This window comes from Hymenobacter translucens (genome assembly GCF_020685205.1).
In the GTDB taxonomy this organism is placed as follows: domain Bacteria; phylum Bacteroidota; class Bacteroidia; order Cytophagales; family Hymenobacteraceae; genus Hymenobacter; species Hymenobacter translucens.
In genome coordinates this window covers 111,084-168,754 of record NZ_JAJERB010000009.1, presented here as the reverse complement: position 1 = coordinate 168,754, position 57,671 = coordinate 111,084, and the positions used below count along the sequence as shown (strand labels likewise).

General features: G+C 61.8%; 45 protein-coding genes (2 of these 45 cut by a window edge). 10 read left to right on the top strand and 35 right to left on the bottom strand.

All coding sequences use genetic code 11. From position 1 onward, the window contains the following. Positions 1-1,064, top strand: partial view of a S9 family peptidase gene (locus tag LJY25_RS18235; RefSeq protein WP_227609910.1) — the 3' portion only. 979 nt of this gene lie to the left of the window's left edge; 1,064 of the gene's 2,043 nt are visible here — the last part of the coding sequence; its start codon lies off the left edge, out of view; the stop codon is at positions 1,062-1,064. A 309-nt stretch (positions 1,065-1,373) separates the two neighbouring features. After that, the gene (locus LJY25_RS18230) at positions 1,374-1,640 is read left to right on the top strand and encodes a hypothetical protein (RefSeq protein WP_227609909.1); all 267 of its coding nucleotides are present in this window, start codon (positions 1,374-1,376) and stop codon (positions 1,638-1,640) included. 65 nt (positions 1,641-1,705) lie between these two features. Here the strand turns inward: LJY25_RS18230 and LJY25_RS18225 are convergent, their stop codons facing one another. The 5 genes from LJY25_RS18225 to LJY25_RS18205 form a co-directional block, all read right to left on the bottom strand. After that, entirely contained in the window at positions 1,706-2,464 is a 759-nt protein-coding gene (locus tag LJY25_RS18225) for an acyl-CoA desaturase (RefSeq protein WP_227609908.1), read from the bottom strand. Positions 2,465-2,675: 211 nt separating this feature from the next. Continuing rightward, entirely contained in the window at positions 2,676-3,650 is a 975-nt protein-coding gene (locus LJY25_RS18220; protein ID WP_227609907.1) for a bestrophin family protein, read from the bottom strand. Positions 3,651-3,783: 133 nt separating this feature from the next. Then, entirely contained in the window at positions 3,784-4,140 is a 357-nt protein-coding gene (locus LJY25_RS18215) for a hypothetical protein (RefSeq protein ID WP_227609906.1), read from the bottom strand. 71 nt (positions 4,141-4,211) lie between these two features. Continuing rightward, the gene (locus tag LJY25_RS18210) at positions 4,212-6,059 is read right to left on the bottom strand and encodes a MutS-related protein (RefSeq protein WP_227609905.1); all 1,848 of its coding nucleotides are present in this window, start codon (positions 6,057-6,059) and stop codon (positions 4,212-4,214) included. Between the two features lie 163 nt (positions 6,060-6,222). Then, on the bottom strand, positions 6,223-6,657 hold the full coding sequence (locus LJY25_RS18205; protein ID WP_227609904.1) for a RidA family protein: 435 nt from the start codon (positions 6,655-6,657) through the stop codon (positions 6,223-6,225). A gap of 176 nt (positions 6,658-6,833) precedes the next feature. On the opposite strand from LJY25_RS18205, the gene LJY25_RS18200 reads away from it, so the two are divergent. Then, entirely contained in the window at positions 6,834-7,619 is a 786-nt protein-coding gene (locus LJY25_RS18200; protein ID WP_227609903.1) for an energy transducer TonB, read from the top strand. A gap of 52 nt (positions 7,620-7,671) precedes the next feature. Then, complete coding sequence (locus LJY25_RS18195) at positions 7,672-9,225, top strand: DNA integrity scanning protein DisA nucleotide-binding domain protein (protein ID WP_227609902.1); 1,554 nt, start codon at positions 7,672-7,674, stop codon at positions 9,223-9,225. A 262-nt stretch (positions 9,226-9,487) separates the two neighbouring features. Here the strand turns inward: LJY25_RS18195 and LJY25_RS18190 are convergent, their stop codons facing one another. The 8 genes from LJY25_RS18190 to LJY25_RS18155 form a co-directional block, all read right to left on the bottom strand. Further along, on the bottom strand, positions 9,488-9,991 hold the full coding sequence (locus LJY25_RS18190) for a DUF4442 domain-containing protein (protein WP_227609901.1): 504 nt from the start codon (positions 9,989-9,991) through the stop codon (positions 9,488-9,490). Positions 9,992-10,158: 167 nt separating this feature from the next. Beyond that, positions 10,159-12,144, bottom strand: a complete 1,986-nt coding sequence (locus tag LJY25_RS18185; RefSeq protein WP_227609900.1) for a DUF3857 domain-containing protein — start codon at positions 12,142-12,144, stop codon at positions 10,159-10,161. Positions 12,145-12,182: 38 nt separating this feature from the next. Continuing rightward, positions 12,183-14,144 (bottom strand): DUF3857 domain-containing protein, encoded by a 1,962-nt coding sequence (locus LJY25_RS18180; RefSeq protein ID WP_227609899.1) that lies wholly within the window; start codon positions 14,142-14,144, stop codon positions 12,183-12,185. Continuing rightward, positions 14,134-17,454, bottom strand: a complete 3,321-nt coding sequence (locus LJY25_RS18175) for a toxin-antitoxin system YwqK family antitoxin (protein ID WP_227609898.1) — start codon at positions 17,452-17,454, stop codon at positions 14,134-14,136. Before LJY25_RS18175 ends, LJY25_RS18180 begins: the two co-directional genes overlap by 11 nt. Before the next feature lie 151 nt (positions 17,455-17,605). After that, a complete protein-coding gene (locus LJY25_RS18170; RefSeq protein ID WP_317206617.1) occupies positions 17,606-18,184 on the bottom strand; it encodes a PPC domain-containing DNA-binding protein in 579 nt (192 codons plus the stop codon). 173 nt (positions 18,185-18,357) lie between these two features. Next, entirely contained in the window at positions 18,358-19,614 is a 1,257-nt protein-coding gene (locus LJY25_RS18165; RefSeq protein ID WP_227609897.1) for a DUF4097 family beta strand repeat-containing protein, read from the bottom strand. A 5-nt stretch (positions 19,615-19,619) separates the two neighbouring features. Further along, on the bottom strand, positions 19,620-20,336 hold the full coding sequence (locus LJY25_RS18160) for a hypothetical protein (protein ID WP_227609896.1): 717 nt from the start codon (positions 20,334-20,336) through the stop codon (positions 19,620-19,622). An 82-nt stretch (positions 20,337-20,418) separates the two neighbouring features. Beyond that, positions 20,419-20,982, bottom strand: a complete 564-nt coding sequence (locus LJY25_RS18155) for an RNA polymerase sigma factor (protein ID WP_227609895.1) — start codon at positions 20,980-20,982, stop codon at positions 20,419-20,421. A 206-nt stretch (positions 20,983-21,188) separates the two neighbouring features. Here LJY25_RS18155 and LJY25_RS18150 point away from each other — a divergent pair, with 206 nt between their 5' ends. Continuing rightward, positions 21,189-21,704 carry a hypothetical protein gene (locus LJY25_RS18150; protein ID WP_227609894.1) on the top strand — a complete coding sequence of 172 codons (516 nt, stop codon included), beginning with the start codon at positions 21,189-21,191 and terminating at the stop codon, positions 21,702-21,704. 139 nt (positions 21,705-21,843) lie between these two features. Here LJY25_RS18150 and amaB read toward each other — a convergent pair whose 3' ends face one another. The 14 genes from amaB to dapF all read right to left on the bottom strand — a co-directional run bounded on the left by amaB (position 21,844) and on the right by dapF (position 39,711). Beyond that, positions 21,844-23,439, bottom strand: coding sequence for an L-piperidine-6-carboxylate dehydrogenase (gene amaB / locus LJY25_RS18145; RefSeq protein WP_227609893.1), 1,596 nt, complete (start codon positions 23,437-23,439; stop codon positions 21,844-21,846). Between the two features lie 119 nt (positions 23,440-23,558). Beyond that, entirely contained in the window at positions 23,559-25,061 is a 1,503-nt protein-coding gene (locus LJY25_RS18140; RefSeq protein WP_227609892.1) for a Do family serine endopeptidase, read from the bottom strand. A gap of 224 nt (positions 25,062-25,285) precedes the next feature. Continuing rightward, the gene (locus tag LJY25_RS18135) at positions 25,286-25,735 is read right to left on the bottom strand and encodes an Hsp20/alpha crystallin family protein (RefSeq protein ID WP_227609891.1); all 450 of its coding nucleotides are present in this window, start codon (positions 25,733-25,735) and stop codon (positions 25,286-25,288) included. A gap of 285 nt (positions 25,736-26,020) precedes the next feature. Beyond that, positions 26,021-26,839, bottom strand: coding sequence for a hypothetical protein (locus tag LJY25_RS18130; protein ID WP_227609890.1), 819 nt, complete (start codon positions 26,837-26,839; stop codon positions 26,021-26,023). Positions 26,840-26,870: 31 nt separating this feature from the next. Continuing rightward, positions 26,871-28,073, bottom strand: a complete 1,203-nt coding sequence (locus LJY25_RS18125) for a M20 metallopeptidase family protein (RefSeq protein ID WP_227609889.1) — start codon at positions 28,071-28,073, stop codon at positions 26,871-26,873. 113 nt (positions 28,074-28,186) lie between these two features. Beyond that, entirely contained in the window at positions 28,187-28,729 is a 543-nt protein-coding gene (locus LJY25_RS18120; protein ID WP_227609888.1) for a sporulation protein, read from the bottom strand. Then, the gene (gene deoC, locus LJY25_RS18115) at positions 28,710-29,378 is read right to left on the bottom strand and encodes a deoxyribose-phosphate aldolase (RefSeq protein WP_317206616.1); all 669 of its coding nucleotides are present in this window, start codon (positions 29,376-29,378) and stop codon (positions 28,710-28,712) included. The genes LJY25_RS18120 and deoC overlap by 20 nt, the downstream gene beginning before the upstream one ends. Before the next feature lie 195 nt (positions 29,379-29,573). Next, entirely contained in the window at positions 29,574-32,975 is a 3,402-nt protein-coding gene (gene secA, locus LJY25_RS18110; protein ID WP_227609887.1) for a preprotein translocase subunit SecA, read from the bottom strand. A 217-nt stretch (positions 32,976-33,192) separates the two neighbouring features. After that, positions 33,193-34,122, bottom strand: a complete 930-nt coding sequence (locus tag LJY25_RS18105) for an SDR family oxidoreductase (RefSeq protein WP_227609886.1) — start codon at positions 34,120-34,122, stop codon at positions 33,193-33,195. A gap of 12 nt (positions 34,123-34,134) precedes the next feature. Next, positions 34,135-35,430: a family 1 glycosylhydrolase gene (locus LJY25_RS18100; RefSeq protein WP_227609885.1), complete on the bottom strand. Its 1,296-nt coding sequence runs from the start codon at positions 35,428-35,430 to the stop codon at positions 34,135-34,137. A gap of 170 nt (positions 35,431-35,600) precedes the next feature. After that, a complete protein-coding gene (glf, locus tag LJY25_RS18095; RefSeq protein ID WP_227609884.1) occupies positions 35,601-36,776 on the bottom strand; it encodes a UDP-galactopyranose mutase in 1,176 nt (391 codons plus the stop codon). Positions 36,777-36,827: 51 nt separating this feature from the next. Further along, positions 36,828-38,099, bottom strand: coding sequence for a glycosyltransferase family 1 protein (locus LJY25_RS18090; protein WP_227609883.1), 1,272 nt, complete (start codon positions 38,097-38,099; stop codon positions 36,828-36,830). A gap of 198 nt (positions 38,100-38,297) precedes the next feature. Then, a complete protein-coding gene (locus LJY25_RS18085; RefSeq protein ID WP_227609882.1) occupies positions 38,298-38,828 on the bottom strand; it encodes a GNAT family N-acetyltransferase in 531 nt (176 codons plus the stop codon). Between the two features lie 88 nt (positions 38,829-38,916). Then, complete coding sequence (dapF, locus tag LJY25_RS18080) at positions 38,917-39,711, bottom strand: diaminopimelate epimerase (protein ID WP_227609881.1); 795 nt, start codon at positions 39,709-39,711, stop codon at positions 38,917-38,919. Between the two features lie 124 nt (positions 39,712-39,835). On the opposite strand from dapF, the gene LJY25_RS18075 reads away from it, so the two are divergent. Continuing rightward, positions 39,836-40,720 carry a class I SAM-dependent methyltransferase gene (locus LJY25_RS18075; protein ID WP_227609880.1) on the top strand — a complete coding sequence of 295 codons (885 nt, stop codon included), beginning with the start codon at positions 39,836-39,838 and terminating at the stop codon, positions 40,718-40,720. 52 nt (positions 40,721-40,772) lie between these two features. Here LJY25_RS18075 and LJY25_RS18070 read toward each other — a convergent pair whose 3' ends face one another. Further along, positions 40,773-41,462: a hypothetical protein gene (locus LJY25_RS18070; protein ID WP_227609879.1), complete on the bottom strand. Its 690-nt coding sequence runs from the start codon at positions 41,460-41,462 to the stop codon at positions 40,773-40,775. Between the two features lie 150 nt (positions 41,463-41,612). On the opposite strand from LJY25_RS18070, the gene LJY25_RS18065 reads away from it, so the two are divergent. After that, complete coding sequence (locus LJY25_RS18065; RefSeq protein ID WP_227609878.1) at positions 41,613-42,569, top strand: Ppx/GppA phosphatase family protein; 957 nt, start codon at positions 41,613-41,615, stop codon at positions 42,567-42,569. Positions 42,570-42,649: 80 nt separating this feature from the next. After that, positions 42,650-43,711: an Ldh family oxidoreductase gene (locus tag LJY25_RS18060; protein WP_227609877.1), complete on the top strand. Its 1,062-nt coding sequence runs from the start codon at positions 42,650-42,652 to the stop codon at positions 43,709-43,711. Between the two features lie 134 nt (positions 43,712-43,845). Here the strand turns inward: LJY25_RS18060 and LJY25_RS18055 are convergent, their stop codons facing one another. Continuing rightward, positions 43,846-44,679, bottom strand: a complete 834-nt coding sequence (locus LJY25_RS18055) for a murein L,D-transpeptidase catalytic domain family protein (RefSeq protein ID WP_227609876.1) — start codon at positions 44,677-44,679, stop codon at positions 43,846-43,848. Positions 44,680-44,941: 262 nt separating this feature from the next. On the opposite strand from LJY25_RS18055, the gene LJY25_RS18050 reads away from it, so the two are divergent. After that, complete coding sequence (locus tag LJY25_RS18050) at positions 44,942-47,329, top strand: alpha-amylase family glycosyl hydrolase (RefSeq protein WP_227609875.1); 2,388 nt, start codon at positions 44,942-44,944, stop codon at positions 47,327-47,329. 78 nt (positions 47,330-47,407) lie between these two features. Here LJY25_RS18050 and LJY25_RS18045 read toward each other — a convergent pair whose 3' ends face one another. From LJY25_RS18045 to LJY25_RS18020, 6 genes are all read right to left on the bottom strand, one after another. Continuing rightward, positions 47,408-48,262, bottom strand: a complete 855-nt coding sequence (locus tag LJY25_RS18045; protein WP_227609874.1) for a murein L,D-transpeptidase catalytic domain family protein — start codon at positions 48,260-48,262, stop codon at positions 47,408-47,410. Between the two features lie 42 nt (positions 48,263-48,304). Beyond that, a complete protein-coding gene (locus LJY25_RS18040) occupies positions 48,305-50,599 on the bottom strand; it encodes a TonB-dependent receptor (protein ID WP_227609873.1) in 2,295 nt (764 codons plus the stop codon). A 128-nt stretch (positions 50,600-50,727) separates the two neighbouring features. Then, positions 50,728-51,117, bottom strand: coding sequence for a hypothetical protein (locus LJY25_RS18035; RefSeq protein WP_227609872.1), 390 nt, complete (start codon positions 51,115-51,117; stop codon positions 50,728-50,730). A 46-nt stretch (positions 51,118-51,163) separates the two neighbouring features. After that, complete coding sequence (locus LJY25_RS18030; RefSeq protein WP_227609871.1) at positions 51,164-51,847, bottom strand: HupE/UreJ family protein; 684 nt, start codon at positions 51,845-51,847, stop codon at positions 51,164-51,166. Positions 51,848-51,942: 95 nt separating this feature from the next. Then, positions 51,943-53,268, bottom strand: coding sequence for a tetratricopeptide repeat protein (locus tag LJY25_RS18025; protein WP_227609870.1), 1,326 nt, complete (start codon positions 53,266-53,268; stop codon positions 51,943-51,945). A 153-nt stretch (positions 53,269-53,421) separates the two neighbouring features. Then, positions 53,422-55,533, bottom strand: a complete 2,112-nt coding sequence (locus LJY25_RS18020; RefSeq protein ID WP_317206614.1) for a DUF4331 family protein — start codon at positions 55,531-55,533, stop codon at positions 53,422-53,424. Positions 55,534-55,834: 301 nt separating this feature from the next. Here LJY25_RS18020 and hscA point away from each other — a divergent pair, with 301 nt between their 5' ends. After that, positions 55,835-57,671, top strand: the 5' portion of a protein-coding gene (gene hscA, locus LJY25_RS18015) for a Fe-S protein assembly chaperone HscA (protein ID WP_227609869.1). 113 nt of this gene lie beyond the right edge of the window; the window shows 1,837 of its 1,950 coding nt (coding positions 1-1,837); the start codon lies at positions 55,835-55,837; the stop codon falls past the right edge of the window.

Genomic DNA, 57,671 nt, shown 5'->3' with positions numbered 1-57,671 from the left:
GCTGGAGTGCCGATGGCAGGACCCTCTACTTCAACAGCACCATCATGGGCACCGAGCAGCTGTTCTCGGTGGCCAGCAAGGGCGGCAAAATACGCCAGATCACCCAGGGCCCGCAGAACTATAACGCGTTTGAGCTGGCCGGCAAGGATGTGGCCATTGCCAACAAAACCACCCAGGCCCAGCCCGCCGACCTGGTGCGCATCGACCTGAAAACCGGCCGCGAAACGCCCCTGACGAACATCAACCAGGAGCAGCTGGCCGGAGTAAAGATGGGCCGCACCGAAGCCCGGATGGTGAAAACCACCGACGGCAAGCAGATGCAGGTGTATGTGACCTACCCGCCTGACTTCGACGCGAGCAAGAAGTACCCCACCCTGCTTTACTGCCAGGGCGGGCCACAGAGCCCAATTACCCAAAGCTTCTCCTACCGCTGGAACTTCCAGCTGATGGCGGCCCAGGGCTACATCGTAGTGGCCCCGAACCGCCGCGGCCTGCCCGGCTTCGGCACCGAGTGGAACAACAGCATCTCGGGCGACTGGGGCGGGCAGCCCATCCGCGACTACCTCTCCGCCATCGACGCGGTAAGCCAGGAGCCCTACGTGGACAAGGACCGGCGCGGCTGCGTGGGCGCATCGTACGGCGGCTACAGCGTGTATTTCCTGGCTGGGCAGCACCAGGGCCGGTTCAAGACCTTTATTGCCCACGCCGGCCTGTATAACCTGACCAGCTGGTACCCGACCACCGAGGAAATGTTTTTCGCCAGCCACGACATCGGCGGCGCGCCCTGGGATGCTACTTTGCACAAAAGCTACACCGAGTTCAACCCCCAGCAGTTCGTAGGCAAGTGGGATACGCCCATGCTCGTGATTCACGGCGCCAAGGATTTCCGGGTGCCGGTGGAGCAGGGCATGGAGGCGTTTGGGACCCTGCAGCTGCGCAACATCCCGAGCCGCTTTCTGTACTTCCCCGAGGAAGGACACTGGATTCAGAAGCCCCAGAACGCGGTGCTCTGGAACCGCGTGTTCTTCGACTGGCTGGGCCGTACGCTGCAGCCCACCAAGTAAACCCAACTAAGCCAATGACCAGAAAAGACCTGTCCGGGCTCCCGGGCAGGTCTTTTCTCGTTATCGGCTGCTATTCCGGTTAGCCTGTCTTCCCTGGGTTATCGTTCCCGGCTCGGTACCGGCAGGCGGGCGGTAGTGGGTCAGGCAGGACGAAAAAGTCGGTGCTGAAAAATTTCTCAGCTGAAAAACCGGGCTATAGAATAACTAAACCTGTTTCCGAGCCCAGCCGGCCCAAGCTCCTCCATAACCAGAATAGCCGCTATCAGAACCGGACCGTATAAGCACTCATCAACTTAATTGCGCAAGCTGATGGATACTAACTTTTTTAACCCAATTCCGGACGACTTACCCCCAGCGGAAGCCGAAGCCCGCCGCAAGCGGCAAGGCCACGCTGAGTGGGGTATTGCCGTTGCCCGACTGGGTGGTACCCTGCCTGCACCAAAATTGCTAGCTGAATTGCAACGCTACATAGATGGAGAGTTAACCATTGCCCAAGTAGCCGGTGTAGTAGAACCACCTCAATCTCCGGCCATCATGGCCATCCAGAACCGCGAGAAACTTAGTAACGCGGCGTAACCCAACCAAAAGAAAAGCCCCGGTCAGCTGACCGGGGCTTTTTTATGCGCAATTGATGCTGGAGGCTAGGCCGCCAGCTGGTTGGCTGCGGGCCGGGACTTCTCCTTGATCTTGATAACACCGGCTTTATCCAGGGTCCAGATAACGGGATAGGTCGGGTCGAGCTCCCACCACTTGACGCCGAAGTTGACGCGCCGGGGCAGCTTATGGTGGTTGTTCTGGAACAGCTCCCCGCCGGTGAGAAAGTCGAAGAACAGCGAGTTACGCGACTTATCGTTGTTGTCGAAGTTCTGGTAGCCGTACTTGTGGCCGCTCCAGTTCACGATAGCGCCGTGCACGGCACCCATCGAGAAGTGAATCGGCAGCAACAGGTACTGCCACCAGGCCGTGGCAAAGGCCACGTAGAAGCCCACGTAGAAAGCCCCCCACCCGACCCGGGAGTACCACTTGTTGCCGAAAATCTCGAGGGCCGGCCACTCCGGGTAGTCGCCTTCGAAGCGGGTGGCTTCGGCCGAGCGGCCGAACAGCACATCCTGGTACACCCCGCGGGTTTTCCACATCATCGTGAAGGCATTGGACGAATAGTGCGGCGAATGCGGGTCCTTCTCAGTGTCGGAGTAGGCGTGGTGCATGCGGTGCAGCAGCGCGTAGCCCTTAGCCGACATAAACGAGGACCCCTGCCAGATATAGGTAAAGATGTAGAAGAACTTTTCCCAGAAGCCGTTCATGGTAAACATCTTGTGGGCCGAGTAGCGGTGCTGAAAAAAAGACTGCGTGAACAGCGACAGGTACCAGTGCGCCAGGAAAAAAGCAAGAACAGCCATATCGGATAAAGAAAATACAGGAAGGAAAGAAAACCTGGAACCGTCCCTCGGAGCGACTCGGGCGCTTCAGTTCGCAACTGCTCGTGAGACACTATAAATCGAAAGGTAGGGCATTAGTTCAGCTCGCTCGCTCCACCCGTAGCACCGAAAACGCGAAATTGGTCAGAAAAGGTGCTTTCCAGCCTCCCCTGCCTGCTTCTGGCCACCCGACTTAATACAGAATATCCTCGATGGGCAGCACCTTGCCGGGCACCTCGGTTTCGCCCAGCATTTCCCGCAGGTCGATTTCGATGGTCCGGCACAAAGCCGTCATCGGCACGTCGTTCATCTGGTTTTCAAACGGATTCTCGCTTGAGTGGCCCACTGCCTCGATGGTGTTGAACACCCAACTCGTCAATACCGAAAAGGGAACGGTAAGCCAGATCATGTAGGGACCCAGCTCGTTGAACTCGCGCAGCAGCCCCAGCGGCAGCATCAGCGCAAACAAACACACGAACACGAAGCTGTAAAAGGCAAACTGCCGCGGAAAGGGCGTGTTCTTGATTCGCTCGCAGCCGCCCTGCAGGTCAAACAGCTTTTCCAGCGTATTCATCATGTTTACGTGCTGAAAATCGTTGAGCAGGCCCCGCTCCTCGCGCAGAATGCGCAGCTCCCCGGCCTGCTTGCGTAGCAGATGCGCCGGGGGGTTGGCCCGCTGCCGCATAAAGTCCGACTCCTCGGGCAGAAGGAATGGCGCCACATCGGTATCCCAAAGCTCGGCCCGCTGCTGACGCAACTGCAGGCGCAACGCGTTGCACCAGGCAATGTGGCGGTACACCAGCCGGTGGTGCCGCTCGCTCAGCTCCAGGGCGGAAGCAGCGGGGCGGTGCCCGATCAGATCCGGTGCATCCACCCGGGAGGTGACGTACTCCAGGGCCTGAATCGTCCAGGTGCGGCTGGTGTTGACGATGCCGCCCCAAATCTGCCGCCCCTCCCAGAAACGGTCGTAAGAGCCGTTATTTTTAAAGCCGATGTAGAAGGCGACGGCCGTGCCCAGCGTAGCCACCGGCTGCCACGGAATTGCCAACTGGGTGAACCCGCTGACAAAAAGCCAGCAGATGGTGAGGTTATACAGCGTCAGGAACAGGACGCTGCGCCAGGCGCTGCGACAGATAATGCTCCAGCGGAGGTTTTGTCGGATGTACATAGGGCTAGGTAACCAGCAAGGCAGCCAGAAGTTGACTTTGGCAAAAGTCACCTTTTACGACAAAACGCCCGGCGCGTGGGCACCGGGCGTCGAAATGAGGGCCGAAAACAGGTTCGGCGGACCGTACAAGTATCTACTGCTTGAACCCCAGGCCAAGCACCGTCGGCAGGTCGGCCTGGGCGACGTAGGCTTCCACCACGTTTCCGGTCAGGCAGGTGCAGGCACTGCACACCTGGGCCGGCCCCGTTGACGCGGCCGTGACGCTGTACACCTGAACTCCTTTCTGCGTCAGGTAGGCTGAAGCTTTGCTGGCCAGCACCTGAGGGTCGCTGGCCTGGCCCCAGTGGTCGGCACACTGGGTCTGGGCGTAGGTCACCTTCACGGAGTCTTCCGCGGGGCAGACTTCTTCTTTTTCGCCGCAGAAGCAGCTGGTGGCGCCCAGGCCGAGCAGGCTGCTCAGCAGAAGCACGGATAGTCGGGTTGCTTTCATATCGTAAGTTTATTTAGGTACACAGTCAGGATACCCGTCGCGCCTAATACGTTGCAAGCAGTATTCACTATTTACATTTCTTCCACTTCAATACCCATCAGCTGCATAAGCTTACTGGCATTGAACTCCCGGCACAGCCCCGGCGTGAGGCGGTAGTCGAACCGGATTTCGTCGCCCTCAATGGTGCTGTTGAAGCTGTAGTTGGTTACGAAGCCGGGCAGCTCCTCGGCCAGGCCCGCCAGTTCCAGGTCGTGGGTGCTGATCAGGCCGCTGGCGGGGCGGCGGTGGAGCTGGTGCACCAGGGCCCGGGCCCCGCGGTGCCGGTCCCGGGAGTTGGTGCCCTTCAGGATTTCGTCGAGCAGGTAGAACACCGGTACACCCGTGGCCGTCAGCTCCAGCAGCAGGCGCAGGCGCTTGAGCTCGGCGTAGAACGACGATGTGCTTTCCGCCAGGTTGTCCTGGGTGCGCATGGCCGTGTACACCTGGGCCGGGCTCAGCCGCAGCTGCCGGGCTGCCACCACCGCCCCCGCCTGGGCCAGCACCATCGTCAGGCCCACCGTGCGCAGAAACGTGCTTTTGCCCGCCATATTCGACCCCGTCACCACACCGGTCTGGCCCGGGCCGCGGGTGCTGAAGTCGTTGGCAACCGGCCGGCTGCTGAAGATCAGCGGGTGGCGCAGCTCCTGGGCCGTAAACTCTAGCTTGTCCGGGCTGATTTCGGGCGTGGCAAAGCCGGGGTTGGCAAACTGAAACCCGGCCAGGCTCACCAATGCTTCCAGCTCGGCACCGGCTTCGAGCAATTCCGTGAGCTGCCCGGCCAGCCGCTTTTTCCAGTTTTCGAGCAGCCACATGCCCGCCAGGTCCCACAAAAGCAGGGCATTGCCCAGGCCGGCAACGGGCGGAATCTTATGAATCGAGAACAGGCCGGCAATGCGGGAAAGCTGGCCGATAAGCCGGGAAGCCGGGGTTCGGGCCGCGTGTAAGGTTGCGTGCAGCTGCTGCAGCCGCGGCGCCTGCCACTGCCGCTCTTCAAACAAGGCCACCTGGTCGCGGTAGGCGCGCAAAGCATCATAGATAGCGATGCTCTGGGCTACGTAGTCGGCCCGGGCCGCGCGATACGCGGCGTTGATAACACCCAGCACGGCCAGGGCAATGAGCATCGGCATCGAGCCCCGGCCCAGCAGCCACCACGCCACAGTTGCCAGGGCTACGGGTGGCAGCACGACCAGCGCCGCTTTCAGCCAGCCTTTACCGGCAAAGAAGTCGGGCTGCTGCAGCCACCGGGTAAACTGGCGCGGGTCGGCATCCTGTCGGGGAAAATGGCGGGCCCGGGCCTGCCACTGCTGCTGCCAGCTCAGATCGGGCGCGAGCTCGGCCACGGCAGTCTGGCGCTGCCGGATGACGTCGGCCGGGGCACCGGTCCGCAGCCAGTCGGCCAGCCAGTCCTGGCCGAGGCGGGAAGTGGCGCGGTTGAGCAGCTGATACAAGGAATGCGGCCCGAACACGTCGAGGTCGGCGGCATAGGGGTGCTGGGCGTCGAGGTAGCGCAGGCCCGGGTCAAAGGCGGTCAGCTGCCCGGTCAGGCGCTGCTGCTCTTCCTGGTTGAGCTGGGCCAGCAGGCGGGCATGCTCGCGCTGGTAGCCCACCCGGGTGTGCCAGCGCACCAAGGCCATAAATGCCAGATAGGCAACCCCGATAACGGCAAAGCCGGGCAGGGTATGGCCGCCGCTAAAGCACCAGTACCCGGCCACTGCCGCGCCCACAAACACGGCCAGCCGCACCGTGGCCACCATGCGGTGCCGGGTGGCAAACCGCTGCTCGTCGGCGGCGTGGGTTGCTTTGTTCTCAGCAAAGACCTGGGCGGGGTCAATGATTAAAGGCTGGAAATCGGGCACGGAGTAGAATTCGGGAATTGACAAAGTGGCGGCCTGCAGCCGGCGCGGCTACCATTCGCCAGGGCAGCAGGGCATTGGGATGAATAAGCCAGCTATTCCTGGATCTGATTGCCGGGTCTGTCCGGCTGGCAGCCCGCACGGGATTCCGGATGCAACCGAAGGCTTGTCCGGCTAGCTTATCAGCCCATTAGCCACCTATCACCGCGATGCACTTCAGCTCGATGGCAATGGGCGTGGGCAGGCAGTTGATTTCAACCGTGGTGCGGCAGGGCTGGTTGGTCTTGAAATACTCGGCGTAGAGGCGGTTATACACCGGGAAATCGTCCTTCATGTTGGTCAGAAACACGGTCACGTCCACGAGGTCTTCCCAGCGGGAGCCGGCTTCCTCGAGGATGTAGCGCACGTTCTGAAACACGGCGTGGCACTGGCTTTCGATGTCGTAGCGCAGGATGCGGCCGTGCTGGTCCAGCTCCACGCCGGGAATCTGCTTCTGCCCGCGCTGCCGGGGCCCAACGCCCGACAAAAACAGCAGGTTGCCCACCCGGCGGGCATGGGGGTAGAGGCCCACCGGTTCGGGGGCGCGGGAAGAGTTGAGCGGAGTGGAAGTTTCGTCAGCAGCCATAGGGTCAAAACTACCGGTTTTCCGGCTTACTATGCCGTTTATGAACCCGGCTCAGGCTGGTTCGGTTGTTGAAGAGCCGGTTTCCGGCCCGGCCCTGGGTCTTCGAACCGAAACCTGTAGCTTACTGCGTGCTTCGCGAAGCCGCCCTCCCTTTCCGCTACCCTACTCTTTTTGCTATGACCGCTACTTTCCGCCGCCTCACCCTGCTGCTGGCCCTGAGCATGAGCCTGCCTTCCGCCTTTGCCCAGCAAAAGCTCAAGGCTCCCAAGCAGGACAAAGATGAGATTTACGAAGCCGTGGCCAAGCCCGCCGTGCCCGTCGGGGGCGTGGAAGCCTACGGCAAGTACCTGGCCGACAACCAGCAGTATCCTACCGCTGCGCTGCGGGCGGGCAAGCAGGGCACCGTACCCGTCACCTTTGTAGTGGAGAAGAACGGGGGTATTTCCAACGTGGCCGTGGTTACCCCCGTGGACCCGGCCCTCGACGCCGAAGCCGTACGCCTGATTAAGGGCGGGCCCAAGTGGACCCCGGCCGAGCATAAGGGCGGCAAGGTGCGGCAGCGCGTTACGGTGCCCATCAGCTTCGAGATTCCCAAAGAGGCCGGCAGCACAGCTACGGCGGCCCCATCCGCTACCGGCGACGCCCCGGTTACCCAGACGGTGGCCCCCGACGAGCCGGCCCGCCCGGTAGGCGGCACCGACGCCTTTTTTGCGTGGATTCAGGACCATATGAAATACCCGCCCATGGCCAGGCAAAAGAAGATTGAGGGCCGGGTGACGATGGAGTTTATCGTGCAGAAAGACGGTTCCCTGACGGATATAAAAGCCCTGAACAAGCTCGGCGGGGGCTGCGAGGAAGAGGCCGTGCGCCTGATCAAGGCGGCGCCGAAGTGGACCCCGGCCCGCTACAAGGGCCAGCCGATGAAGCAAAAGATGGTGCTGCCGGTTTTGTTCCAGCTCTAGTCCTGCCTTTCGGGCTGCCCGCCTTCCTTTCCATTTCCTTTACCCGCCGCGTATGCGCTGCCTTCTTTCCTCTCCTCCACCCGCTTCTGCTGCGGCAGCTTCTTCTCCACCCATCATCTGGCGGCACCAGCAGCGCTTTCGCGAGGCTGCCCAGCTTAGTGCCAGTGGCATCTTCGACGCCCTTGACGACGACCTGCGCCCCAACGTGCTGCTGCTCGGAATTCCCAGCGCGGAAAGCATGAAGCAGGGTGCCCGGCCCGCCTGCCTGGAACCCGCCGACTGCTCGCTCGACCTGAGCCGGTTTGCCGACGTGCTGGCCCGGGGCAAGTTCCTGCAGGCTACGGAGCCCTGGCCGCAGGCCGACCGCGACCAGCTGTCGGAGGACATGGCCCGGCGGCGCATGCAGGGCATCGGGCTGAACCGCGCGGTCCAGGAAGTGCTGGACGAGCTGGATCTGGCGGGCAGCAAGTATCAGTCGTATGCCGGCCGGCCGGTGCTGATTGGCGACTACCACGTAATCACGATTCTGCAGCTGTACCGCAAGGCACAGAACAGCCATGCCGCGCTGCGGCCCAACCGGTTTTATACCAATGGCCGGCCCCTGGCCCACTCCCTGCTGATGGCCGCCGTGCTGCGCTTTCACGAGGAGTGCCTCAAGTCCCTGACGGAGCCGGAGCCCGGCTCGGGCATGCTCGTGCGCCCCCGCGACACCGATGAGATTATCCGGGCGGCCGGCAAGCTGCTGATGGACACGCCGGCCCAGGACCTGGGAGTGGACCCCGCTACTGCCAAGCTGTTCAATACTTGCAACACGATTTCCTCCCTCCGCTACGAAGGCGCCGAGGGCGTGGGCAAGCTGCTGCTGGCAAAGCGCTACCATCCCAACCTGGAGGAGGTCTTCGCCCTTACCTGCCCCACTCCGCTCACTGATTACCGGGCCGTGCGCAAGCTGCTTGAAATGACCACGGCCGACATCAGTCTGCTGGCCGATGGCGAAAACGTGTACGCGCTGGGCCGGCAGGTAGGGCAGTACGATGCCAGCCGGGAGGACCTGTTCGTGGTAAACTTCGTGACCCACTATGCCTGGGACTTCCAGCACGACGGCAAGGTGCTGATGCGGGCCGGCTACGGTCAGCCCAGCCTGCCCCGTACCCGTCTGCACAAAGCCAGCTTCCGCCGCGACCTGCGCCGCACCTTCGACCTGACCAACTCTGAGAAAGTAGAGCGGCTCTGGGACGTGGTGCTGGAAGCCAGCAAGCAGAAGCACGGCACCCTGGTCGTGGTTACCACCGAGGCCCTGGCCGAAGCTGACCGGCTTAAGCTCCAGTGCACGCTTATTGAGCCCGTACCGCTCACGCCGCTTATCACCCGCCTGGTTACGTCCATCGACGGGGCCGTGCTGATTGATCCGGAATCCTACTGCTACTCCATTGGCGTTATTCTGGACGGCAAAGCCTCCGGCAGGGGGACCAGCACCCGCGGGGCCCGCTACAACTCGGCTATTCGTTACGTGGAAAGCAGCCCTTACCCCTGCATGGCCATTGTGGTAAGCGAAGACGGAATGGTTGATGTCATCACCAAAGACCGCCTGCCGGAAGTGAATTGAGCTACAAGCTTTAAGCTACAAGCCGCAAGCTTTTTCGTTGTCATTCTTCATCCTGAGTGGCGCGAAGTAGAGTAAGGAACCTAGCTCTGATGTGGCAGAAAGCCTTAGTAGATGAGAAAAGCCCTTTGCCGTTGTTGGCTAAGTGCTTTTGCTTTGCCTTGTAAGCTTACTGCCTGAACCGAGGCAGGTCCTTCGGCTGCGCCGTACGTCAGATGAAGGACGACCAAAAGAGCTTGTGACTTGAAGCTTGGAGATTGCGGCTTTAAACCTTCGCCCGGAACGACCAGGTGATGCGGAAGATGGCGACGGTGTCACCGGCTTCGTCGCGGCCGGTGCTGGTGCAGACCACGGTGCGGCCTTCGCCGCTGGCCCGGCTTTCGGCAATGGCCTGCCCGATGGCGCCGCCGTCGGGGCTGGTAAAGGCAATCAGGCCCACCGCCTTCTTGGTAAACTCTGCTTCCAAGCCCACTACCAGCATCGAAACCCGCCCCTGGCCCTGGATGTGCATCATAGCCAGCACGCCACTGGCCATTTCGGCCGCCATGCTCAGGCAGGCGAAGTAGATACTTTTGAACGGATTTTTGGTCAGGTACTTGAACGGCACCGTCACCGTGGCCTGCTCGGGCGTGATGCTGCGGATGCGCAGCCCGGCCAGGTACGCCATGGGCAGGCTGCTGAGCATAAAGGCCCGGAGCTTGAGCGGATTGGAGATGGTGCGCCGGAAGGCCGCAGCCTGGGGCGTATCGATGGAAGCCGGAGAAGTCATGGCAGGGGCAGAAAGCAGGTACGTCAGGTGCAAGAAACCAAAATGCCGGCTCTTCGCCCCGGATAGAGCGAAGAGCCGGCATTAAGAGCTGCGTTAAGTTGCTGATTGTTGGATGTTAGTTGCTAGAACGATACTGACAACGGACAACTACTATCTGACAACTAATCCTAGCCTTTCTTCTCCAGTACCAGCACCACCTTGTTGAAGTTGGCGGCGGCGTTTACCACGTTGCGGAAAACCTCAAAATCCTTTTTGGGCCACCGGATCTGGTCGTAGTGCTCCTGAATGTTGATCGTCAGCGTCTGCCCCTTCTGCTCGTAGCTGGAGCGGAAAAGAAATAGGGGAGCCGCCGCCTCGCCGCCGGCCTTCACGTCGTAGTTAAGGTCCTGCAGGTTGCGGACGCTGTAGCCCGCCGGCAGCTCGATGGAAATGGAGCGGTTGTAGCGGCGGTTGAAGTCGTTTTCCACGTCGTTCTGCCGCTCCTCGGTCTGGTACAGCTCCGACTGCGGCCCTAGCAGCGTGCCTACCTTGAACAGGTACTTCGGGCCGGCCTTGTCGAGCAGGGCGCTGGACTCCACGCTGGCATCAATGATAAAGGGCTTGGCCAGCGGACTCAGGCCCCGCTCCCCATTGGTCACCGTCAGGCTTTTGAACGTGGCATCCGGGACGCTGCTTTTCACCAGGCTCTGCATGGCCTCGGTGCGCTTGTCTTCCGGGATAAAGGAATAGTACGGCTGAATTACCTGGGCCTGGTAGCCGCCCAGCACCTGCCGCACGTCGACTAAGGTTTTGTCGAGAGCCGGCGAGAAGCGAACTTTGATGTCGAGGTCGTGCGGGCTCTGGGCGGCGTTCAGGGTCGGGATTTCGCGCACGGTGCCTACGGCCGAGGACGTGGAGCCCAGCTGCACGCGTTTGATAAACAACCCCTGGTTGGCCGTCCAGCCCGGGGGCACCATGCCGTAGCGGTAGTCGGGGCGCGACGGGGCCATCAGCTGTTTGGTAGCCGGGAAGTAGAAGGCGTAGTTTTCGAGGTAGTCCCAGGAGTCGAAGTCCTTATCGAAAGGCACTTCGCTGCGGTCGGAGGTGACGACCAGCTCGTGGTCGATGTTGAGCTTGCGCAGCAGCGCGGCGGTGAGGCGGGTAAAGCCCAGCTCCGAGGCGTTGTGCGAGGAAATAACCTTGGCCAAGTCCGGGGAGCCGTTCTCGTCGAGATTGAAGTTTGACTTCACGTAGTCTTCCACGGCTGGCACCTGGGTGGCCACGTCGCCCGCGGCGGGCAGCTTGATCTGCTTGACCAGCTTATCCAGGGCCTTGGTTTCGTCTTTCGACAGGTCGTAGATGGCGCCGTACAGGTACTGGCTGGCATCCGACCAGGTGAACAGGCGGGTGCGGCCCCGGGCGGCGCTGTAGGCGAGCTTGTACTCGATGCGCATCCGCTCGGCCTTTTCGTTGGAGAAGCCTTCTTCGCGGGCGGCCGGCACCTGGGCCAGCGCGGCGCGGATGATGCGCTTACCGGCCACTACGGTGTCGCGCGAGGCGGCAGGACCGTGGTACACGCGGGTATCGAACGTGAGGTTCTCGGGCGTAATCAACTCAAACAACACGTTGCGCGCGGGTACGTCGGTCTGCAGGTATTCCCGGCCGAAGTAGCTGGGGTCCCGGTCGCGGGTGTAGAGGTACTCGATTTCGCTGCCCTTCTCCACGCCTTCCACGGCAAAGATCTTGAAGCCCCGGCCGCCGTCGTTGTCCTTCAGCTCCTTCATGTTGCTTTCCGTCACCTCCACCACTTCGCCCTTGGGGCTGATGGTGCGGGCCTTCACCGAGATGATGCGGGTGTCGCCGGGCACGGGCACGTAGATGCGGTTGTAGCGCTCAATGCCGTCGGCACTGTTCACCCGCACGATGCGGTGGTCGGTGGAGAACAGCCGCATTTCCTTCTGATTGGGGTCGAACAGGTACTCCTGCACCGACATATCCTTGAGTACCACGGCCGGCAGCTTGGCATCGGCATCGGAGATAGGCAGCTGCTTGCGGCGGGCTTCCCAGGTATAGTCGGCGTAGCGCAAAGCGGCGGGCATGCGCTGGGCCAGGCCGGCGGCCGAGGTACCGAGCAGCAGCGTCAGCAGCAGGCCCGGCCGGAAAATCAGATTCATCGGAAAGAAGGATATCAGGTAAAGGAATAATAAAGACGTTACGCTTTGCGGCGCTTCAGAATCAGCACGTCGCGGTAGGCTACCCCCAGCTTTTCGACCACGGCGTTCCACTGGGCAAACTGGGCGGGCTGGAGCAGCAGGTAGTTCACATACAGCTCTTTCTCCTGCACAATCTTGTTGCCCTGGCGGGTATATTTGATGTTGAAGCCGAAGACCGGGTCCTGCACCTGGGTGCTGACGGGAAGGTACTCCACGTCGTAGCCCTCCGGAATCTCGAACTCGGTGCGGGTCTTGTCGACGTGGTTGTACTCGTTGTAGCGGGCCAGGCGGCGCTTTTCGCGGTCGATGATATCGTTGGCGTAGGGCCGCTCCAGGTTCAGGTTCACGTAAATCTCGTCGTCGACCTTCTGCACGTAGTCCTGGAGGCGGTATTCGTAGTCGATGGTCAGGGGCTGGTCGCGGGCATTCACGTTCTGCACCGAGTAGCTGTCCACGAAGAACTTGTTGTTGCCCCGCTCCAGGTAGGCTTTAATGTACTTGGACTCCTCGGTTTTGTCGAGCCCGTCAAAGGCGTAGGCCTGGCGGATCTTAGGGTAGCCGGCCAGGGAAACCCGGCCCTTGCCTTTGAGCCCGAGGCCGTCGAGGCGCAGCACCGATACGTCGGTAATCTGGTTTTTCTCCTGCCCCATCACCGGCACGCTCACCACCTTGCAGTTCTTGCCGTCGATGGACATCAACGCTTCCTTGCCCTGAATCATGGACGAAGGCATGCCGAAGGGCGTGTGGTTGCTGGTGGCGTCGAGAAACACGTACTGGCCGGGCGTGGGCTCGTAGGTCGCAATCATGTGGTTGTCGACGCCGGGCGTGGCCAGCTCCGAATACTTGTACGGCAGGTCGCGGGTGCCAATCCAGGTCAGGTACGACTTCACGCCGGCCATGCGCAGCATCTGGTGGGTGATGTTGGCCATGTCCTTGCAGTCGCCGTAGCGCTGGGCGTACACCTTGCCCGCGTCGCTCGGCACGAAACCGCGCAGGCCGTTCTCGAAGGCCACGTAGCGCACGTTGTCCTGCACCCAGTAGAACACTTTCTTCACCCGCTCCTCCTCGGTTTTGGTGCCCACCACGAGCGAGTCCACGATGCGCTTCAGCTCGGGGCTTTCCTTTTTGTCGAGGTTGGCGATAAAGCCGGAGTATAGGTTGTAGAGCTCGGGCACGCCCGACAGCATCCGGCGGGTCTGCCCGCCCACGGTGGCTTCTTCCACGAAGTAAACCAGGTGGGGCAGGTAGTAGTCGGCCTCGGGCGCATCGTCGTCGCGGGGGGCGCTGGGCAGGTTTTCGGCCGTCCAGCGGTAAATCACGTTCGAGCCTTTCTCGGTTTTGGTGAAAGCCACCTTCACGTTGTCGCTCTGAAACATCTTGTAGTTGATGCGGACCGTGCGCGGAGCCGTGATGGTGAGCTCGGCGTGGCGCATGGGCACGTAGGAACCCAGGCGGAACGGCATCAGAAAGCGGGCATCGGGATGGCGCACAGTGTAGTCCGTGATGGTGCGCACGCCGGGCGCGACGCCCGGAAAGCTGAATACCCGGGAGCGGGTATCGTCGAAGAAGATACCCGGCCGCGTCTCAAACTTGTCCTTGAAGTCGGTGACCTTAATCGTCTTGTAGGAATTGCCGGCGGGCACCATCGAGCGGGCCTCCAGCTTCTGCAGCCGGTTGAAATGGGAGCTGTACACCCGGTCGGCCGCGTACATGGCCGACTGCGCGTCGAGGTGCAGCATGTCGTAGTGGTGCCTGGCCAGCACCTGCACCGAGTCGCCCTTCACCTCCACGGTGATGTCGTGGCGGTAGTCGAGGTACATGGCCTTTTCGCCGGGATACTGCTTTTGCATCTCGGCCAGCAGCTGCTGGGGCTCCTGGGCCCGGACTGGTCCGGCCAACACAACGCCCAGCAGCAGAAGCAGCCCGGCAACCGGGCCGCGGGATAGTAAGTTATTTGCCATCATACACAAACGCGTTCCAGTAAGTATTCGTCTTCAAGGGCTTACCCTGTGCATCGTAATACACCGCGGGTCCGCTTCGTTCCCCGGCGCGGTACGTTTCTTCGCGCTCCAGCGTGCCGTCGGCGCGGTAGTAGCGGCAGCGCCCGTGCCGCTCGTCGTGCAGGTAGTTTTCCTCTTCCTGGGGCTTGCCGTTGGGATAATAGGTGAAGTAGGGTCCGGATATGACGCCCGCTACGTTGGTGCCGCGGCGGTACACCTGCCCGGTACTGTAGTAGTAGGTGCGGGTCTTGTCGAAGTAGCCGTTCACGTACACCTCTTCCAGGGCGGGCTTGCCGTTGGCGAAGAGCGTTTTCACCGTGCCGCTCCAGTTGCGCAGGATCTGCTGCTCCCCGGCGGGCTTGCCGTCGGCGCCGGGGCCCCGGTAGCTGACCACCATGCCCTTCCGGTAGGTTTTTTCCACCAGCAGCTCGCCCAGCATGTTGTAGAGCAGCGTTATCCCGTCGAGCTCATCGTCCTGGTAGCTGCGCACCGACTCTACCTTGCCGTTCTCGAAGTATTCCGTCCAGTTTCCTTCGCGGCTGCCGTTGCGGTAGGAACCCCGCGTGCTCAGCGCGCCGGAGGGGTAGTAAAACTTCCATTCCCCGTCGGGGCGCCCGTCGCGGTACTGCCCTTCCGAGCTCATTTTCCCCGACACCGGATTCCAGGATTTAAACGGCCCGCTGCGCTGGCCCCGGACCTGCTCGAAGGCAATTTCGGGTTTGCCCCCGGGCGTGTACCAGGTGCTGGCTCCCTGCTCTTCGTAGCAGCTCATGGCAGCCCGAAACAGGGGCTTGCCGTTCGGGTAAACAAGGGTGTATTCTTTGGTGGCGGGGCCCAGGTCGACTTTGCTCAGCACTTTGCCGGTAGAGTCGTAGGTGGTGATGCCGAGAATACGGCCGTAGTTGTAGAGCCGCTCCTGGCTGAGCTTGCCAGTGGGCGTGAAGCTACGGGCGAGGCCGTTGAGCTCTCCCTGCTGGTAGTCGTACTCCTCGCTCAGGCGGCCGTCGGCGTAGTAGTCGTGCCACTGTCCCTGGCGCACGCCCTTCTGGAAAAAGCCGGTCTGGCGCAGCTGCCCGTCGAGGCGGAAGGCCTCGTAGTAGCCGTTCTGCTGGTCGTCGGCATACTGCTCCCGCGACTGAAGCTTGCCGGTCGGCCAGTACTGCTCCACGGCTCCCTGCTGGGTACCGTCCACGAAGTGGCGTACCGTTTCGGGGGTACCGCCGGGGTACGTCCAGCGCCATTCCCCGTCCATCTTGCCGTTCACGTAGGTTCCGCTGGACCGGGTCGTGCCATCGGGGCGCAGACCCTGCACGGCCGTCCTGCCCTTTTTGGCTACGGCCGTCGAGCTGATCTTCTTGCCGGCTTTATCGAGGTAAGTAATGTTCAGGACCCGGCCCTGGTCGTAGGTGAGCTCCATGTACAGCTTCCCGTCCTCGTCGTAGTCGCGGTAAGTGCCGGTCAGCTCGCCGGTGGCGTCGTAGGTTTTCTCGGCGCTCAGCTTGCCGGTGCGGTAGTAATCCTTCCAGGGGCCGGTACGCTTACCGTGGCTGTAGGTGCCGGTCTGGAGCAACTGGCCGTTTTCGGCGTAGTCGTCCCACTGCCCGTCGAGTTCACCCTTGTCGTGGCTGCCTTTGCGGCTGACCTTGCCGCCGGGGAAATTCTCCACGAAGGGGCCGTGCTTGAGCCCGTCGGCGTAGTGGTACTGCGACTCCACGGTGCCATCGGGGAAAAAGTCGGTGCCGACGCCGTCTTTCTTGTCGGCTTTCATCGACACCTGGCTTTGCTTCTTGCCGTCGGTGTAGTAGAGCGACAGTTCGCCCTCCACCATATCGTCTTTAAATGGCCGTATTTCGCGGAGCAGGCCGCAGTAGAAGTACAGCTTTACCGGGCCGTTGGCTTTGCCGTCCTGGTAAGTGGCTTCGATGGAGATGGCGCCGTTGTCGTGGTATTCCTTGTAGGGGCCTTCGAGCTTGCCGTCGGAGTTGAAGGTCTGCTCTTTTTCCAGGGTGCCGTTGGTGTGGTAGCTGCGCCACATGCCCTGGCGCTGATTCAGGCCGGAAAACGTGCCTTCCGAAGTCACCGCGCCGTCGGAGTTCACAAAATACCAGGGACCTTCGAGTCGGGTTTCCTTCTCACTGCTTTCGCCCTCGCCCAGCCCGTTCAGCTGACCTTCGTCGTTAAACCAGGCCTTGACCAGCGTGGTCTTGCCGCCACGCACCACGGGCTGCTTCTCGCGCAGGGTCAGCAGGGCCTCCGCCACCGCGTCGCCCATCTTGCTGACCAGCTTTTTGTTGCCTTTCACCCATTTCGCGGCCTTCTCGTCCTGAGCCGAGCTCAGGGCCAGGTAGGTAAAAGCAGTCAGGTTGTCGTCGCGGCGCAGGGCTTCCACCATCGGCCCGTAGGCCCGCAGCCAGAAGTCGGACTCCGGAGCACCGGTCGGGAATTTTTCGACCAGCAGCTGGGCCTGCTTTACCACGTTGGCGTCGAACTTCACCTTCGAGGTGTAGTCTTTGCGCAGGGCAATCTTTGAGTTGATGAGCAGGTCCAGCTCACTAAACACTTCGTTCGGCGTGACGGGCTTGAGCTTTTCCTTTTCTTCAATCACCAGCGAGTTGGAGGACAGCTGCTCGGCCATCACCAGCTGGTTGCGGCTGCGCCCACTGTTGGGCTCGATGGCCAGAAACGTGAGCAGGCTGATCAGCGCGTGCGACGTCTGCCCCTGCCGCATGGCCAGGGAACCCAGCATCAGGTGGGTGCCGGCGTGGGTGGGCTTCAGCTCCAGGCTGCGCTGCAGGCTGGCCTGGGCTTCGAGGGTGCGGTCGGCCCGGCTGAGTGTCACGCCCTGGTTAAACCACAGCGACTGGCTGTACGGAAAACGCTTCAGCGCCTCGGCGTACACCTTCAGGGCCTGCTCGGCATTGCCCAGCTCGTCGTAGGCCGAGGCCTGCACGTTGTAAACCTGGGGGTCGTAGTTTTTCAACGCAATGGCCTGCTGGGTGGCGGCAATGGCCTCCTTGTACTGCTTGGCTTCGAGGTACGACAGCCCCAGCTCCCCCTGGATGCGGGCGTAGCTGGTGTCGCCGGGCGTTACGGTGCGGTAGCGGGCAATAGCGGCGGCATACTCGCCCTTGTCGTGCAGCTCCACCCCTTCTTTCAGCACTTGGCCCGAGTTAACCAGTCTGGGTAGCGTTGAGGTCGAGGTCTGACAAAAGGCTCCGTGACCGGAGGCTACCAGCAGGATGAGCAGGCTGCCGTGCGTAAGAATCCGCATTATGCTTGGTATCAATTACTAAGTAGAAACTCCTGATTTGCACACCCCGCGGGGTGATGCGCAAAAGGATAGTTCTACAATAATAAGCATTTCCACTCCCCGGCGGAATAGTGCAGAGCGCCCGAAACAAATTAATATCAGCCGGCAGCCTTTACCTGGGCGCCGTACCGGAGGCGGGTTTGCGGCCCCGCCGCCCGGAGCTCTTTGCCGGCTTCGGGTCCGGGGCCGGGTAAATGGTCAGCTCGTTGTAGGTAGAAACCGGATCAAGCTCCCGACGGAAGTCCAGGGCCGGCAGTACGCCGACGACCAGCTCGGCGGTGGTGTAGATGATGTTGCCGTCGAGCAGGTGCCCACCCAGGGTGCGGCCCGTAGAGTCGGCAATGGCCAGATGCAGGTGGTTGCCGTTTACCGAGAGCGTCCCTACCAACGACACAATCTCGAAGTGCCCGCGGTACACGCTCGGGCCGCTCTGGTTGGCCAGGCGCAGCGAGGCCGTGGTCAGGCTGCCCACGCCGGTCACGATGGTACCAGCTTTGATCTGCTGCTGCTGCACCAGCTTCTGCAACTCCTGGCGCAGGTCCTGGCCAGGGCCCAGACGCACGGCGTAGGTGAGCATGGGCGACGAGGCAAGAGGCGCGGCCGCGCCGGTTGGGGTAGCCATGAGGTTGCTTTGCGCGGCGCTGCCAGTAGCTGCTAACAGCCCCAGAGCCAGTAGAAAGAAGATTCGCACGAAAAAAAGTTAGACCGAAAGGTAACCTGCCTGCCGCACAGTCGTACAAGCCGCCAGAATCTGCAGCTGTCCAGCTGCGCATGCCCTTCTCTGCTCACCTATTGCCACAATTGAAAAAAGCCGGTTGCAGCCGGCTTTTTTTATGGGCTATTGGCCCGAAAACGGATCTGGGCTTAGCGGTTGAAGCTGACGTTGCCGCTGTGCACCTTGATGTTCACGTTGCTGGTCGTCCGTCCCGGCAGGGCCCCGAACTGTCCCTGCACGTCGCTGGAAGAGGCGCTGCTTTCCTCCGACTGCACCTTTACCAGCCGCTTATCCACGAGCAGCTTGCCGTTCTGGGTGTTCACGTCAAAGCTGAAGCCGGCATTGTCGGGAAAGTTGAGCAGAATGGTGCTGTAGCCACCGTCCAGGTTGATGCTGCGGAAGTTGCTGGACGTATTACGCACTTCAAAGGCGGGGCAATACTGGAGCTTCATGTCGAGTTGCCCGCTCAGCTTGTCGATGCTGAACTTGGAGTAGCCCGAGGAGCCGCGTAGGCTGCGCACCGTGCCCAGGGCTACGTCGCCGTACTTGCTGTGCACGGTCAGGTCCTGCACGTTGCCCATATCGATGGCGGAGTAGTTGTTGCGCAGGTCCACGGTCTGCCCGGCGTCAAGGCGAAGCTTGGAGTACGAGGCGTCGAGGCTGGCCTGACGGGCGTAGGCTACCGTAGCCTGCCCGTTGCCGATCCGAACCAGGTTTTTAGGCCCGTCGAGGCGGCCGGTACGCAGGGTGCCGTACTCGACCACCAGCTCCGTAGCACCGGTCAGGTCGCCGGTAATGCTTATGTCGCCAAAGGCGTTGTGTACGCGCAGGTTGGTGCCTTTGGGCAGCCACACGGTGTAGTTGACTTCGTAGAGGCGGGTGCGGCTCCAGCACTCCCGGGGCATGGCCCCGAACGTGGTCCGGGCGCTGATGGCGCCGGTCTGCGAATCGGCGTCGAGCAGCTGCACCTCAATCATGTTCTGCAGCTGCTGGGCTTTTTCCTCGGAGTCCGCCCGGGTGGTGATGTCCACGTCGGTCCGGATTTCCTTGCGCGCCCAGGTGTTGATCTGAACCCGGCCGTAGCGCGTGTTCAGCACGTAGGGCCGGCCGTTGGCAGCCGCAAAGGTGCGGCTGAGCTTACGGGTTTTCTCCACGGGCGGGGCCACGCCAGCCTCATCCTGATGACTCTGCTGGGGCGTCGGCTGGGTGCCGTTGCCGGGTCCTCCACCCTGCTGCGGGTCCTGGGAAACATAGCCGGGCGTTTCAGGGCAGGGCTGATGGTAGTACTGGCTTCCCATCCCGACGGGCTCGGCCGTGCGCTTTCCCTGGGCCAGCGCAGCGGCAGGCAGAGCCAGCGCGCCGAGCAGAACCCAGGCGGCCGCACTCAGGTAGGTACGGGGGGTCATGGCGCTCATGGCTGCTGACGGCCCTCGGCCGGTACGGATCCGTTGGAATATGCCTGCACCCGCTCCCGGCTCCGCAGCTGCTGGTTCAGGATGTCGAGGCGGATCTGCAGGTTGCGGTTCATGGCATCCAGCACCACGGTGGGCTCCGGGTTGCGGTACAACTCAGTTTTGAGCTGATTGTAAGCCGAGTCAAGACTCGACAGCTCGTTGCGCCACTCTGCCGCGGAGCCGCCCTGGGGCTCCTGGTCGAGCTGCTGCAACTCCTGCTGCTTTTCCCCGATCTGCGTGGCGTAGTAGGCTTCCATGCGCTGCACGGCCGAAGTCAGGCGCTGGGGAGCGGCATTGGTTGCTTCCAGCGCTACCGGGTCCGGTCCTTCGTAAAAAAGGCTGGGTTCAGCGGCAGACTCGGTGGTGGCTACTGCCGTCGGGGCAACTTTAATCCAGGAGCCGTCGGTGCTGTGCTGGCTCAGGTAGGTGCCGCCGGCCAGCAGCAGAGCGCCTACGGCCGCCGCAATACCCAGATAGCGGCGCGTGGGCCGGGCGGGCTGGGCTTGGGGCGCAACGTGCAGGGGCAGCACGCGCAGGGGAGCTTCCTCGGGCGAACCGGCCGCCGCCAGGTTCTGCTCAATGGCCTCCCACAGATCCGGGCGGGGCTCGAACGCGTCAAAGTCAGCGCGGTTGCGCTCGACAAAGGCCTCTAATCCGGTTTTCTTATCGTTCATACAGGTGGTTGTTCGCACTTAGTAGCCGCATCGGCCCTGCTGAGCAGGGGTGGTAGCCGGGCCGGTGAGGAGGTGAGTCAGCTTACAGGCCATGTTGCCGGGCCAGCTCCAGTAATTTCTTACGGGCCCGGCTGTACTGCGACTTGGACGTTGACTCGGTAATATTCAGAATGCTGGCAATTTCGGCGTGGTCGTAGCCTTCGAGCAGGTAGAGCGACAGCACGACGCGGTAGCCGTCGGGCAAATCCTGGACGCAGCGGCGCACCACGTCGGCCCGCCAGGCGTGGTCTTCGGAGTCACCATCAGGGGCATGGTCCTCGAAGTCGATGCTCTCGTGCTGGTCGGCCAGCGACACCAGCTGCAGGCGCCGGTTGCGCAGGCAGTTGATGCTTTTGTTGATAACGATGCGCTTCAGCCAGGACCCGAAGGAAGAGTCGCCCTTGTAGCTGTGCAGCTCGCGGAAGGCGCTCAGAAACGACTCCTGCAGCACGTCCTCGGCCTCGGCATAGTCGCCGGTGATGCGTAGCGAGGCGTTGAACATGGCTTTGGCGTAGCGCTTGTAGATTTCGGCCTGGGCCCGCCGGTCGCCCAGGCGGCACCGCTCTACCAGCGGGGCGTTGATGTCGGTGTAAGCAAATGCTTCCATAGCGTCGGCAGTAGGCAGCGGGTTGGAGGGGGTAGGTTCGTAAATATCCAACTTTTCCGGGCAAAGCCACCAGCCTCGGGTGGTTAAGCAAATGAAAGACAACCGCACCCACGCAGAGTTGCACGCTGCTCGGCTTTAAGCAGCTACACGTGGTATCTTCGCGGAGTTCAATGCCTTTATCTTTCGCCGTTAATTCAGCCCTATCCATGAAGATCCTGCCTGTTATCCTGCTTCTGATTTGCCTGTCAGCCTGCAAAAAGAAAGATACCACACCCACCATCGACTTCGGCCCCGGCCAGGGCTACAGCAGCCGCAATGCGCAGAACATTCAAACGGGCGAGCAGGACCCAACCGACTGGACCCTGGACGGTAGCTGGAACGAGCAAGAGAAAGCCCTCTTCAGCTCGTTGCCGGTTGACCTCAACAGTTCAGTACAAGGTTCTGGAGCAGTCCGGGGCCTGTACCCCAACCCGGCAGCCACCGCAGCAAAGCTCACCATTGAAGCTCAATCCACAGCCAGCCTGCATCTTATAATCGTCGATAAAAAGTACCAGGTTTTATCCGAAGCAGCGCCCAGCATTGCCCGTAGCTCTCATACTTTCGCCTTTGATCTGGCAGCCCAAGGCCTGCAGAAAGGCCAATTGTACCGGCTCTACTACGTGCTCTATAACGGCAATACGCTTTACTACAAAGGCCACGGCGACATCAAGATGTTTGATTAGCTGTTCGTTGTCAGTTGTCAGAACTACTTTTTCCGGACAACGGACAACTGACAACTGACAACTAAAATACCCAGAACAGAAACAGCCCCGCCCGGAAAGTACCGGACGGGGCTGTTTAGTTTAGGCGGCTTGCGCAGCTCTACACGTCGAACTTGATGCCCTGAGCCAGGGGCAGCTGGTCGGAGTAGTTGATGGTATTGGTCTGGCGGCGCATATAGATTTTCCAGGCATCCGAGCCGGACTCGCGGCCTCCGCCGGTTTCCTTCTCACCGCCAAACGCGCCGCCGATTTCGGCGCCCGAGGTGCCGATGTTGACGTTGGCAATGCCGCAGTCGGAGCCCGTGGCGGCCAGGAAGGCCTCCGACTCGCGCATGTTCAGGGTGAAAATGCTCGACGAGAGGCCCTGGCGCACACCGTTCTGAACTTCAATAGCGTCTTCCACGCTGCCGCTGTACTTGATCAGGTACAAAATGGGCGCAAAGGTTTCTTCCTGCACGGTGTGGTACTCGTTGCGGGCTTCCACTAGGGCGGGCTGCACGTAGGTGCCGGTTTCGTAGCCAGCACCGCTGAGCACTTCGCCCCCGCAGAGCAGGGTGCCGCCTTCCTGCTGCACGGCCGCCAGCGCCTTGGTGAACGAGCTTACCGCGTCCTGGTCGATAAGCGGGCCCACGAGGTTGCCTTCCTGCAGGGGGTTGCCGATGGGCAGCTTGGGGTAAATGGCCAGCAGGCGGTTTTTCACGTCCTCGTAGATCGAGTCGTGGATGATGAGGCGGCGGGTGGTCGTGCAGCGCTGTCCGGCCGTGCCTACGGCCCCGAAGACCACGGCGCGCATGGCCATGTCGAGGTCGGCGTACTGGGTGAGGATGATGGCGTTGTTGCCGCCCAGCTCGAGCAGGGCGCGGCCCAGGCGGGCACCTACCACCTCGCCTACCTTGCGGCCCATCCGGGTAGAACCGGTAGCCGACACGAGCGGCACCCGGCCGTCAGCAGCCATGGCTGCTCCAACTTCGGCGTCGCCGATAATGACGCTGAAGATGCCCTCGGGCAGGTTGTTCTCAATCAGCACGTCCTTGATGATGTGCTGCACGGCCACGGCCACCAGCGGGGTTTTCTCCGAGGGCTTCCACACACTTACGTCGCCGCAGACGGCGGCCAGCATGGCGTTCCAGCTCCACACGGCCACCGGGAAGTTAAAAGCCGAGATGATGCCGACGACGCCCAGTGGGTGGTACTGCTCGTACATGCGGTGCACGGGCCGCTCGGAGTGCATGGTCAGACCGTATAGCTGGCGCGAAAGACCGACGGCGAAGTCGCAGATGTCAATCATCTCCTGCACCTCGCCGAGGCCTTCCTGCAGAATCTTGCCCATCTCATAGCTCACGAGCTTGCCCAGGGGCTCCTTGTACTCGCGGAGCTTATTGCCGATCTGGCGCACAATCTCGCCCCGCTTCGGCGCGGGCACCTGCCGCCAGGTTTTAAAGGCTTCCTGGGCCGTGCGCACCACTTGGTCGTAGTCGGCGGCGGTGGCCATGGCGACGCTGGCAATCAGCTTGCCGTCGGTAGGCGAGTAGATGGCTTTCAGGTTCTGGCCGGCGCCGCCCCACTGCAGGCCGGTGCTGAAGGCGGGGTTTTCGGCCTGCACGCCCAGCTCGCGCAGCACCTGGCGGATACCGTGGTGGTCGTGGTCCTGTACGTCGGTGCCGGTGGCGGCAGCTTCTTCGATGGCTAATTTCATGGGTGGGTTTCTGAGGGCTTAGGGTCTTGGAGACTTGGGAGTTCAGCGGAACGCAAAGCTAACAAAAAAGCCTCCGGCCCGAAGGCACGGAGGCTTTTGAACTTGCCGGGCCAGTCCGCTTAGTTAGGCTGGCCGATCGGGTAGTAGGCTTTGCGGCCATCGGGGTAGTAGCCCTCAACCAGGGCGCCCTCCCCGTTTTTGGCGGCTTCGAGGAAGCGCTGCACGTCCTGGGGCTTGCTTACCTTGTGCTTGTCGATGCTGGTGATGATAAAGCCGTCGGCAATGCCGGTTTCGCGGAAGTTGCTTTTGCCGATGCCGGTGATTTTAGCCCCGCCTTCGAGGCCGAGGCGGTTCATCTCCTGCTTGCTGAGCGGGGCCAGCGTCGCGCCTTCGTACTTGATGGTCGATGCCGTTTCCTCGCGGATGATGTCGGTCGTGCCGGTGCTGTTGCGCAGCGTAGCCGTCACGGTCTTGGGCGAAGAGTCGCGCAGGAACGACACCTTAATCTTGTCGCCGGGGCGGAAACGGGCTACCTGCTCCTGCAGCTGGGACGAGGTATTCACCGTCACGCCGTTGATTTCGGTGATGATGTCGCCTTCCCTGAGGCCGGCCTCTGCGGCGGCGCTGTTCTGGCCCAGGCCCATCACGTACACGCCGTTCAGGGTCTTGAGCTTTTTCTCCGAGGCCAGGGTAGCATCTACCTCGCGGATGTTTACGCCGAGCAGGGCGCGCTGCACCACTTTGTACTTCAGCAGGTCGTCCACCACCTTGCTCACGATCGAACTGGGCACGGCAAACGAGTAGCCCTCAAATGCTCCCGAGCGGGACGCAATGGCGGAGTTGATGCCGACCAGGTCGCCGTTCAGGTTTACCAGGGCACCACCGGAGTTGCCGGGGTTTACTACGGCGTCGGTTTGCAGGAACGACTCGATGCCCATGTTATCCTCCCGGCGCAGGATGTTGATGTTGCGGCCCTTGGCGGAGATAATACCGGCCGTTACGGTTGAGTTCAGGTTGAAGGGGTTGCCCACGGCCAGTACCCACTCCCCAACCTTCACCTGGTCGGAGTTGCCGTAGCGGATAAAAGGCAGGCTGGTGGCATCCACTTTCAGTAAGGCCAGGTCGGTGTTGGGGTCAGTGCCCACCAGCTCGGCCTTGAACTTGCGCTTGTCGTCGAGCACGACTTCAATCTTGTCGGCTTTATCAATCACGTGGTTGTTCGTGACGATGTAGCCGTTGGCGGCAATGATTACGCCCGAGCCCGAGCCCATCTGCGGTCCGGCCTGGGGCGAATGGTACTGCCCCAGGTCGTCGCCGAAGAACTGCCGCAGGAAAGGATCCATCCGGGCCGCGCCGTTATCGCTCATCTTGGGGGCGTACTCGGTCATGACGTGCACTACGGCGGGCGTCACCGAAGCGGCCGCGGCCACAAAGTTGAGCCCTTCGGGTACCGCGTAGGTGCTGCTGCGCAGCTCACTGGTGTAGCGCACGTTGGGGTCGGCGGCCACGGCCTGGGGCGCGTAGGGGCGCTCCGGCTCCAGTAGCTTGTAACCACCCACGGCCACACCGCCGCCGAGAACGGCGGAACCGAGCAGGCCGAGCATCATTTGTTTTGCTTGCATGGATAGTGAAATGATGGGGTTAGGAAAAGAGAAGGGAAGTTAGTCAGGAAAAGACGAGTTAGCAATGAATTGGCTGCTAACGCGAGAGTAGGGCTGATTCGTATTCGGTTGCATCGGGTGGCAGCGTAGGCGGCGGCTACCCGGGGCCCAAGGCTAAAGTAACAACACTTAAACCAAGAAAAAAGGCACCGCAAAGGGTGCCTTTTTTGCAGTTCCTGGGGCGCTTAGCGCACCTCAATCTGATATTTCGTCACTTTCTTGCTGTCAAAAGGCAGCAGCACGTGCAGCACACCGTTGGTCAGCTGGGCGTCGATGGCCGTCACGTCAATCGTGTCCGGCAGACGGAAGCTGCGGCTGAAGCTGCCGTAGGCGCTTTCAACGCGGCGCAGCTTAGGAGCTTTCTCGTCTTCCTCATTTACCGGGGACTTGCGCTCCCCGCTGATGAGCAGGCTGCCATCCTGGAAGTCAATCTTGATGGCGTCTTTCTCAACGCCGGGTACGGTCAGCAGAATTTCGAAGCCGGTTTCCGACTCAAGGATGTCGGCCTGGGGTACGAAGCTCTGGCTGGGCTCGTGCAGGGCCGGCAGGGTTTCGCGCAGCACCTCATTCAGCATCGAGTTGAAGGCTTTGGCCGGACGAAGGGAAGGACGGTTGTTGTACAGAAGCGTTGCCATGGTTGTAGTAACGTTTAAGTGGTTATGAGTTTTAGAATCAGGGGTACCGACCAGCGGTACACCCCTACTCTATAAATTCTGTACCATCCCAGAAAACGCCTTTACACAATGACAAAAAGTCACAATAATTAAAATGCAGTTTTGAGCACGCAACCTGAAACAGCTAACAAACTTGCTTTTCAAACCACAAACGGTCATTTTATCCCTTTACCAGCAATGACAATTTGACCAAACCATTGCAGACAACTTGTAGACTTACGTCGGCTGGGGGCCTCCCCTGAGCCCCTAGTGCTGGGTTGGCAGCTGCCGGCGCTCGTACGGGGCTCCGCCCCTGAACAGCGTATAGCGCACATCCAGCCCGAACACGGGAGCAGTCAGGTTGAGCGGCCCTGCCGGGGTGGTGACCCGTCCCTGGTCGTCGGTTTGCTCCAACGCGAAATTGTAGCTCGTATCAAGGCTAACCCAGGGCGTGAAGTCGAAATGAGGCGAGAAACGGATGCCGACTTCGGCGCGGGCAAAGGTGAAATCAATAACCCGCTCCTTGGGCTCGTCCTCGGGCCGCTGCAGGCGCAGGAAAGCGGCTGCCGCCACCGAAACGCGGGGGCGCAGGCCCACCTGGTTCAGCATAAATACCCGGTCAAGGTCCAGGCGCAGGCTGCCCGAAGCCCGGGTATAGCGCGCGTCGATGCCGGAGAAACTGTATTCGGCACCCAGGCGCTGCCGGAAGTTGAATTGCCCAAACGTATTCCAATGGCGCAGGAACAGCTCCGGCGTAACGTCCACCACACTTTTACTGGTACCACCAAAAGATGCAAGCTGTCGGCCGTAAGCCGACAGGTTACTGCCCCCGCTCCATTTCTCGCTCCAGAAATGCTCGTAGCCCGCCCGACCTTCGACACCCAGCACGGTGATTCCGTCGACACCGCCGGGCAGGATGCTTCCGTTGGTGCTGAAGAGCAGGTAGTCGTCCCCATTCAACGCATATTCTACCTGGGCCTCGGGCTGCAGCAGTGTACTCACAAAGGCCCGGCGCGTCTGGGCATGCGCAGTGAACGTCAGGCCGGCAAAAGCCAGAACCAGGGTAGCGGGGAAAATCTTAGTCATGGAGGGCGGCTGCGGGGTTCAGAAGACCAGCTTAAGCAGGGCTGCCAGCCGCCAGCTCGCGCAGCGCCAGCCAGGCCATCAGGCCCGGGCCCGTTTCCAGCGCCTGCGCGTCGATGTCGAACGTAGGTGTGTGTACTGAGGAGCTGTTACGGCCGTCGGCGCTGCGGGTACCGAGGCGGTAGAAGCAGGCGTCAGCCGTCTGGGAGTAGTAAGCAAAGTCTTCGGCAGCCATCCACTGATCCAGCTCCACCACGTTTTCGGCGCCCAGATACTCTTCAGCCGCCGCGCGGGTCCGGGCCGTCAGTTGGGGCTCGTTTTCCAGGTACGGGTAGCCCCGGCGGATTTCCAGGTCGCACTCGGCGCCCATGGCGTCGGCCAGCCCTTCCACGAGCCGGCGCAGGTGCCCGTGGGCCTCTTCCCGCCAGCCCTCGTGCAGGGTACGGAACGTGCCCTCGATGTAGACTTCGTTGGGAATAACATTGGTGGCGCCATTGGCAATGACTTTCCCGAACGACAGCACCGAAGGAATCTTGGGGTTAGCCCGGCGGCTTACCAGCTGCTGGGCCGCCACGATAATGTGGGCCGCCACCAGCACGGGGTCGAGGTTCTGCTCGGGCATGGCCCCGTGCCCACCCTTGCCGCGCACGGTCAGGTACAGCTCATCGGTGCTGGCCATGTAGCGGCCGGCGCGCAGGCCGATCTTGCCGGCCGGCAGGTGAGGAAACACGTGCTGGCCCAGCACGCTGGCCGGAGCCGGATTTTGCAGCACGCCTTCCTGGATCATCAGGGAAGCCCCGCCGGGCAGCTTTTCCTCGCCGGGCTGGAAGATCAGCTTGACCGTGCCTTCAAACTCGTCGCGCAGCTGGGTCAGAATGCGGGCCGTCCCGAGCAGGGACGAGGTGTGCACGTCGTGCCCGCAGGCGTGCATCACCCCCGGGTTCTGCGACTTGTAGGGCACCTCGTTGGCTTCCAGAATCGGCAGGGCGTCCATATCAGCGCGCAGCGCTACGGTGCGGGCGCCGGGGTTGCGGCCTTCGATGAGAGCCACCACGCCGGTTGTTGCCATGGGCTGGGGGCTGAGGCCCAGCTGCCGGAGCTGCCCGGACACAAAAGCGGCCGTCTGCGTTTCCTCAAACGAAAGCTCCGGGTGCTGGTGCAGATGCTGGCGTAGCGCTACGGTATCGGCCGCCGCTTCCGCCGCTAGGCTCTTGATGCGGGAAATGAGATGCTGCATGGGTTGTTGAGCTGCAAGCTTTTGTTAGCCGCAAGCTTTAAGCTACAAGCTGCAAGCTGTTGTTGAATAACCAGAAAAGAGCCTGCAGCTTGTAGCTTGGGGCTTGAAGCTCTTTAAAACGTGGTTTTGTTGAGCAGTACCTGGGTGGACTCCAGCTCGGCCTTGGGGGCCAGCGGGCGGATGCGCAGTAGGGCCTGCTCGGCTTCGAGCCGGGTCAGGTAGTCGCCTACCCACAGGCGGTACACGGGCTGCTTGAACGTCATGTAGTCGGTTTCCTCGGGGTAGCGGCTGATGATGGCGCGGCGGATGGCCATGGCCTCGTCGCGCTCCAGCCCGATGTATACCAGCAGACGGAAGCCCTGGGCATACTTCACGTTCTGATTAGTAAACGCCTGGTCGCGCAGACGCTGCTCGATCTGGGTATTCACCTGATTGGTGGGCGCTACGGCGGGCTTACTGGCCGGCGGCGTGGGCAGGGCCTTGGGAGGCGTGAAGACCGGCCGGTAGCGGCTCAGGTCTTCGGGCGCAGCGGCCACGGTGGGCCGGCGGATAGTATCGGGGGCCGTGGTTGCGGTGCGGGCCGGGGCTGAAGCAGCACAGCTTCCCAGCACCAGCAGGGCACTAGTAAAAAGCACGTTACGAAGCAGATAATTCATGTTCTTCCAGCAAAGCCAGACTATTGGAGGAGCCGATCCGGTCGGCGCCGGCTGCTACCAGGGCGAGGGCGGCGGTGCGGGTGCGGATGCCGCCGGCAGCCTTGATGCGGATGTGGGCCGGCAGATGCTGCCGCATCAGGGTAATGTCGGCCACGGACGCGCCGCGGCTGGCAAAGCCGGTGGAGGTTTTCACGAAGTCGGCGCCGGCGGCCGTGCACACCTCACAGGCGGTTATGATTTCCTCGTCGGTGAGCAGGGCCGTTTCGATGATAACCTTCAACAGGCCGCGTTTGACATGGCACAACTCCGCCAGCTGACCGATTTCGTCTTCTACCTCGGTCATGAAGCCTGACTTGAAGGCGGCCACGTTGATAACCATGTCGATTTCCACGGCGCCGTCCGACAATGCCTGGTGCGCTTCGAAAAACTTGACTTTGGTAAGCTGGTAGCCCAGGGGAAAACCGACGACCGTGCACACCGGAATGCCGGTGCCCTGCAGCGTTTCGGCCGCCAGCTTTACGTAGCAGGGCGGCACGCACACGCTGGCAAACCGGGCGCGGGCCGCTTCGGCGCACAGCTGCAGAATCTGCGGGTGCGTAGCATCCGGACGAAGCAGAGTGTGGTCGATGCGGGCGGCGAGGTTCATCATAGAAAGCACAAAGGTAACCAGCGGGCCGCAAGTACGACCGGGCGGGCTGTTCCGGGGTATGGAGGCTTTAACGCGGAGGCGGACCGTTCGTTTAGGCTGCCGCTGCCGGCCAGCGTCAGCTTCGCTTCAGCAAAAGCAAAAAAGGCGGCCGGTGAGTCTCACCGGCCGCCTTTTACTTCAGAGTGCTACGCCTGCTTAGTCAACCAGCACGCAGCGGTTGTTGAGCACGTCTTCCTCTACGGTCTTGTACTTCACGTCGCGCACGATGCGGCCGTCCATGTACTGCACGCTTACTTTCTCGTTGCGGTTGGCAACCTTCTGCGCGCGCACCGGCTGCTGCTTTTCCTGGGCCGGGGCTATGTAGTCGGGGCCGATGTCTTCGGGGCCGGCACCAAGCGAGACAGACGAAATTTCCTTCTCGGCCTTGAGCTTGGGTGCCGGAGCTGCCTCGGGCATCTCGTCCTCCATGTAGTACTCGGGCTCGTTGGTGCCGCCGCCTTCGCCTACCGGCACGTCGGCGTGGAACAAGAAGTTGACGGTTTCCTCGTTTACCTTGCCGATCATCTGCTTGAACAGCTCGAACGACTCGAACTTGTACACCAGCAAGGGGTCTTTCTGCTCGTACACGGCATTCTGCACCACCTGCTTGAGGTCGTCCATGGCGCGCAGGTGCTGGGTCCAGGCCGTGTCAATGACGGACAGGACCACTACCTTCTCCATGCCCCGGATGACCTCGTGGCCTTTGGTGGCCTGGGTGCGGCGCAGGTTGGTAACGGCGGTTACCTGCTTGCGGCCGTCGGTGAAGGGAATGGCAATGTTCTCGTAGGGCGCATTGTTGGCCAGCAGGTCTTCTACCAGGGGCAGGGTGTGCTGGGCAATGTGCTCATTCTTGCTTTCGTAGTAGCCCAGGGCCTCGTCGTAAAGCTTCTGGGTGAGGGCCGGGGCGGTCAGGCCACTCAGGTCCTGCTGCGTGAGGTGGGTTTCGTAGCCGAAAATACGCAGCACGGCCAGCTTCAGGCCTTCGAAGTCACCGGTAGCCTTGCGGCTGGTGGCCACGTCTTCGCACACGTCGTAGATCATGTTCCAGATGTCCAGCTCCAGACGCTCGCCGAACAGGGCGTTGCGGCGGCGCTTGTACACCACCTCGCGCTGGGCGTTCATCACGTCGTCGTACTCCAGCAGGCGCTTGCGCTGGCCGAAGTTGTTTTCCTCGACTTTCTTCTGGGCCCGCTCGATGGAGCTGGTAATCATGGAGTGCTGAATCACCTCGCCTTCCTCCAAGCCCATGCGGTCCATGAGCTTGGCAATGCGGTCAGAGCCGAACAGGCGCATCAGGTTGTCTTCCAAGCTTACAAAGAACTGGGAAGAGCCCGGGTCGCCCTGGCGGCCGGCCCGCCCCCGCAGCTGGCGGTCGACGCGGCGGCTTTCGTGGCGCTCGGTGCCGATAATGGCCAAGCCGCCCGACTCGCGGGCGGTTTCCTTGAGCTTGATGTCGGTACCCCGGCCAGCCATGTTGGTGGCGATGGTCACGGTGCCGGGGTAGCCGGCGTTGGCTACAATCTCGGCCTCCCGCTGGTTCTGCTTGGCGTTGAGCACCTGATGCTGAATGCCGCGCAGCTTCATCATGCGGCTGACCAGCTCTGAAATCTCCACCGAGGTGGTACCCACCAGCACGGGGCGGCCGGCCTGCACCAGGGTCTGGATTTCGTCGGCCACGGCGTTGTACTTCTCGCGCACGGTCTTATAAACCTTGTCGTGCTCGTCCTTGCGCGAAATCACGCGGTTGGTCGGAATCACGACGACGTCGAGCTTGTAGATCGACCAGAACTCGCCAGCTTCGGTTTCGGCCGTACCGGTCATGCCGGCCAGCTTGTGGTACATGCGGAAGTAGTTCTGCAGCGTGACGGTGGCGTAGGTTTGGGTGGCGTCTTCGACGCGCACGTTTTCCTTGGCCTCAATGGCCTGGTGCAGGCCGTCGGAGTAGCGGCGGCCTTCCATTACGCGACCGGTCTGCTCGTCCACGATCTTCACCTTGCCGTCCTCGGTCAGGATGTACTGGTCGTCGCGCTCAAACAGGGTGTAAGCCTTCAGCAGTTGGTTTACCGTGTGCAGGCGCTCCGACTTCTCCTGGTACTCCTGCATCAGGTGGGCCTTCTGGTGCACCTTGTCGTCGTCGTTAATCGCGCCGTTGCGCTCAATCTCGGCAATGGCCGAGCCGATGTCGGGCATGATGAACAGGTGCGGGTCTTCGCCCTGGGCCGTAATCAGGTCGATGCCCTTTTCGGTCAGCTCGATCTGGTTGTTTTTCTCGTCGATGGTGAAGTACATCGGCCGGTCGGCATCCGGCATCTGGCGGGCGCTGTCTTGCAGGTAGTAGTTCTCTACTTTCTGCAGCACGGCCCGGATGCCGGTTTCCGACAGAAACTTGATCAGGGGCTTGCTCTTGGGCAGGCCGCGGTAGGCGCGGAACAGCATCAGGCCGCCTTCGCCTTCCTTAGGGCCGTCGTTGCCTTCCTTGATCAGCTTGCGGGCCTGCACGAGGTAATCCTGCACGACTTTCTTCTGGGCATCCACCAGCATCTGAATGCGGGGCTTGAGCACGTGGAATTCGTGCACGTCGCCACGGGGCACGGGGCCGGAGATGATAAGCGGAGTCCGGGCGTCGTCAATCAGCACGGAGTCCACTTCGTCGACCATGGCGTAGTGGTGCTTGCGCTGCACGAGCTCCTCGGGGTCCCGGGCCATGTTGTCGCGCAGGTAATCGAAGCCGAACTCGTTGTTGGTGCCGTAGGTGATGTCGGCCAGGTAGGCTTTGCGGCGGGCATCGGTATTGGGCTGGTGCTTGTCGATGCAGTCCACGGTGATGCCGTGGAATTCAAACAGCGGGGCATTCCACTCCGAGTCGCGCTTGGCCAGGTAGTCGTTCACGGTTACGATGTGCACGCCGCGCTTCGACAGCGCGTTCAGGAAAGCCGGCAGGGTCGAGACGAGGGTCTTGCCCTCACCGGTGGCCATTTCGGCAATCTTGCCCTGGTGCAGCACCACGCCGCCGATCAGCTGCACGTCGTAGTGTACCATGTCCCAGGTGATTTCGGCGCCGCCGGCCAGCCACTTATTGGCCCAGATGGCCTGGTCGCCCTGGATGGTGACATTGCCCTTGCGGCTGGCGTACTCACGGTCGTAGTCGGTGGCCGTAACCACGAGCTGACCATTTTCCTTGTAGCGGCGGGCGGTATCCTTTACAATGGCGAAAGCCGAGGGCAGCACTTCCAGCAGCACCGCTTCCAGATCCTTGTTGCGCTGCTTTTCGAGCTCATCGATCTGGTCGAATATCTGCTCTTTGGTCGTCACGTCCAGCGCGGCATCGTTGCTGATGCGGTGCTGCAGGGAGTTGATCTGGTCGTCGATGCCCTTGAGGCGCTCGTTGATGCGGTTGCGGACCTCGTCGGTATACTGGCGCAGGGCATCGTCGGAGAGGGATGCCAGTTTGGCATATTCGGCGTTGATAAGCGCCACGTACGGGACAATCTCCTTCAAGTCCCGGTCCGACTTGGACCCAAAGATCTTGGCGACGGTCTTCCCAATGAAATCAAGCATGCTGGTATCTAATTAACTGAAACGCCGGGGCGCACCTCAAATTTACGGCGTTTTTTCGGGAAAGCCCGGCCACACAGCCGTCAAAATGCCGCCCCGGCCCCCGAAACGACGAAACCCGTACCTCAAAGAGTGTGCGGGTTTCGGGAATGGGTAATGTTGGCAGGTATTGCGGGCAGCCCGCCCGGTTAGTCGGACGTTTCAGCAGCCTGGGCCGGAGCTAGGAGGCTACGGCCTCGGCTTCGACGGGCTGGGTGCGCAGCTGGTGCATGATGTCGTGGACGCAGCGGTGCAGCCCGTTTTCGGCCGAGGGCATGAGCTGTCCTTTCCGGCTGCCCAGTACGCTGTAGGCGGGGCGGGCGGCGGGCCAGCCGAAATGCCGGGCCGGACGGGCCACGATGCCGGCCCGGTCGAGGCCGGCAATGCCTACGGCCAGCTCGGCCAGCTCGGCCCAGGTAAAGGCCCCTTCGTTGGCCAGGTGCCACACGCCCCGCTCCTCGTCAATGAGCAGGTCCAGGGACGTGTTTACCAGATCGGGTACGTAGGTCGGGGAAATCAGCAAGTCGTTGGCGGCCTCAAACGACCGGCCCTCGTGGGCTGCTTTCAGGGCGAAGTACACGAAGTTGTACTCGTCCCAGGCCCCAAAGAATGCGCTGGTGCGCACGACCAGTGCCTGGGGCAAGCACTCCAGCACGCCGGCCTCGGCCCGCTGCTTGCTTTTGCCATACACATTGAGCGGCCGGGGCTGGTCGCCTTCCAGGTAGGCCGCCGACTTGGCGCCGTCAAACACCAGGTCGGAGGAGTACGTGAGCAGTTGCACGTTCCGACGGGCGCAGGCCTGGGCCAGCACGGCCGGGCCGGTCGTGTTTTCGCGGTAGCAGCGGGTAAAGTCTTTCTCCGCCTCGTCTACCCGCACGTAGCCGGCGGTGTTGACAATGGCCCAGGGATTGTACCGGTCCAGGGCTTTTTCCACTGAGGCCGGGTTGGCAATGTCAATTTCGTTGCGGCCCAGCGCCACCGCTTCGATGCCCCGGGTGTGGCAGATGCGCTGAAAGGCCCGCCCCAGCGTGCCGTGCCCGCCGGTTATCAGCACGGGCCGGATGGTGGGCAAAGACGTTACCGGCTGATCAGCAGAGGAAAGAATACGCATGGTGGTAGTAGCTTAGATATGAGCGTGATGATGGAAATGAAAGCGGATATCCCGGTTCCACCAGCCTTCCCCCTGCAGCAGCGGGTGGTGGTACTCGCCGGTCCGGGCCAGGCTTTGCACCATCTTAAACAGGGCCGTGGGTCGGGGCTTGCCGCTGCGCACGTCGAATACGCCCGTTTCGTAGGAATGCCCGTCGTGCACGAGCAGGTTGGTCCAGTCAAACGCGCCGAGCAGGGACCACGCCGTAACGGCGCGGACATCCACGCCCTGCTCCTGCAGGTTCCGGGCTGCCTGCCAGGCCTGGTGCAGCCAGCGCATCTGCTCTTCCCGCGTGCAGTTCATCTGCACTTCGGTTACGGCAATGGGCAGCTTGTACCGCTCCCAGGTCTGGGCCAGCAGGTCCTGCAGCCCGACCAGCTGCACCGGCCGTACCCGCACGGCTTCAATATCAATGTAGTCTTCGGGCAGACGGCCGCGGATAACATTCCATTCCGGGTAGTGATGCACAGTATCATCGAGAAACCGCTCACTGGTTACGTAGTAGTTGATGCCGATGATATCGGGCGGTAGCGGGTCGCTCACGAGCTCCATCAGCTCCTCGGCCGAGGCTCCGCTCCGGCACAGATAATCCCACATCGGATGGTGCTGGTCCACGCGGCCGCAGAGCAGATCAAAGGTGAGCCAGCGGCGGTGGTTTTCAAACTCGGCCTGCCGGGCCATGCCCGGTGTGCTGTGCGTCTGGCCCAGATCCTCGGTCTGCACCAGCTTGGCCTCGGGGTTGACCTGCCGGATGGCCTGCATAGCCTGCTTGGTAGCCTGGATGTGGTTAAGCTGAATCCGGACGAAGGTCTGATCATCGAGCCCGTGCGGATACCAGATGCCGTAGAGGCCGCTGAACCGGGCCGTGGTCAGGGGCTCGTTGATGGGCGTGTAGTGATTTACCCACGGATACCGCTCGGCCACCATCCGGGCAAAGCGGGCCAGGCCGGAAGCAAAGTTGTCTTGGTGCAGGGCCGTGTAGCGGGGGCCGCTGCCGTGGTGCATGAGGCCCACAATCGGGTCGATATCCAATTCCTGCAGGCGGTGCAGGCGCTTATCAGCCCACTGCCACTTCGGCTTGTCGAGGCTTTGCGGGGCCACCTGTTCCCAGAGCACCGGGTAGCGCAGCTTTTTGATGCCCAGCTCGGCAAACCGGTCGAGGTCGCGGATGCGGGTGCGGTGCCCGCTGCGCCTGAGTTGGTCGGTGTACGCATCGCCGACGCGGCGAATGGTACATTCCACGCCGCCCCACATTTCAAGTTGATTCATAGCGGTAGGTGCAGCCGCCGGCCCGGGAGGACGGCAGTCAGTGTTGAGGTAAGCAGGGCTGAAAACAGGACTGTCATCCTGGGCTCCCGGAATCGTAGCCAGTACGACGCCGGGAAGTCCAGGATGACAGCTGTTAACGTCCGGAGCACAGGCCCGGTCAGCAGATCGGGTTATTCTTTGGCCGGGTCGCGGGGTACGAGCTTATCCATGAGGGATGTAGAGCCCGTGATGGACGGCTTCTCCGCCACCTTCTCGACTTTGTCGGTCAGCTTCTTGTACAGGGTGAGGGCCTGGGCCACTACCTGGTCCATGTTGTAGTACTTGTAGGTAGCCAGGCGGCCTACGAAATGCACGTTCGGCGTCTCATCAGCCAGCTTCTTGTACTTGTTGTACAGCTCGGCATTCTCGAGGCGCGGAATCGGGTAGTACGGGTCGCCTTCGGCTTTGGGGTACTCGTACACCACGCTGGTCTTCGGGTGCTTCTGGCCGGTCAGGGCCTTGAACTCCGTGATGCGGGTGTAGAGGTGCTCGTTGGGGTAGTTCACCACCGGCGCGGCCAGGAAGTTCTCGGTGTTCAGCGTCTCGTGCTTGAACTCAAGCGAGCGGTAGGGCAGCTTGCCGAACTTGAAGTCAAAGTACTCATCCACCGGGCCGGTGAAGATGATTTCCTTGAAGGGAATGATGTCGATGATGTCGTGGTAATCCGTGTTCAGCATCACCTTGATGTTGGGGTGGTCGAGCATGCGCTCAAACATCCGGGTGTAGCCGTGCAGGGGCATGGCCTGGTAGGTGTCGGTGAAGTAGCGGTCGTCGCGGTTGGTGCGGGTGGGCACGCGCGAGGTCACCGACTTGTCCAGCTCGGAGGGGTCCATGCCCCACTGCTTACGGGTGTAGTTCTTGAAGAACTTCTCGTACAGCTCCCGGCCGACTTTGCTTACCACCACGTCTTCGGAGGTCTTGATAACCGGCACCTCTTCGGCCAGCGACTCCAGGAACTGCTCTACCTCGAAGCTGTTCAGCGACAGGCCGTAGAGCTTGTTGATGGTATCCAGGTTGATAGGCATCGGCACCAGCTGGCCGTCGACCGAGGCGAGCACGCGGTGCTCGTAGGGACGCCAGTCGGTGAAGTTTGACAGGTACTCGAATACGTCCTTGGAGTTGGTGTGAAAGATGTGCGGACCGTATTTGTGGACCAGGATGCCTTCTTCGTTGTAATGGTCGTAGGCATTGCCCGCAATATGGTTGCGCTTATCCAGGATGAGTACTTTCTTGTTGGAACGAGTGGCAAGCCGCTCGGCCAATACGCTGCCGGCAAATCCGGCTCCGACGATGAGATAGTCAAACATAATCAGTGTGGGTTGTGTCGTGAAAGAGTAGAGGGAGATGAGGGGAACCGGTTAGTTCAGGGGGAGCGTCGCGCCGAGGGCATCGGCGGAAGAGGTCTTGGCAGCCAGCTTCTGCTGCATCAGCGTTACCATCTGCTCCCAGGTCAGATCCCAGGAAATGGTGGTCAGGTAGGCGTCGGTCCGGGAAAGCCACTCCGCGTCCTTGGCCTGCTCCAGCGCTTTGCCGATGGCCTTGCCGAAGGAAGGAGCATCTGCCGCAATCTGCACCAGGTTCAGGTCGCCGTAGGGGCGTACCACGTCCCGGATTGGCGTGCTTACCACCGGCTTGCCGGCAGCGAGGTACTCGGGCGTCTTGGTCGGAGAAATAAACTTGGTGCTCTCGTTGTCGGCGAAAAGCAGGGTGGCTACGTCCCAGCCGCGCAGGTAAGACGGTAGCTCCTTGTAGTCCTTGCCGCCGAGGTAGTGAATGTTCTTCTGCCGGGGCAGCAAAGCCGGGTCAATCTTGACGACCGGACCGATAATCACGAACTGCCACTCGGGGTGGGCGGTGGCCAGCTGGCCCAGCAGCTCGATGTCAAGCCGCTCGTCCACCACGCCGAAGAAGCCGACGCGGGGATGGGCAATGGGGGCCTGGTCGGCGGGCTCGGGCAGGTTGGTGCGGGCCTGACCGAAGTGGTCTTTGTCGATGCTGCTCGGGAAAGCATGGGCATCCTTGTGCTGCAGGCTCTTGGCTTCGTAAAGGCTCTGCCCGCCGGTGTACACGAGGTCGGCGCGCTGAAACAGCTCCTGCTCCAGCTCCCGCAGACGGGGCGGGGCAAACTTGAAGGCGGCCAGCTCGTCCATGCAGTCGTATACGGTCAGGACGGGCTTCAGATGGCGGGACTTGTCGAGCGCCATCGGGGTGTAGTACCAGAAAACGTACTGGGTAATGTTATTTTCAATAAAATAGCGGGTAAGCAGCCGGGCCTGCACGTCGTTGGCAGTTGCCTCGTCAAGGTCCTTGGGCAGGTGGGGCACCACGACCTTCAGGCCATTCTGCCGCTCTTTAATCTCCAGATGCGCAAAGGCAGCTTCGGTCTGATCGTGATGGATAAAGGGGTCTTCGACGTAGAAAACCCGTCCGTACTGGGCAAAGCGGGATAACAGGTGCTGCGGGCGCTGCCACACAAAGTCCCAGTGCAGGTGGGCGAAGCAGACGAGGTCCGGCAGCGAATAGGTAAACCCTGCAGAAGTAGTTGTTGCAGCGGTGGAGCTGGCTCCGGACGATTGGGTAGTTGGGGCAGAAGCGCGCGGTGGAGCCTCCGCAGAGGAAGAGAGCGGCATATAAAAAGAAGATGGAAAGGTATACGTGTGAGCTGGTCTTGGCTATCTACAATAGCCGGCCAGTTCCGCAGCCCTAGCTTATACGGGGCACCTTTAAAAAGGATATACCGATCATTAAAGCCTTCTTAACCACCGCCTTGCAAGCTCAACGCTAGCAACTGATTTTAGCAGTTCAGTCTTGAATTAAGATATTCTAATTCAGGCAGTATCATCTCTAAATACACACTGCAGCTCCAGTACGTCCTCCCATCCATTTTTTGTGCGCAGCCAGTCCCGGCGCACGCCAACCTGCCGGAATCCGGCGCCCTCAAACAGACGCCGGCTGGCGGTATTGGTTACCGCTATGGTGCAATGCAACTGATGTAGATACAATGTATCCCGGGCATAATCCAGTACGCGGGTCAATGCTTCGCGGGCCACTCCCCTCCCCCGCTTGCCGGCTACAACGGTAATGCCCACGCCGGCGCGTTGGTGGCGGGGCTCAAACCCGAACAAATCAATTGTGCCGACTGCACATCCGTCTTCAGCCTGGCAAATGACCAGGCGCAACTGCCGCACCTCATAGAAATCAGCCGCCGCGTGGGACAGGTACTCGGTCAGGACGTGCCGGGACAGGGGTGCTAGCGTATCGGAAACGGCCCAGAGGCTGGGGTCGTTTTCGAGGACATATAAAAAGTCTAAATCCCCAGGCTCCAGTGCCCGCAAAAAAATAGGACCGGCGCTGAGCATAGTGGGCAGATTAAACTGAACAGAAGAACCGGGTTTGAATTATAGACAGCTTAGCCAGCGTTGCCAGCAATTCGGGTTCACCGGAAGATTATACTTCGACGCTGCCTTCGAACACGCGCAGGGCCGGGCCGCTGAGGTGTACTTCACTGAAAGACCCGTCGGGGCGGGCTTCGAAGCTAACCTGCAGCAGCCCGCCGGGCGTCTGGAGCCGGACCGGGCTGCCGGCCCCGTGCCGGGAAGCGGCCAGGGCCACGGCCGTGACGCCGGTGCCGCAGGAGAGCGTTTCGTCTTCCACGCCCCGCTCGTAGGTGCGCACCTGCCAGGGCTGGTCGGCGCCGGCCGGAGCCTCCACGAAGTTGACGTTGGTGCCCTGCTCCCGAAAGGTTTCGCTGTAGCGGATGGCGCGGCCTTCGGCAAACACGTTCAGCCCCGCCAGGGCGTCAGCCGGCAGAAACCGGACCAGGTGGGGCGAGCCGGTGTTCAGAAATACGCCCGTATCGGCCAGGTCCTGGGTGCCGGCCACGTCCATCATGCGCAGGTGCACCGTGCCGTCGGCGTCCACCGTGGCTTCGTGGGGGCCGTCGGCGGCCAGGAAGTGGGCCCGGGCCTGAATTACGCCCAGGTCGCGGGCAAAGGCTACGGTACACCGCCCGCCGTTGCCGCACATCGAGCCCAGGCGGCCATCGGCGTTGAAGTACACCATCTCGAAATCGTACGCCGGGTGGGTGCGCAGCAAAATCAGGCCGTCGGCCCCGATGCCCAGCCGGCGGTGGCAGAGGTGGCTAACCAGCGCCTGGTTGGTTTCGTCGAACTGCCCGGCCCGGTCGTCGACCATTACGAAGTCGTTGCCAGTACCCTGGTATTTGTGAAAGTGCAGCTTCATCCTGCAATTTACCACGAATCCTGGCTTTGGTTGCTGCAAAGCGCCATTTGTGCCCGGCCGGGCGGGGCGTACGAGCGGATAGCCTACCTTTGCCGAATGCCGCTTCCGGCTTTGCTTGCTGCTTATGTACTCCTTCCTGACTACCGCTCCCTGGCCCGACTACGAGCTGATTGACTCCGGCAACTTTGAAAAGCTGGAGCGGTTTGGGCGCCACGTGCTGGCCCGCCCCGAGCCCCAGGCCATCTGGGACCCCCACCTGCCCGCCAGCGAATGGCAGCGCGCCAACGCCACCTTTACCCGTGAGAAAGGCAGCCAGGAAAAAGGCCAGTGGAAGCTGAAGCCCGGCACCCAGGAGCAATGGGTGATTAACTACGAGCGGCCCGGCGGCCTCAAGCTGCGGTTCCGGCTGGGCCTCTCGTCGTTCAAGCACGTGGGGCTGTTCCCGGAGCAGGACCCCAACTGGCAGTTTATCTACAAGCAAACCAAGAAGCGCCAGGCCGCCGTGCCCCGGGTGCTGAACCTGTTTGCCTACACCGGCGCCGCCACCCTGGCCGCCCGCGCCGCCGGCGCCGACATCACCCACCTCGACTCGGTCAAGCAGGTCAACTTCTGGGCCCGCGACAACATGGAAGCCTCGGGCCTCGATGGGGTGCGCTGGCTCGTGGAAGACGCCATGAAGTACGTAAAGCGGGAAGTAAAGCGCGGCAGCAAGTACCAGGGCCTGATTCTGGACCCGCCCGCCTACGGCCGTGGACCCAACGGCGAGAAGTGGCAGCTGGAAGACGAGCTCAATGAGTTGCTCAAGCTCAGCCAGCAACTGCTCGACCCCCAGGACCACTTCTTCCTGATCAACCTCTACTCCCTGGGCTTTTCGGCGCTGATCCTGGACAACCTCGTCACCGAAATCTTCCCCAAGACCCACACCACCCGCGAAATCGGGGAAATCTACCTGCACGACCAGGGCCAGCGCAAGCTCCCGCTGGGCACCTTCTGCCGGTTTGCAACCTAGCAGGTAGTCCGTGGGCCACTGTCCAGCCGGCCCCGGACGCTGATGGACCGAATCAGTTGTGCATCAGGCTTGCTTCAAACTCTTTCTCAACCCAGAGGGGATAAAGCCGCACATCTGCGTAGGTCAGAATTGCTCCGAACCCCTGCCTCGGGCCCAGTCCGGGACTGAGCATAACTTCAATCCCGTCCTGAAACCAGCTCTGACAGGTATAGCCTGATTCGTTGTGAGCGGGCATCTCCCCGACCGTGTGGGAATAGCCCGGGTTGCCGTACCACTTGCTGAGCTGCTGCCGCAGCAGGTACTTGGTGACAATTTCCGTCGGATCACCATTATCTAGGTCGAAATGAAAGGTAAGCGCGACCAGCTTACCGTTGAGGTACGCCGGTACTGCACAGGGCCGGGTTACATAGATCTTCGCCAGCTCGGCCTCGGTCTTTCTCTCAACGGAATCACCCACGAGGGTTGGGTACTGAGTTGTGGTATCAAACAGCGAGGGTTGAATAATACGGCATATTGAGTCGAGCTTTGCACCCACCCGAACGGAATCCATACCAAACCGCAGCCCGTAGGCAATCGTATCCTTCGCCGGCCGTAGCCCGGCAGCCGTCAACGCTTTTTGGTAACGCTGCCGGCTGTTTGCCTTATGGGCAGTAGCCGCCTGAGCGGCGGCAGAGAAACGACGACTTTCGCAGCCTGCCAGCAGACTTATCAAGCCAACCAAAAGGGGGATGCAACTTTTCAAGGCATTTGTTTTTATTGTAAGATAACTACCCGCCTGGATTGTCGGACTTTGGCGCCGGAAGATCGTTCTATGCTCACCCGGAGTGAGGGTAGCCGGCCCGGCACCGTTTCCTGACTACTTAGCTGTCCATCACCAGGATTACCCCGTTTTATGCACGCTCACCCAAACCGCCTCGCCCTGATTGACATGGGCACCAACACCTTCCACCTGCTCATTGTGGAGCTCCGGCCTGCTTTGACCGAGCCTACGGTACTGCTGCGCACCAAAGTGGGCGTCAAGCTGGGCGAAGGCGGCATCAGCCGGGGCGAGATTACGCCGGAAGCCTACGCCCGGGCCCTGCACACCCTACAGGCCTTCCAGGAGGAAATCGAGCTGCACGCCGTCCAGGAAGTACGGGCCACGGCCACCAGCGCCATGCGCAACGCAGCCAACGGGCCGGACCTGGTCCGGGAAATATTTGAGCGGACGGGCATTCGGGTCGAGGTAATTCCGGGCGCCCGGGAAGCCGAGCTGATCTGCCAGGGAATCCGGCAGGCCGTGCCCCTGGGGGATACGCCCCACCTGCTGATGGACATCGGCGGGGGCAGCGTGGAGTTCATCATTGCCGATGCGACCGACATTTTCTGGAAGCAAAGCTTTGAAATCGGGGCCCAGCGCCTGCTCGACATGTTTTTCCGACATGATCCGCTCACCGCTCAGGACGTGCAGGATGAGCAGGACTACCTGAACCTGGTGCTGGGGCCGCTGCTGGCCGCGGTGGAGTACTACAAGCCCGTCAGCCTGGTAGGGGCATCCGGCACGTTCGATACGCTCGGCGACCTGCAGGCTGCCCGCCTGGGACTGGCACGCGGCAGCACCCCGCCCCCGGTTACCGACATCAGCCAGGAAAGCTTCTACCAGAGCTACGAGCTGCTGCTCGGCAGCACCCACGACCAGCGCCTGGCTTTGCCCGGCATGACGCCCATGCGCGCCGACATGATCGTGGTAGCCTGCGTGCTCATCGACTTTATCCTGAAAAGCTTCCGCTTTCAGCGGATTCAGGCCTCGGCCTACGCCCTGAAGGAGGGGCTGCTGGCGGAGATTATAAGCACCCGGCTACCGCAATAGAGTGGTTTTTGGTTTACGGTTTTTGGCATCCGCGCCCGCCTCGAGAAACCAACAATCAGCCACCAACAATCAAAAACGAAATGGTCTTTTCCTACAACCAGCTTTTCGCCTTTACCGAGTCCGTATTCCTGAGCATCGACTGCCCGGCCGAGGATGCCACCCAAGCCACCGAGGCCCTGCTGTCGGCGGACCTGCGCGGCATCGACTCCCACGGAGTAGCCCGGCTGATTGGCTACATCCGGCTCTGGGAAGCCGGCCGCATCAACGCTACGCCGCGGGTTGGGGTGGTGTACGAAACGCCCAGCACGGCCGTCGTGGACGGGGACGGCGGGCTGGGCCTGGTCGTAGGTCCGAAGGCAATGGCGGTGGCTTTGGAAAAGGCCCGGCTGGCCGGAACCGGCTGGGTGTCGGTGCGCAACTCCAACCACTTCGGCATTGCGGGCTACCACGCCATGAAGGCCCTGCCCCACGACATGATCGGGCTGGCCATGACCAACGCCTCCCCCCTGGTGGCGCCCACCTACTCACTCGACCGGCTGCTGGGCACCAACCCCATTGCCGTAGCCATTCCCGCCGGTGAGCAGCCTGACTTCGTGCTGGACATGGCTACGACCACGGCAGCGAATGGCAAGCTGGAAATTGCCCAGCGCAAAAACCTGCCGATTCCGGCCGGTTGGGCACAGGACGCCGAAGGTCGTTCCTCGACCGATGCGCACGCCGTGAAAAACGGCGGTGCCCTGCAGCCCCTGGGTGGTGAAACCGGCTCCCACAAGGGTTACGGCCTCGGCGCCGTGGTTGATATCTTCTCGGCGGTACTCTCTGGTGCCAACTACGGCCCCTGGGTGCCGCCCTTTGTAGCCTTTCTGCAGCCCTCGGCCAATCCGGTGGGCCAGGGCCTGGGCCACTTCTTCGGCGCTATGCGCGTGGATGCTTTCCGCCCGGCCGACGAGTTCAAGGCCCACATGGACAACTGGATTACCACGTTCCGCAGTGCGAATGCCGTGGAAGGCCAGCAGGTGCTGATTCCGGGCGACCCGGAGCGGGAAATGGCGAAGCGCCGCCTGCTCGACGGTATTACGCTGCTCGACCCGGTGGTAAAAGACTTGGAGACGGTAGGCAAGAAGTTCGGGGTGCAGCTATAGCTCGTCAGCCTCGGTTGGCTTACTCCGGGTGCCGGCGGGCCGCAGACCAGCCCGGGAGGTGAAGCAAAAAAAGAGGGCGACACATTCCGGCTGGAATCTGTCGCCCTCTTACTCGTTTGGTAAGCTACCTCAACTTAGGAAGTCGGGCTGCTTTGGGTTTGCAGGGCTGCCGTAGCAACTTCCTGATCCAGGAACTTCGACTCATAGCCGGCATCCGACTTGTTCACGAACAGGCAGGTGCCGTCGGTTACGGTATCGATAATCTCGGCATGCTGATCCATGGGCAGGGCAGGGCAGCCGAGGCTGCGGCCCAGACGGCCATAGGTGCGAATGAAGTCCTCACTTACATACTCGGCGCCGTGCATCACGATGGCACGGGCCTCCGCGTTGGTGTTGAAGCCCTCGTCGAGGCCCTTGAGCTTGAGCGAGCGGCCATGCTTGCCCTGGTACTCCGTCGTGGTGACGTAGAAGCCCAGGCTGCTCATGTTGCTCTCGTTGGTGTTTGAAAAGGCCTTCGCCTTTTTCTCGCCGGTGTTGTGGCCGTGTGCAACGAGGGTGTTGAACAGCACCTGCTTGGTCGCCAGGTCAAGCACCCACAGGCGCTTCTCGTTAGAGGGCAGGTCGAAGTCGATAACCGAAAGCAACTCCTTTTCCGCGGAGAGCAGATCGTTCTGCTTCATGTTCAGGTAGCCGGTCATGGCCTTCTGGAACACCTCGAACCGCAAGCCCTGCGCTTCCAGATTCATGCTGGAATAGGTATCGTAGAGATGCTGGTCGAGTGAAGTCAGGCCCGGGCTGGCGGGGGTGGCTTTCGTGGGGGCTACGCTGGTCGAGCTGGCTACCGACTTGGTGGGAGAAGCCAGGGGCGTAGCCATAAAGAGTGCCGCCACAAAGGGAAGCAAGCGACGGGCCATCCGGCGCGTGCGGCGCTTGATACGCTGGCGAGTTACTACACTTTGCTTTTCCATTGTCGATGTGCTTTGAGGCTCAGATAAATCAGCTTCAGAGACTTAAGAGGCTGATAACGTGCTTATACGCAGAACACCCGGCTATAGCGGCTTTCGTGAGGAGCAAACACCATAATAGGGTAAAATAATTCCGGGCAGCCTTCCGGGCGACGGACTTCAAACAAAATTTTGGCTTTCCCTAACTATTAAAATTATACCAAATATCTTAAAGGCCCGGAAACGGAAACGCCTCAATCTATTCCACAACCAAAATCTCCCACGCATGCAAAAATTCTCCACAACTATCAGGCAGCGCCTGGTTGCACTTCTCTTCCTGGGCGCCACGGCGGCGCTAAGCTTCTTCAGCCACCCCGCTCAGGCCCAAAAAGTCGTCTTACAGGGCTTTTGGTGGGATTACTGGAACTCCAACTACCCCAATGGCTGGGCCAACTACATTGCCGACCTGGCGCCCCGGCTCAAGGCTATGGGCATTGACGCCGTGTGGATGCCACCATCCATAAAAAATGGCAATCAGGGAAATGGCTACTCGCCTTTCGATAATTACGACCTCGGCGATAAGTACCAAAAGGGCTTCCTGTCCACCCGCGTGGGAAATAAGGACGAGCTGCTCCGCGGCGTGGCCATTCTGCACGCCAACGGCATTGAGGTTATTCAGGACCTGGTGCTCAACCACGTCGACGGTGCCGGCTCGGCCAGCGGACAGGGCGGACAGGACCCCGCCGCCTGGGAAGACTACACGACCAGCAAGTACAAGAACTTCCGGTACGTAAGCTACGCTACCCCGGCCACCGACGAAACGGCCGCCAACTACCTGGCCCGCCGCGGGCGGTTTTCCAAGAACTGGCAGAACTTCAACCCGAACCCCGGCAACAACTCCACCAGCGGGGACTGGAACGCGGTGTACTTCGGGCCCGACGTGAGCTACTACAACGGCTCCTACGGTCAGAGCTCGAACGCGACCTTTAACCCAACTCAGAGCGCCGACTACATGCGTAACAACACCCGCAACTGGCTGGTGTGGTACAAAAAGCAGGTAGGCTTCGACGGCGTGCGCCTCGACGCGGTAAAGCACTTCCCCGACTTTGCCATGGAAGACTTTCTCTACAACCTGCAAAGCAATGCCGGCTGGGCCAATGGCGGCGCTACCATGTACGCGGTAGGCGAATGGGTAGGCTCTTCCAGCCAGATGGACCAGTGGTGCACCAATGTGCAGGACCGGTCCGGTACGTTCGACTTCTCGCTGCGCAACGGCCTATACAACATCGTGAGCGGGGGCGGCAACTTCGACATCGGCTCCCTGCCGGGCTACCAGCAGGGCAAGCGGGTGGTGCTCATCAATGGCACGTACGTGCACCGTACCGTGCCGTTCGTGAACAACCACGACACCTTCCGCCCCCAGGTCGACGCCTCGGGCAACTACATCGGCTGGAATACCGGCTCGGAGCTGGCGCCCCACATTGACCCGTTTGACCCGCGCCTGTCGGCGACCTACGCCGCCGCGCTGGCAGTAGACGGCTCGCCCCAGATTTTCTTTGAAGACCTGTTCAACGTTGGCAACACCGGCAAGCGCTACTCGCACAGCCCCAAGAGCACCGCGGACCTGCCCACCCGCAGCGACCTGGAAAACCTGATCTGGTGCCACCAGAACCTGCGGTTCAAGGAAGGGGCCTACAAAGTGCGCTGGCAGGCAGCCGACCACCTCGTGATTGAGCGCAGCACCAAGGCCATCATTGGCATCAACGACAACTTCAGCGCCTGGCAGAACAGCACGGTGTCGTGCGACTTCGCCCCGGGCACCGTGCTCAAGGATTACTCCGGCGCCAATGGCACGGCTACCGTGACGGTAAGCGGCAGCCAGACGGTAACCATCAACACCCCGCCCTGCAACGGCACGGCTGCCGGCGGACGCCGAGGCTACTCGGTGTGGGCCCCGACCGGTATCGGTACCAACTACAACCGTGCGGCCCGCACCACCACCCACGAGTGGGAGCTGGCCGACGACCTGGGCGACCGGGACAGCCGCTCCCTGGGTCAGGGCGGACAGCTGCCCGCCGCTTCCACCGCTTACCGCACCGCCGGCCGCATCTACGTGGGCGCCAACAAAGCCATCAGCTACAACCTGTACCCCACCGATGGCACCCGCAGCCTGACGGTGGCTATTTTCAACAGCTCAGGAACGCTGGTCAGCAGTCAGACCGGTACCGGTACGCTCACCGGCTCCTACACGCCGACTGCCGAAGGCTGGTACACGCTCCGGGCCCGGAACTCGTCCACGTCCAACCCCGCCCAACGGTGCTTTGTGAAGGCCACCTACACCGCCCCCACCGTGGTAACGGGTGCCATGACCGGCCGCCGCGAAACGGCTTCGGAATCTCCTACGACGCGGCAGCCGAAGGCCACCGCCGAGCTGAGCCTGTTTCCGAACCCGACTACCTCAGACCGCATCGACCTGACGCTGCAGACCGAGGCCGAGCAGGCCGCCACCGTCCGCCTCTACGACCTGACGGGCCGCCTCGTGCACGAAGAAACCACCCGGGTGTACCCTGGGTCCAACCAGCTGCGGCTGCGGGTTGAAAAGGTGCTGCCCGCCGGCATCTACCAGCTCACGGTTCCGGAATTCCGGGTCAGCAGCAAGCTGGTCCTGCGCTAAGCCGGTTGCCTGAAATAAAAAAAGCCTCTCCGAGTCCGGAGAGGCTTTTTTTATGCTAGTGCTCATACTCCCGAAAACTCAGTTCCAGCCCAGCCGGGAAAACCGCCGGGCGGCGGCTTCGCCCTTCAGCCAGCGTGATTCGATACCGGGCCCGCTGATCAGCAGAACACTGCCTTTGCGCACGGTGCTGATAATGGCCTTGTACTGCTCGGGCGGCAGCGCCGGGCACCCCCGGCTGTAACCCAGCTGCCCGTGCTGCTCGATGTACCTGGGGCTGGCGTAGTCGGCGGCGTGGAGCACCACGTAGCGGCTTTCGGCATTCGAGTTCTGCCCCTGGTCCAAGCCCTGCAGCTGGCGGGAGTAGCCATGAATGCCGGCGTAGGTGCCGGCGGTGCGGTAAAAGCCCAGCGACGTGCAGGCCGATTTGATGGTGTTGGAAAAGCGGCGGGCCCGCAGCTTGCCCGACCCCCGGCCGTGGGCTACCAGACTGCGGTGCAGTACCCGCCCCTGTCGCAGATCCAAGACCCAAAGCCGGGGCGTGGTGCTGGGCAGGTCCATGTCGGCAACGGCCAGCACACCCGGCTGCGACGCCTTTCTTTGCTGACGAAGCACCAGGTACCCGACGCAGGCCTGTTCGAGAACCGCCGGGCGCAGCTCGGCGGCGTCGGGACCCAGGGCTGCATGTAGCGCCTGAATAGCCTGGCGCAGGGAATCAGGCACGCCGGTTACGTCCGGTACCGGCGTCAGCGCGGTGGAGTCGGGCTGGAACCTGGGAGTATCCACAGCAATGGCCGCCCGCGTGGTATCGACGGCGGCCATTGCGGGCACGTTCGGCAGGGCTGACGAGGCCGTTTCGGCCGTGCGCTGGCAGGCGGCAACGGCCAGGCCCAGCACCGCCAGCTGTCTTTTCCATCCTGTTCCGGGCTTTGTCATTCCCGCAAATTACGACGAAGCTCGTAGAAACGACCGTTGGGGTTAAAAGAAGAAGCTCGCGTTCAGCTTGGCGTAGAACGGCGTGCCCGGTGTAAAGTGCAGCTCATCAACCGGAGTTGATTCGGTGCGCAGCTGGCTTTCGGTGGCAAACTGGGCTTCGTTCCATTTCGCGTTCAGCATATTCTCCACCGTAGCGCCCACCTGAAAGCGGGGCCGGGTGTAGCTCACCACCGCATCGAGCAGCAGGTAGCCCCGGGCCTGGATGCTGCCGTCCTCGTTGGCCGGCCGGCTGTCGATGTGGCGGTAGCGCAGGCTGGCGCTGAGGCCGCCGGGCTGCTTCATCGTCAGCCCGCCGATGCTGGTGAAGCGCGGGGCCAGCGGGATAAAGTTCTGGCCCTTGGCCACGCCCACCAGGCGCCCGTGGTTGTAGTTCAGGTCGACGTCGGCAAACAGCGTGCGGGTAAGCTGGTAGCGCAACGACAGGTCGGTGCCGAAGCGGCGGGTGCGGCCGGCATTCTCGGTGCTGCCCTCGTCGCCGATGTACACCAGCTCCTCCTCCAGGTGCAGGGCCCAGAGCGCCACGTTCACCACCAGGCTCGGCAGGGGCTTGAACGTGCTGCCCACTTCGTAGCCCAGCGCCCGGGGCAGCACGTTGGCCCGGGGGTCGCGCACCACGCCGCGGGCATCGTTGGAATGGAAGCCATAGCCGGAGCGGGCAAACAGCTGCACGTCGGGGTTCAGCTGGTAATACAGGTTCAGCTTGGGGCTCAGGCGGGCGGCAGTGGCCGTACCCGAGAGCGAGTCGCGCCGGTCTTCGCGGAAGCGGAAAAAGAAGACGTCGGCCCGTAGCGCCGCATTCAGGGTGAGCCGGTCGGTCAGAGTCAGCGTTTCGTCGAGGTAGGCGTTAACGTTCTGCTCTCGCACCCGGCCGCTTATGATGGTATCCGTAACGGCGCGCTGCACCGCGTTCAGCAAACCCACCGTGGTATGGTCGAGGCGGGTGCCCACGCCGGCGGTGGTGTGCAGGGTCCGGCTGCCCAGGCGGGTGTCGCGGTCGTAGGTGGCGGTGTAGCCAAACAGGTGGCGGTCATCGGTCTGCTGAATGGCATCGCCCTGGCCGGGATTTTCCTTGAAAAAAGTAAAGTTGGAAAACAGGTTGAAGTGGTAGCGCGAGTAATACGCCTGCTGCCGAAGCACGGCGTCGTGGGCCATGCCCGTCGTGAGCACGGCCGAGGCGTTGGTGCGGTCGGTACGGCCGCCTTCGCTCGGGTCGATGCTGCCGAAGCGGGAGATAATGCCCTCGGCCACGGCCCGCTCCGGCACCTGCCCGCTGGCATCCCAGTTGGAGTTGAAGTGAGAGCCGAGCAGGGTAAGGGTGGTGCGGTCGGTGAGCTGGCCGGTGTAGGACAGCAGGCCGTTGAATCGCTTGAAGTGCTGATCCTGGTCGAAGTAGGAATTGGTGAAGTTGTACTCGGCCGCCACGTAGGCGCTTTCCGGCTTTTTCGACAGCAGGTGGCGGTTGGGGCCAAGCAGATCCAGCATCACCAGCGCCCGGCGGGTGTCGTACTGCCCCACTTCCAGCTTTACCTGGCTGTGGTCGAGGCGGGTTTTGGTGCTGAACTCCCCCGCGCCGGCCGTGGCAAAGTCGCCGAAGCGCGCCGTGTAGGGGCCTTTGTAGACCCGCAGCTGCTCTACCGTTTCCGGAATTACGAAGTGGAAGTCGGCGTAGCCCTGGCCGTGGGCGTGGCTGACCATGTTCACCGGAATACCGTCGATGCTGACGGCAAAGTCAGTGCCGTGGTCGACGTCGAAGCCCCGCAGGAAGATCTGCTCGGCCTTGCCCCCGCCGGCATGCTGGGCGATAAACAGCCCGGGTACCAGCCGCAGCAGGTCCTGGGCGGAGTTAACCGGCCGCAGGGTCTGGTCGATGTGGGAAATGGCCGCCAGCGACTGGTTCAGGTCCCGGGGCTGATTGACGGTTACTTCCCGCAGGCTCAGCGGGGCACCGCTGAGGGTTAGCGTCACGGTCTGGGTTTCGGCCTCGCTCAGCGTTACGCTCACCGTTTGGGTCCGGAAGCCTAGAGCGGTAGCCTCCAGCGTGTAGGACCCGGACGCGAGCCCACGAAGCTGGAAGCTGCCCAGGGCGTCGGTGGCGGTGCCGCCGGGCTGGCCCAGCAGGCGGATACCGACACCGGGCAGGCGCTGACCCGAAACCGAGTCAGCTACGACGCCGCGAATAAGGCCCGCGCCGCCCGTGCGCTGCGCCGCCGCGGAAAAACCAAGCAGGCACAGCACTGCCAGGGCCGCGAAAAGATTCAGTAAATTTTTAGGAAGCATATAACCGCTCAGATGACGGTACGCGCAGGTTTTCCAACTCAGGCGCAACCGTCGGTTCAGAAAATAAGAAGCATTGAAAGCAGCCCGTAAGGCCGCTCCGCAGGTTCGCCGCAGCGGACCCCGGCACCTTATCCCTGATAGCGCGGCGGCGCGAATATTTCGCCTGAAAAGCCCACCGGCCGACTTGGCAGAAGTCCTGCCTCAGCTTTGCTGGTGGTGTAGTAAAGGACACCAAGCAGCTCGGCTTCGGCCACCTGACAGTGCAGGTCCACGCCCTTCAGACTGTGCAGAATCTGCTGGGTGGAGGGGCGGTCCGGGTGCTTTTTCACGGCGTACTGCTGCCCGTTGCAGGTGTCGAAGCAGTCGACGCGCAGGTAGCTGCGCTGCTGGCAGTCGGTGCTGTGCGTGTAGGCGTGGGGCTTGAGCTCAATGGGGCGCGCCGGCCGGTTCACGAGGCCGGCCCCCACTACCAGCAGGTAGTGGGTGAGCAGCAGCAGAACCAGGCAGGTACGGGCCATAAAAAAGTTAATCAATCAGTGTTACGCAGCCCTTCCGAGCTGCCAATCAGGCCAAGAACACCCGCTCCACGGTCCAGTAGGCGGCAATCAGGCCGATACCGATGGATACCGGCACCACTACCCGGCGCTTGTACCAGATCTTGTCGGCGGTCCAGCGGCCTACTAGGGCCCAGGCCAGCAGAATCACGCTTACCTGGCCCAGCTCCACGCCGACATTAAAGGCAATCAGCGACTCGAAAAACGACTTACGCGGTAAACCCAGTTCGGTGAGGGCGCCGGCGAAGCCCATTCCATGAATCAGCCCGAAGCCAAACACAATCACGATGCGCCAGGGGTTAAGGCGGTCGGCGAAGATGTTCTCGATGGCTACGAACAAAATGGACAGCGCAATGATGGGCTCCACGATATCGGAAGGCGGCGAAATGAGCCCGTACATGGCCATTCCCAGCGTGATGGAGTGCGCCACGGTAAAAGCGGTAGCCTGCCAGAGCACGGGCTTGAGGCGGGGCTCCAGAAAGTAGACGCTCAGCACGAACAGGATGTGGTCGAGGCCCAGTGGAATGATGTGGGTATACCCCAGCTTGAGGTAGGTCAGGAAAATGTCGGTGCGCGAGAGTTTGCTCAGGTCGGCATCCAGCACGTGGGCCCAGCCCAGCCTCGGCAGCAGCAGAGCCCCGACCAGCAGCACCAAGGCCGCTTGACGGTAATGGCGGCGTAAATACCCAAGCACGGGCATGAGGATAACGGTCACTTGTTACTTGTTGATTGTTGGCGCATCAATTTTCTATCAATCAACAATCGGCCTTTTACAAGCACCAATCCGACTTAGCGGGCTGCCAGCAGCTTGCGGCCCTCGTCGGCGAGGTCCAGGTCCAGGAACGGGTTAATGCTCAGAGCCTGGCGGATCAGAGTCTGTCCTTCCGCCATCCGGCCGTTTTTGGTTTCAATCAGGCCGGCCCGGCACAGCAAAGTCGGATTCGTTGATTTCGTGCGGCGGGCTTTGGTCATCATTGCCTGCGCCTTGGCGTATTCGCCGCGCTTGTAATGCACCCAGGCCATGGTCTCGCACACGTCTATGTTGTCGGGCCGACGCTCGTACTCGATTTGGGCATGGGTCAGGGCTTTGTCCAGCTCCCCGGTCTTAAGGTAGGCGTAGGCCAACTCCCGGTCGGCATAGTGGCCCATTTCCTCGTTCTCATCGGCTTCCTCGGCCGCGCCGGCCAGCATGGCAATGGCTTCGCGGGCCATCTTGTCGGCTTTGGCGGGCTCGTTGTTGAGGCGGTACAGGTCAGTCAGCTCGTCGGCAAAGGCATAGTCCTGCACCGTGGCGCGGGCGCTCTGGAAGTACTCGATGGCCTTGGCGTAGTTGTGGCGGGCTTTCTCCACGCTGCCCAGGCCGGCCAGGGCGTAGGCGTAGTGGGGCCGCGCTTCCAGCGAGTTGCGGTACTGCTGCTCGGCGCGGGGCAGGTCGCCGGTGATTTCGTAGAGGTGACCCAGGTTGACGCGGGCCCACTCGGTTTGCTCGAGGCCGGGGTAGCCGGCATCGGCCGCCAGGTCCATGGCTTCGATGGCGCCGGGTAGGTCGCCGTGGATTTCACGCAGGTACGACACCCGCGAGTAGGCGCGTAGGTCGGGGCGCACCTGGTTCATTTTGTCGGCCATCTTCACGGCTTCGGGGTAGTTGCCGAGCTCCACGTTGGCGTCGCACAGCAGGCCGTACACGTAGGCCGCGCCGGAATTAACCTGCAAGGCGCGCTGAGCCATTTCCAAGCCCTGGGAAAAGTGGTGCTGGGTAAGGCAGAGCGAGGCTTTGCTGCACAGCGCCTCAAAATTCTCGGGCTCCTTGGCCAGCACGTCCGTCAGCAGCTTCATGGCGGCCATGTCGTAGTACGGGTGGTTGCCGGTGACGCGGGCTTCCTGCATGTAGGCCTGAGCCAGCAGCAGCTTGGCTTTCGTGTCGTCGGGGTTGGCGCGGAGCCGGGCCAACAGGCCGCCGATGGCCTGCTTGGTATTCAGCCACTCGCCGCCTAGCGCCAGCTTGCCCTGGCGCTCCTGCAGCGGGGGAATGGGGTCGGCTTTGCGAAAAAGAAACAGCGCCGCTACGGCAGCAGCAAAGCTCAGCAGCAAAACGGGGTAGAGGTATTTACGCAAAGTAGGGAGGGGTTTGAGTAAACGGATGGAAAGGTAAAAAATCCGGCAGGGTCCTGCCTGAAAAAAGACAGCCGGGCAACGAGGCCCGGCTGTCTTTCAATCAGAACGAAAAAAGGCAAAGGAGGGGCGGCCTTTTTCCGCGTCGGCAGCGTGCTACTGGTTGCTCTTCACCATGCGCACCGACTGCAGCGTGGTGCTGCCCGACTTGACGGTGGCGATGTACACGCCGGCTTCCATCGAAGGAGCGCGCCAGGTGTACTCGTAGACGCCGGGGTTGTGCATCTTGTTGTTGATAACCGTAGCCACCCGACGGCCGAGCATGTCGGTAATCGTCAGCGTGATGGGGCTTTTCACGGCTACGTCGTACTTAAACGTCGTCTGATTCACGAACGGGTTGGGGAAGTTCTGCGCCATCGAAACGGTCGTGGGCTGTAGGCCCAGGCCCAGGCCACTGCGCTGCGAAGTCACGGTCGGCTGGGCTTTGGTGCCCGACCAGGGCGTCTGTACGTAGGGGAAAGCCGCTTTAAACGTGGTGTCGTTGCGCTCGATGCCGGTCGTGAAGCCCAGGACGTTGCCCAGCTGGGGCGTTACCGGGTTCGTTGCCGTAGGCGTAAAGTCGTCGTACCACAGGCCGATGGCCGCCAGTACGGCGCCGCTCACGGCTTGCAGCTCAATGCGGGTTACGTCGTCCTCCAGGCGGCGGCCGTTCGGGAAGCCGTCCATGTTCGGAATAGCCTGCAGGCTGGCGTTGGCGTTAAAGCGGGCATCCGTCAGACCCAGTACGGCGGCGGCAAACAGGCCTTCGGTGCTGAAGTCGGGCGAGTTGCGGGGCGTGGTGGGCACGGCCATGTTCAGGCGCAGCATGTCGCCGATAACGGGCAGGAAGTTGTTGATGAACGGCTTGCCGGCGGCCAGCGGGTTGCCGGCTTTGCCGGTGGCCAGCTGGTAGGGAGCCAGGTTGGGCACACCCGTCATGAAGATGGGCAGAATGTCAACCGAGCGGGGACGACCAGCCTGAAGCAGGATGGGGCCAAACGTGGGGTCGGCAAACACGGTACCGGCGCGCTGGGCGGGAGTCAGCACCGACAAACCGTCGGCGCCGTTGCGGAAGTCGAAGCCGTTGGCGGGCAGACCGGCGCGGCCGGCCAGGGACTTGGACTGAATGCGCAGGTTGCGGAAGCCGGGAACGGCCTCACCGAAGTAGGTCTGACCGGCGGGCTTGGGCGCGGCCGGAGCAACCGGGGCGTTATCAGCCATGTACAAAGCCAGCTCCGGGTTGGTGAAGTTCGTGAACATAGCAGCATTCTCGTTGCCGGGAGTGCGCACGTTGTACTCGTCCTTGTTGCCGATCGGGTTGATTACCTCGTTGGTCAGGGGCATGCCGAGGCGCGAAACCTGCACGTAGTTACCCGACGACGTCTGGGTACCATCCGTGTTCAGCGTCCGCAGGGCCGGGCGGCTGGCCGAGGCCCATACGCCGATTACGTAGTCCGGGTCGAGGATATTGGCTGCCTGCGCGCCGGTACGTCCGGCTTTCTGCAGAACCGAAATCGGGAGCTGCAGGGCAATGGTGTGCGCGTTCTTGTGATACAGACCGTCGCGGGCATTGGTGGGCCGCACGCCGCCGAGGTCGAAGATTGCACCTACGTCCACGAAGAACGGGTCATCTACAGGGCCGCAGAACACGCGGCCCCCGCCGACGGGCAGGATGGCGCCGTTCATCAGGGCATCGTAGCTGGCGGCTCCCAGACCGGCCGCGCCGCTGATCGAGCGGGGACCTACGTTGTACGGCGGTACTACGCCGGCTGTCGTCAGGGTGGTGAAGGCGCCGCCGCGAATGCTCTGCTCCAGGCGGTAGGTGGTTTTCAGGTTTTCCTTGCCCAGCCGGATGTTGAAGAACGTGGTCGGGTCCTCATTGGCGCGGGTGAAGGTGAACCGGTACGTGATGTCGTCACCGGTGGTGGTGGCGTCGTTCTTGATGTGAATCTCATACCGGACGTTCTCCCCGAAGTGGTAGTAGTTCGGGCCGCCCTGGGGCAGCTGCATTGGAATGAAGTTGGCGATGATGTTAATCATCTCGGCGTTGTTCGGGTCCCGGAACGCATAGACGTCGGTGTTGTCAGCCACCGGATCATCGGCAATGAGGGGCGCTTCGCGGTGACTGGATGCCTCCAGCGGGGCTTTCTGCCCGCTCCAGGTCATCAGGGCCGCAATGGCAGCACCCAGCAGACTGGCTTGGAGGATAGGACGAGTAAAAGTTTTCATAAAGGAAGATTGGTTGTGGGTGAGAAATGAGAAACAAAAACTGGGAAGGCTGAAAAGGCATGTAACTGCCGGGGCGCCAAAGCAAGCGGCGCTAGTAGGGTCCGGGCGGAACGGACGGCGCTGAAGCCGGAGCGGCACCACCTTCCGGATAGCCGGCCGAAAACAGGGACGGGGTATGCTTGAGCTTACGTAAGCAGTGCCATGACTGGATTGGAGAAGCGCTGTATTTAAATGGTACAGAACTCGGGCTTACTCCCGGACCCTGCAGCCGGCCCTCCTACCCCGGCTTTCTTGCGTACTTTTGCAGTCCGTCCGCGCCTACTCCATCTACCCGCGCGGACGCTTTGCTTACCGGGCGCCCCGCCGCCTTCGTCTGACCCTCTTTATGGCCAAAGTCGCTATCAACCTCTCCACCGGGAGCCTGCAGCAGGAAGAAATAATTGTCGGCATCGACCTGGGCACCACCAACAGCCTGGTGGCCTACATTCACCCGGACGGTCGCCAGCCGGTAGCCATCAACGACCAGGGCCGGGGCTCCATCGTGCCGTCGGTCGTGCACTTCCCGGCCGATGGCGAAGCGCCCATCGTAGGCAATGAGGCCAAGCCCTACCTGCTCACCAACCCCGAAAACACGATTTACTCGGTGAAGCGCCTGCTCGGTAAGAATTACGGCGACCTGGGCGGCCACGCCGCCCAGTACGGCTACAAGATCATCGACGACAACTCCGAGGGCATGGTCAAGATCCGGGTCGGTGACCGGTTCTACTCCCCTATCGATCTGTCGGCTGAAATCCTCAAGGAGCTGCGGGCCCGGGCCGAACACGCCCTGAAAACGCCCGTGAACCGCGCCGTCATCACCGTGCCGGCGTACTTCAACGACTCCCAGCGCCAGGCCACCCGCGACGCCGGCCGCCTGGCCGGCCTCGACGTGCTGCGCATCGTGAACGAGCCGACCGCCGCGGCCCTGGCCTATGGCATCGGCCTGAGCCCCGACGAAGAGAAAACCGTGGCCGTGTACGACCTGGGCGGCGGCACCTTCGACGTAAGCATTCTGCGCATCCAGCAGGGCATCTTCGAAGTGCTCAGCACCAACGGCGACACCTACCTGGGCGGCGACGACATGGACCGCCTGCTCGTGGAGCACTGGACAGGTCAGCTGGGGCTGGCAAGTCAGCTTGGCGGCAACATCCCGCTGCAGCAGGAGCTGCGCCTGCTGGCTGAGCAGGCCAAAAAGCACCTCAGCCAGCACGACGACTTTCAGGACGAGCTAACCGGCGGATCGGCCCTGCGCATCAGCAAGGCGGAGTTCAATGCCCTGATCCAGCCCCTGGTTGACCGCACCATCACCTCCTGCCGCCAGGCTTTGACCGATGCCCAGCTCAGCACTGCCGACCTCGACGCGGTGCTGCTGGTCGGTGGCTCTACCCGGGTGCCGCTGGTGTACGAGTCGGTCTCCACCTTCTTCGGGCAGCAAGCCAACAACTCCCTCAACCCCGATGAGGTCGTGGCCCTGGGCGCCGCCATTCAGGCCGACATCCTGGCCGGCAACCGCCGCGACGTGCTTTTGCTCGACGTGACGCCCCTGACCCTAGGCATCGAGACCATGGGCGGACTGATGGACCCCATCATCGGGCGCAACTCCAAGATTCCCACCAAAGCCGGCCGGCAGTACACCACTTCCGTCGACGGGCAGGTAAACCTGAAGATTTCGGTGTACCAGGGCGAACGGGATCTGGTGCGCGAAAACCGCAAGCTGGCCGAGTTTGACCTGCGTGGCATTCCCGCCATGCCCGCCGGCCTGCCCAAGGTTGATGTCAACTTTATTTTGAACGCCGACGGCATCCTCAAGGTCGAGGCCATCGAGCTGCGGTCCAACACCCGACAGGCGGTGGAAATCAAGCCCCAGAACGGCCTTACCGACGAGCAGGTGGAGCAGATGCTGATGGACTCCCTGGTGCACGCCAAGGAAGACGTGGCTGCCCGCATGATTATCGAAACCCGGACGATGGCCGAGCAGCTGATCTACCAGGTCGAGCGGTTCGTCGACAAAAACTCCCAGTACCTGACTGAAGAGGAAATCCACGAAACGGCCGCCCAGGTGCAGAACCTCAAGGACGTGCTGGCCGCCAACGGCGACA

Bases quoted from the DNA above. Each gene is read 5' to 3' on its own strand.
- dapF (WP_227609881.1), bottom strand. From the start codon at position 39,711: ATGAAGCTGCACTTTCACAAATACCAGGGTACTGGCAACGACTTCGTA.
- LJY25_RS18180 (WP_227609899.1), bottom strand. From the start codon at position 14,144: ATGGCAAATAACTTACTATCCCGCGGCCCGGTTGCCGGGCTGCTTCTG.
- LJY25_RS18190 (WP_227609901.1), bottom strand. From the start codon at position 9,991: ATGACTTCTCCGGCTTCCATCGATACGCCCCAGGCTGCGGCCTTCCGG.
- LJY25_RS18045 (WP_227609874.1), bottom strand. From the start codon at position 48,262: ATGACAAAGCCCGGAACAGGATGGAAAAGACAGCTGGCGGTGCTGGGC.
- LJY25_RS18065 (WP_227609878.1), top strand. From the start codon at position 41,613: ATGCACGCTCACCCAAACCGCCTCGCCCTGATTGACATGGGCACCAAC.
- LJY25_RS18040 (WP_227609873.1), bottom strand. From the start codon at position 50,599: ATGCTTCCTAAAAATTTACTGAATCTTTTCGCGGCCCTGGCAGTGCTG.
- LJY25_RS18100 (WP_227609885.1), bottom strand. From the start codon at position 35,430: ATGAATCAACTTGAAATGTGGGGCGGCGTGGAATGTACCATTCGCCGC.
- LJY25_RS18185 (WP_227609900.1), bottom strand. From the start codon at position 12,144: ATGAATCTGATTTTCCGGCCGGGCCTGCTGCTGACGCTGCTGCTCGGT.
- LJY25_RS18195 (WP_227609902.1), top strand. From the start codon at position 7,672: ATGCGCTGCCTTCTTTCCTCTCCTCCACCCGCTTCTGCTGCGGCAGCT.
- LJY25_RS18075 (WP_227609880.1), top strand. From the start codon at position 39,836: ATGTACTCCTTCCTGACTACCGCTCCCTGGCCCGACTACGAGCTGATT.
- LJY25_RS18130 (WP_227609890.1), bottom strand. From the start codon at position 26,839: ATGACTAAGATTTTCCCCGCTACCCTGGTTCTGGCTTTTGCCGGCCTG.
- LJY25_RS18060 (WP_227609877.1), top strand. From the start codon at position 42,650: ATGGTCTTTTCCTACAACCAGCTTTTCGCCTTTACCGAGTCCGTATTC.
- LJY25_RS18230 (WP_227609909.1), top strand. From the start codon at position 1,374: ATGGATACTAACTTTTTTAACCCAATTCCGGACGACTTACCCCCAGCG.
- LJY25_RS18135 (WP_227609891.1), bottom strand. From the start codon at position 25,735: ATGGCAACGCTTCTGTACAACAACCGTCCTTCCCTTCGTCCGGCCAAA.
- LJY25_RS18165 (WP_227609897.1), bottom strand. From the start codon at position 19,614: ATGACCCCCCGTACCTACCTGAGTGCGGCCGCCTGGGTTCTGCTCGGC.
- deoC (WP_317206616.1), bottom strand. From the start codon at position 29,378: ATGATGAACCTCGCCGCCCGCATCGACCACACTCTGCTTCGTCCGGAT.
- LJY25_RS18150 (WP_227609894.1), top strand. From the start codon at position 21,189: ATGAAGATCCTGCCTGTTATCCTGCTTCTGATTTGCCTGTCAGCCTGC.
- LJY25_RS18160 (WP_227609896.1), bottom strand. From the start codon at position 20,336: ATGAACGATAAGAAAACCGGATTAGAGGCCTTTGTCGAGCGCAACCGC.
- LJY25_RS18175 (WP_227609898.1), bottom strand. From the start codon at position 17,454: ATGCGGATTCTTACGCACGGCAGCCTGCTCATCCTGCTGGTAGCCTCC.
- amaB (WP_227609893.1), bottom strand. From the start codon at position 23,439: ATGAAATTAGCCATCGAAGAAGCTGCCGCCACCGGCACCGACGTACAG.
- LJY25_RS18125 (WP_227609889.1), bottom strand. From the start codon at position 28,073: ATGCAGCATCTCATTTCCCGCATCAAGAGCCTAGCGGCGGAAGCGGCG.
- LJY25_RS18140 (WP_227609892.1), bottom strand. From the start codon at position 25,061: ATGCAAGCAAAACAAATGATGCTCGGCCTGCTCGGTTCCGCCGTTCTC.
- LJY25_RS18155 (WP_227609895.1), bottom strand. From the start codon at position 20,982: ATGGAAGCATTTGCTTACACCGACATCAACGCCCCGCTGGTAGAGCGG.
- LJY25_RS18085 (WP_227609882.1), bottom strand. From the start codon at position 38,828: ATGCTCAGCGCCGGTCCTATTTTTTTGCGGGCACTGGAGCCTGGGGAT.
- LJY25_RS18225 (WP_227609908.1), bottom strand. From the start codon at position 2,464: ATGGCTGTTCTTGCTTTTTTCCTGGCGCACTGGTACCTGTCGCTGTTC.
- LJY25_RS18215 (WP_227609906.1), bottom strand. From the start codon at position 4,140: ATGAAAGCAACCCGACTATCCGTGCTTCTGCTGAGCAGCCTGCTCGGC.
- LJY25_RS18205 (WP_227609904.1), bottom strand. From the start codon at position 6,657: ATGGCTGCTGACGAAACTTCCACTCCGCTCAACTCTTCCCGCGCCCCC.
- LJY25_RS18105 (WP_227609886.1), bottom strand. From the start codon at position 34,122: ATGCGTATTCTTTCCTCTGCTGATCAGCCGGTAACGTCTTTGCCCACC.
- glf (WP_227609884.1), bottom strand. From the start codon at position 36,776: ATGTTTGACTATCTCATCGTCGGAGCCGGATTTGCCGGCAGCGTATTG.
- secA (WP_227609887.1), bottom strand. From the start codon at position 32,975: ATGCTTGATTTCATTGGGAAGACCGTCGCCAAGATCTTTGGGTCCAAG.
- LJY25_RS18055 (WP_227609876.1), bottom strand. From the start codon at position 44,679: ATGGAAAAGCAAAGTGTAGTAACTCGCCAGCGTATCAAGCGCCGCACG.
- LJY25_RS18200 (WP_227609903.1), top strand. From the start codon at position 6,834: ATGACCGCTACTTTCCGCCGCCTCACCCTGCTGCTGGCCCTGAGCATG.
- LJY25_RS18120 (WP_227609888.1), bottom strand. From the start codon at position 28,729: ATGAATTATCTGCTTCGTAACGTGCTTTTTACTAGTGCCCTGCTGGTG.
- LJY25_RS18090 (WP_227609883.1), bottom strand. From the start codon at position 38,099: ATGCCGCTCTCTTCCTCTGCGGAGGCTCCACCGCGCGCTTCTGCCCCA.
- LJY25_RS18035 (WP_227609872.1), bottom strand. From the start codon at position 51,117: ATGGCCCGTACCTGCCTGGTTCTGCTGCTGCTCACCCACTACCTGCTG.
- LJY25_RS18220 (WP_227609907.1), bottom strand. From the start codon at position 3,650: ATGTACATCCGACAAAACCTCCGCTGGAGCATTATCTGTCGCAGCGCC.
- LJY25_RS18020 (WP_317206614.1), bottom strand. From the start codon at position 55,533: ATGAAAACTTTTACTCGTCCTATCCTCCAAGCCAGTCTGCTGGGTGCT.
- LJY25_RS18050 (WP_227609875.1), top strand. From the start codon at position 44,942: ATGCAAAAATTCTCCACAACTATCAGGCAGCGCCTGGTTGCACTTCTC.